Below are 48,673 nucleotides of genomic sequence, written 5' to 3' on the forward strand. Positions count from 1 at the left end.
TCGAGCAGGTTCGGGCGGAAACCCTCGGTGCCGAAGCGCGTGGCGATGCAGCAATCGAAGTTCTCGCCGCCCAATGTCAGGGCCAAATTGCCGCCGATGCCGTAGCGGGACTTGGTCTCGTCGGTATAGCGCATGCCGCCGAACAGCCGCAGCCGGTCACTCACGTCATAGGTCGTGTCGGCGAAGAAGGCATAGGATTTGCCCTCCACCTCGGGCATCACGAACTCGGTGCCCGAATAGCAGCAGAAGCCGCGGTCGGCGAGCGACAGGAACCCGACCTGCTGCTCTTCCTTGAAGTAGAAACCGCCCAGCGTCCAGCGCAGCGAAGACTCCTCGTCGGCAAACAAGCGCAGTTCGTAGATCTGGCTCTGCGAACGCGTCTCCCAGAAGTTGTTCGAAAAATTGTCATACTGGATGGCGTCGAGATCGCGGCCCGGCCAATTGATGCTCTCCGAGCTCGCATTGGCCTGGAAAAAGTCGACATCGCGGTAGCTGGCGTTGAACTCCGCCGACACGCTGCCGAAATCATAGCGCAACTTGCCCTGCACGCCCCAGTTCGTGTTGTCGAGCACACCCTGCTGCCCGCGATAGACGACATCGCGCAAGTCGAGCTGGTCAGGCCGCAGGCCCGTGGCAATCACCGCGGGGAAGATGTTGGCGCCAGGATAGCCGGTGCCGGTCTCCTTGCCATAATCGCCGACGATCGACACCGACAGCGCGCTGGTCGGCTCCCACAGCAGCGACAGCCGTCCGCCATAATTCTCCTCCAGCCCCGCCGGGTCGAGGGTGCGCGCCTGCGCCCCGGTGGCGGCGTTCCTGAAGCCGAAATCCTTGTTGGCATAAAAGCCCGAGGCGCGGACGGCCGCGGTCGCCCCGAGCGGCAGGTTGAGCGCGCCTTCGAAGCCATAGGAACTGCGGTTGGCGACTTCGCCCTGCACATAGCCGCTCGTCTCGCCCAGCCGTGGCCTTGCGGTGATGATGTTGATTGTCCCCGCCAGCGCGTTACGGCCATAAAGCGTCCCCTGCGGCCCCTTGTTCACCTCGACCCTTTCGAGATCGTAGAACATCGACCCCAGCCCGCGCGGCCGCGGGATATAGATGCCATTGAGATGCGGCGCCGCCGCCGGGTCGCCGAGCTCGGTATTGTTCGCCGACCCCACGCCGCGAATGAAGATCTCGATATTGCCTTCCTGGTTGGCGATGCTCAGCCCCGGGATCGCCACCTGCAACTGCCGCAGGTCGGCAATACCATCGGCGCGTAGCTGTGCCGCGGACAGGGACTGGACGACGCCGGTCACATCCTGGATATTCTGGTCGCGCCGCTCGGCCGTGACGATGATTGCCGCATCGTCCTCCGCGGCGGCCGGCGTGTCCGATTGTGCGGTCGTCGCCTGCTGCGCCAGCAGCGGGGTTGCGATGCCGGCGAGCAGCAGAGCTGCAACTGTGATCCGATAGGTCTGCATCTTCATCCTCCCCTTCTTGTTGTTATCGTGCGCCGTCAGCCGATCCGATCCTGATCCCCGAAATGGTCAGGTCGAGCCGGCCGGCGGTGCCGAGCTCGAACGGTGTGTCGATCCGCGCCATGTCGGCGCCGGCAGCGGCGATCCGCGCCAGCGGCACGGCGATGCGTGTCCAGCCCTTGCCGGCGGCAGCACGCAGCTGCGGCGCCACGTCGACGCTGCCGGCACAGCCATCGCCGCATCGCATCATCAGCGGCACCGCCGCGGTCGGCGGCGCATCGACCCGCAGGTCGATGATCAGCGCCAGCTCGCCATTGGCTTCGCGCTGCAGGTCACGCCCGGCGGGCTCGCGGATCAGCACGCTCGCCATCGCCGGCCCGGTCCAGGTGAAGCGCCGCGAATCCTCCTGCGCGCTGCGGTCGGCGGCGCGCGCCTGCAAGGATGGCAGTGTCGCCGCCAGCTCCACGCTCTGCGGCGCCATGCCATCGGTGGCGATGAACAATTGCCGTCCCCCGGCGGCACGCCCGGCGGTGAACAGCGTGCCCGGCGCGGCGCGGTCGGCGCTCGGGCCGTCCTCCGGCAAGGCTCCAAGGTTGCCCGCCGTCGCCAGCGTCCGGCCGAAGCCGAGCGCGAACAGCGGATCATAGCCCGCATCGCCCTTGTTGAGGACAACCTGGTCGGCACGGCGCGGCCAGGAATATGGCAGGGTGCCGCTGAAGTCGCTCTTGCCGAACAGCAGGTCGGCAACGCCGCCACCCTCCGATCCCGGCAGCCATGCGGCGACAAACGCCGTTGCCGCATTGATCTCGCGGTTCACCCACAATGGCCGTCCCGAAAGGAACACCGCCACCACCGGCACGCCCTGCTGCTGCAGCCGCTGCATCATCGCCAGCGTGTCGCGCGTGTCGTTGAAGGCGACATCGGCGCGGTCCCCCTGGAACTCCGCATAGGGATCCTCACCAAAGACGACGATCGCCGCATCGGGCCGCGTCTTCCAGCTGCCATCGGTCGACAGGGTGGCGCTGCCGCCCCCCGCCGCAACGGCCTCCTCGATGCCGCGCCAGATCGACTGGGCGTTGGGAAAATGCTCGGGCCTGGTCCCCGTCCCCTGCCAGGTCAGCGTCCAGCCGCCGGCCTGCTTGGCAACATTGTCGGCTCCATCACCGGCCACCAGGATGCGCGCGCCCGGCCTCAGCGGCAGCACGCCGTCGTTGTTCTTCAGCAGCACCAGCGATTTGCGCACCGCTTCGCGCGCCAGCGCCCGGTGCTCGGGCGATGCGAGCCTCGACCAGTCCCCGGCGAACGGCCGCGTCGATGGCCGCCCGGCCTCGAACACTCCAGCACGCAGCTTGACCCGCAGCACCCGGCGCACCGCATCGTCGAGCCGCGCCATCGGCAGCGCACCGCTTTTCACATCGGCAAGGGTATTGTGCCAGAGCCCCTTCCAGCTGTCCGGCGCCATGAAGATGTCGAGCCCGGCGCGCACCGAGGCGGCGCAATGGTCGACGGTGCAGCCCGGCACCTGGCCATGGCCGTTCCAGTCCCCGACGATGAAGCCATCGAACTTCCACCGGTCCTTCAGCACGCCGGTCAGCAACGACGCATTGCCGTGCAGCTTGACGCCGTTCCAGCTCGAAAACGACGCCATCACCACCTGCACGCCGGCCTGGAGTGCGGCCGGATAGCCGGCGGCATATACCGTGCGCAGCTCGGCTTCGCTGGCCAGCGTGTCGCCCTGGTCCTTGCCGCCGGTGGTGCCGCCATCGCCAACGAAATGCTTGGCGGTGGCGATGATGCGGGCGCCGCGCAGCCAGTCCTTGTCGCCGATGCGGCCCTGCAACCCCTCGACCAGCGGGCCGGCAAAACTCGCGGTGATCGCCGGGTCCTCGCCGAACCCCTCATAGGTGCGGCCCCAGCGATCATCGCGCACGACCGTCAGCGTCGGCGCAAAGGTCCAGTCGAGCCCGGTGACGCGCATCTCGAGCGCCGTCGCCGCGCCGATGCGGCGCACGAGCTCGGGGTCGCGCGTCGCGCCGAGCGCGATATTGTGCGGAAACAGCGTGGCGCCGACGATATTGTTGTGACCATGGACAGCATCGCTGCCCCAGATCGAGGGAATGCGCACCAGCTTGCCGTTCGGCCGCATCGACGCATCGTAAAAGGCATCCGCCGCCTTCAGCCATGCCGAGGCGGGGGCGAATTCATCGTTGCCGGGGCTGGAATTTCCACCGTTGAACACCGATCCGAGGTGATAATCGTAAACATCCTGCGGCGTGATGCTGGCGAGATCGCCCTGGATGATCTGGCCGACCTTCTGCTCGGTCGTCATCGCGGCCAGCAAGGCATCGATCCGCCGCTCGATCGCCGGATCGACCGCAAGCGGCGGCTGCAGCGCCGGCCAGGTCGCGGGATCCGCGACGGCAGACAAGGGCGCTGCCCCCGCCGCGTGGGCGGAAACCGCGCACGCGCCGACGGAAAGCGCGAGCGCTGCGGCCGCCAGCGGGCGCGCGATCAGCCATGAAGCACCTTGCCGTCCCACGATCACTCCCCTCACGTTCCTCTTTATGGAAACGTTACCAGAAAAGTGGATGGACAGCGCTTATCTGTCAAGAAGTTTCTGTTACATGTGTGTTTTCAAGATTTTAGGCGCTGTTGCGCGACTGTCGATCCGCGTATCACCAGCTCGAAATCGAGCTGCTGCCCACCAGTATCGGTGGCATCGATGAGCATCTTGGCAGCGGCATGGGCGAGCTCGCGCGTGGGCTGCCTGATCGTTGTCAGCGGCGGCCATACCAGCCGGGCAAGGTCGGTATCGTCGAACCCGGCGATGGCGATGTCGCCCGGCACTGCCAGCCCGAGTTCATGCGCGGCGGTCAGCACGCCAGCGCCCATGTCGTCGTTGCTGGCAAAGATCGCCGACGGGCGCCGCGCCATCGTCAGCATGCGCCGCCCGGCGGCATGCCCCGACGTGAAATCGAACAGCCCCTGCTGGATCAGTTCGGCCTCCTCCGCGATGCCGTGTCGGGCCAGCGCCCGCCGAAACCCCGTCAGCCGCTGGTTGCTGGCGACATGGTCGGGATGGCCGATGATGAAGCCGATGCGGCGATGGCCAAGCCCGACCAGATGGTCGGTAATCCTCTCCGCCGCCGCTTCATCATCGATGAACACGCGCGGCGAGATATCGAGCGACCCGCCCGGCGCGATCCGGACAAACGGCAGGTTGCTGCGTTGCAGCGCCGCAATCACCTCGGCCGAATCGGATACCGGCGGGGACAGGATGACACCGTCGAGATGGGTCTCGGCAAGCAGCCCGGCAATGTCGCGCGCCAGGTCCGCCGAGGTCACGTCGCATTCCTGAAAGACCACGCGAAAGCCGCGTTCGATGCAGTGCGCTCGGGCGCCGGTCTGGATGCTGTAGATGTAATAGGGACTGGGATTGTCGTACAGCAGCGCGATCTGGAAGGATCGCTGCCCGGCCAATGCGCGCGCGGCAACGCTCGGCCGGAAATCCAGCCGGGCAATGGCCTCCTCGACACGGCGCCGCGTCGCCGGCTTCACATAGGGCTCGTTGTTGAGCACCCGCGATACCGTCGTCACCGAAACGCCTGCGGCAGCCGAAACCTCCCTGATCGTGCTGCGCATCGCTCTCCGATCCTGCCGTTCCCCTGCCATCTTGTTGGCGGGCCGGCGGTCACAATGTCAACGCCCCGCGGTTCCCCCATGCTCCGCGCAACCACCGTTGTCCCGCAATCGGCAGGGGTGAACCGCGTCAGGCCTGCACGCTCGAAATCAGGTCCTCGCGAAACAACGCCTCGAGAAGCGCTGCCATGTCCGCGCGGATCTCTTCGAGCGCGCCGTCGAAACGACTTGCCATCACATGTGCGATCTCGTCGGTCGTGCGGGGTGTCTCCAGCAGGCACCAGGCCAGCTCTGCCGTATCGTCCACCACCAGATAGCGGCCGCTCTCGACATTCATCACCACATGCATCCCCGGCCCTCCGGGTGCGATGACCGCCGCCGGGTTGCGAGCGTAGCGGTCCCGGCACGAACGCCTCGGCGTCAGGGCACGCGGCTTCACGCCCACCTCGGACACATCGCAGCCATGCCGCAGGATATCGAAGGAAATGCACAGCCGCTCGGCCGACAGGCCGGTCGGCCAGGTCCGGTGCGCCAGATAGGACGGGAAGAGCAGAAGATCGCCGGTCCGCGGGGTCAACCGCATCGGCGGCCAGACAAGATCGGGTGCCGGCTGTGCCAGCGGGAGCGGACCGAACTCGATCTGCCCGGCATTGGGCGCCGGGCTCGCTGACAGCTGTGGCACATCGACATAATAGACGCCGCTCAGCCAGCCGTCCGGATGCAGGTGCCAGTCTTCATGGCCATCACCCCGGACACCCAGCGCCCAGCTCCTGATGGCGATCGTGTCCGGCTTCAGCGCCACCAGCGGATGGTCGCCGTCCAACGCTGCCATCGGCGTCCGGACATAGTCCGCCACGGCATCCTCGACCGCTGCGAACAGCAAATCCAGCGCCGGTGCCGATGCCAGCATGTGCAGCGCTTCGAGGCGGCGGCCGCTCCCCTTCGTCGCCTTGGTCCGCGGCAGAGGCCGCCAGTCCTCGACCGCATCGAGCTGCGCCTTGATGTCCGCAGCATCGATCCCGGCAGGCGTGCTGCGCGCAATCCAGCGCCCGCCATCGGTCATCGCCCGCACGCGCTCGGCCTGCGCCGGCGTCGTCGCAGCGAAGGCCAGCGCCGAGACCATCCGGGCCGTCCAGCGGCCCCGCGCGCGGAGATCGTTGCACAAGGCCCACAAGTCCGACCGTCGCCCGTCGGACAGCATCAGCCCGAACATCACCAGCGCGGCGGCATCATCGTCGGGCTGGTTTTCGAGCGCCAGCGTGGCAGCATCGCGCGCCGCATCGCGCTGCCCGAGTTCGAACAAGGCTTTCGCCCGGAGCCCCAGGCTGGCGTCCTGGCCCGCTGCCACGGCATGGGCAAGCGCGGTGTCTGCCAGCGCCGGATCGCCCATGGCAAGCGCCGCCTCGCCTACCAGCGCTGCAAGCTCGGGGGCGGCGCCCATCGCGCTCGCATCCCCGGCGCGGCACGCAAGCTCCTCCAACCGGTCGGTCTTCAGCAAATAGCGCATCAGGCGCTGAAGGCTGTCGCTGCGCTCGGGAAAGGCCAGGTTCGCCGCGCGCAGCACCGCGGTGAAATCGGGGCGCGCCGCCGGAATCAAGCCCGCTGTCCCGACAAGGCCGTGGCCGGCAATGGCGCAGCCCGCTGCATGGGCCGAAGCTCGGCAAGCTGGCGCAACCACACCTCGACAGCAATCGTGCGCACCAGCAGCGGCTCCGCCCGCGTCTGTCCGACGCACGCCTGGCGCAGCGCGTGCCGCCATTTGTCGGCATCGATCAGGCCGAGTTCCGCGGCCCTGGGCGCTTCGCCGAGATAGTCGAGCCATTGTGGCGAGCGGCGCAACCCCTCCACAAAGGTGCGCGATCCCATCCCGAAGCTGATGCGCGTCCGCATTTCGTCATCGACCAGCCCCTTGAGCGCGCGCCGCTGCAGGTAGCGGTCGCACGACGGGATCAGCTTCTGGGACCAGGGTATCGCCCATAGAAACTCGAAGAGCGCGCGCGTGAAGAGCGGATGACGCGATTCATACCCCTTGTCATAGGGCTGCGAGTCCTCCGCACAGCGCCAGAGATCGTCGAGGATCGCCTGCTGCCCCGGCGTGGCGCAACGCGGCAGCCCCGGGCCGGGTGCAGCGCCGTCGCCGGGCGTGGCCGGGTTCAGCCAGTCCAGCCGAAGATGGTAATGCGGCGCGCGGACAGGGCGGCGCGCCAGATGCCGGACCGAAGGCAGCACAAGCCCATGCACCGCCCAATATGCCGCCGACCGGTGCGGGAGAGCACCCCGCCGCCACCGCGCCACGTCGCTCAGCGTCTCGCGCAATCGCCCGCAAAACAGCGGATCGGCGAGGTGCATCGGCACGGGCGCGAGCTGCGCGCCCATGAAGCTGTCCCCACCATCGCCAGTCAACAGCACCGATCCGCCGATCAGACCGGTGAGCACACGGTCGAAGCGGCGGTGGATCACGGCGGTATCGGGCCCGCCGCAAAACGCGTCGGGAAAGTCGCCGAAGGGCAGCACGTCCTCGGCATTGATCGCATGCCAGGGAATGCCGGTCCTCCCGACAACACGCTCGATCCACGGCGACTCGTCCGCCTCGCGCCATTGCGGGGAAATGATCGAATAAGCCGTGAGCGACGGCGCATGCTGCAGCGCCGGCGGAAGCAGCGTGTTCGAATCGAGCCCGCCCGACAGGGCGATCCATGGCGAGGCGCTTCCGGCAAGCGCATCGCGGGTCGCCGCCGCGACAAGCTCCTTGAAGTGCGCGATGTAATCGCCGGACGTCGCCAACGCGATCGGCGCAACATCCCGAGGGTCCCAGCTCGTGAACACGGTACTGGCCCCGCCGGCGATCCACACGCTGCTCCCCGGCGTCAGCCGCCGGATCGAACGATACACCGTTCGCGCCGTGGTCCCGGTGCCCTCCTCGATATAGCGCCTGACCTCGGACAGGCAGATGTCTTCGCGCTCATCAGCGTCAACGATCCCGCTGAGACGCGTCGCAAACTTCAGCCGCCCGCCACGCATTTGCCAGTAGAGCGGCACAATCCCGAGCGCGTCATGCGTCAGCAGCACCTCAGCTGACTCCAGGTCGTGCACGACAAGCGCATATTGGCCGTCGAGCCGCGCCGCCAGCCCGCGTCCCCACCGCCGATAGGCCGCGGCAATCAACGCGCTCGTCGACACCCCGTCGATGCTGCTTCCGGCGGCCAGCTCGGCAAGATTGCTGAAATAGCCGCGGTGGTGGATGACGAGACCGTGCACGCGGTCCGCAGCGGCAAGATCGACCTCTCCGCTGAAGTGCGTCGTGGCCGGACGCTGCTGCATCTTCACATCATTGTCGCCAGCCGCGCGAAACCCTGCGGCGCCGGCGCCAGCACGCCCTGCCCATCCACCTCCACCCATGCATGGGCAGCAAAGGGTATCCGGCGGACACCGATCACATGCGTCGCGGCAACGCCGCTGGCCCGCAGGTAGCGATACAGCGACAGCGACCGAACCAGGCAATCATTGGCCCCGCGACGAAACAGGATCACATTCTCGGCAGCCAGGAACGGACGACCGACCACCGCGACCACTCCGCCCCGCTCGACAGCAGCCGGCCATCGCCGTTCAGCCAGCGCCCGGTAGGTGGGCCCGAAGCCGCGGACGCGCAACGAAAGCGCGGTCGCCACAATGGCGCCGAGCGCCGCAACACTTCCCGTGCGAAGCGCAATGCCAGCATCTGCCACGGGCGCCGGAGGCGGGTTGGACGCACCGGGCGTGCACAGCCATCCAGCCTTTACCTGCTCGGCCGCAAACGCCTCGAGCGACCGGTTTATCTCGGCGCGGCTGACACCATAGTCTGCAGCCAGCTGCGCAAGATCGCCCTCATCGTTCCCGTCGCGCGTCAGTACCGACCACAACGACGTCGCAAGTTCATCGAGCACCGAATAACGCTGCGAACCCAGGTCAAGCACGACGCCGCCTCCGTCGATGCAACGGTAACGGATCCGGTTGCTGGCAGTATAATGCGGCCCCACCACAACAACTTAGTCGCCAGGCGGCAGGATGACCTTTCCGCCTGCAGGCGCGTCGATCGTCAGGGCTTTCCACTTGTCGCCATCGGCCTTGTCGCCCACATTGCCCACGCCGGCAGTCGTCTGCTCGTCGATTGATCCCGCATCGATGATCTGCGGGCTCCGCCACGCCTTTTTCGGGCTGCTGCCTGTTTTCGGGCTGCTGTTTGTATCGCTCATCGGATATGCTCCCAACATGAATGATGCAACCTTGGCCTGTTCGGCTGGCCAGCGGCCATGCTACCCAAACTGTTCCTGGCTGCAAGCTCGCACATCGGACCTAGACTGCAGGCGGTACAAGTTGCCGAAAGGCAACGCTTCTCTCCCTGCGCAAATCTTCCGGCATATCGCCGCCGCGACATGCTTGAGGTGGCGCCAATTCTCGGCCAAGAACATCAGCCCGGCGAGCGGCAACAATAGTTGAAGCTATTGGCCTGTCGGGTCGGGGCGTGAGGAATCGACATGAAAGATGCGCATGATCAGACCAACGTGGAGCAGTTGCTCGCCACGCCCGGACTGGCCGACGCGCTCGAAAGCGAACAGTTCAAGCAGTTTCTGGATCATGTGCCGGTGGCCATCGCGGTCTCGGAGATCCAGCGCGCCGAAGCCATCACCTACTGCAACCTCGAGTTCGAACGCCTCACCGGTCGAACAGCCGCCGACATCCAGGGACATGACTGGACCGTCCTGTCAGGCGAAGCCCTGGCGCCCGGCGAAAAGGCATCACTGAGCGAAGCGGTGATGAGTGAAGACGAGTATATCGGCACATTCAAAATCGCGAATGGCGAGACGATCTGCGATGTCGATGCGTGGTCGAACATCATAGAGAACGACCATGGCACCCCGCTCTTCCGGCTGGTCGCCCTCGCCACAACCGGCCAGCGCATCCGCGCCGCGGGCGAGCAGGACGAGCAGCTGCTGCGCGACAAGGACGTGCTGCTGCGCGAGCTGCAGCATCGCGTGAAGAACAATCTCCAGATGATCACCGCGCTGATCCGCATGGAAGCGCGCAACCTGCCCGAGGGGGAGACCGGGGAACGCTTCACTCGGCTCGCCGGTCGCATCAACTCGCTGGCGCTGCTCTACGACCTGCTGGCAGGCGAAACCATGACCGACGGGATCGACCTTGGTGTCTATCTCAGCAAGATCGCCTCGTCGGTCATGGAAGCGCATGCAATCCAGGGCATCCGGCTGGAGCTGCGCGTCGATGCATGGCCCGTCTCCATCAATGTCGCCATGCCCACCGGGCTTGTCGTCAACGAGTTGATGACCAACGCGCTCAAACATGGCTTCGTCGGGCGTGACCGCGGGACGATCACGATGTCGAGCCTGGTCGACGAGACCGGCTGCCGGATTGTCGTCGCCGACGACGGCGTGGGGTTCGCCGAGGGCGTCACCTGGCCGACGTCCGGCAAGCTCGGCTCGGTCATCGTCCAGTCCTTGAAACAGAATGCCAGGGCAGTGGTGGACGTGCAGTCGTCCCCGAACAACGGCACGCGCATCAGCATATTCTTTGCACGCAAGGCAGCCGAGCCAGCCAGCAATCCCGTTTGAGCGGCGCCGGCGCGGTACCCCACAGGCCGCCGCGGCAAGTCGCCGGCGGCGCGCCTTGCCTGTTGTCAATGCAGCACACAGCCACGAACAACGCCGATTTCGTGCGGCACCATGCCATGTTCCGGATAGCAGTTTGACAACAAAATGTTATTCATGCGCGTCGTCGATTTGACCTTCGAACCGACCTGAACAGGGGTTGTACATGCTTGCTGGCAATTGGTGGGCGCGGATCGTCGAGGATGGGCTTGGCGAGTCCTATGTCTTCGACACAAGCACCTTCCGGTTCATCCTCGTCAACCGGCAGGCACGCATGAATCTCGGCTATGAGGCCGCCGAAATGGCGCTCATCACTCCGTGGCAGATCAAGCCCCTGATATCCGAGCAGCAGTTTCGGGAAATGATCGTGCCGCTTGTCGGCGGCGAATTGCCAATACTGACATTCGAGACCGTGCACGCGCGAAAGGATGGCTCGCACTACGACGTCAAGGTCCGGCTGCAGTTGCTGCGGTCCGATGAAGATGCCGTATTCTTCGCCGCGATCGAGGATGTGACCGCGACCAGGCGCGCCGAGCAGCAGCTTCGCCGGACCACCGACCGGCTCGATGCCATCGTCAACAACACCCGCATGGCGCTGTTCATGATGGACGACCACCAGCGGTGCATCTTCATGAACGCCGCAGCCGAAGCGATGACCGGCTTCAGCTTTTCCGAAACCCAGGGCCGGGTGCTCCATGACATCATCCACCACACCCATCCCGATGGCCGCCCCTTCCCGCTTGCCGACTGCGCCATCGACCGTGCCCTTCCCGAAAACAACCAGCAGAGCGGCGAAGAGGTGTTCGTGCACCGGGACGGCAGCTTCTATCCGGTGGGCTTCACGGCCTCGCCGATGCGCGACGAGACCGGCAAGCCGATCGGCACCGTCATCGAAGCCAGGCTGATCGCGGAGGAGATCCGTTCGCGTGAAACCATGCGCAACTACAACGACACGCTCAAGCGCGAAGTCGAAATGGCCGTCGCGCAACTGAAGCACGCCGAAGCACAGTTGTTCCAGGCACAGAAGATGGAGGCGATCGGCAATTTGACTGGCGGGGTCGCCCATGATTTCAACAACATCCTTCAAGTCATCAAAGGCAATCTGAATCTGTTGTCGCGCAATGTCGCTGGCAACGAGGTGGCCGAGCGCCGGATCCAGCATGCGATGGCCGGCGTGACGCGCGGCGCAAAGCTCACGTCGCACCTGCTGTCCTTCGCGCGACGCCAGCCTCTCGATCCCTCGCCGCTGCATCTGGGCCGCCTGCTCCAGGGCCTCGACGACATGCTGCGCCGGACGCTCGGCGAGACCGTGGACATCGAGATCATCGCCAGCGGCGGATTGTGGAACTGCAACGTCGACCGCGCCCAGATGGAAAATGCGATCCTCAACCTGGCGATCAACGCCCGCGACGCGATGGAAAACCGCGGCAAGCTGACCCTCGAGGTGAGCAACGCGGTGCTCGACGATCACTATGCGTCGCAACACACCGACGTCGCGCCGGGGCAATATGTGATGCTGGCGGTCACCGACACCGGATGCGGCATGACATCAGATACACTCGCCCAGGTGTTCGAGCCGTTCTTCAGCACCAAGCCCGAAGGGGAGGGCACCGGGCTCGGTCTCAGCATGGTCTATGGCTTCGCCAAACAGTCGGGCGGCCATCTCAAGCTGTACAGCGAGGTCGGCGTCGGCACGACCGTGCGGATCTACCTGCCGCGCACGCGCCTCGTGGAAGACGCCCCGGCCGAACCGCTTCCGCTTGCAGAGCAAGGTGGCACCGAGACCATTCTTGTGGTCGAGGATGATGATTCCGTGCGCGCCGTCGCCGTGGAACTGCTGACCGATCTCGGTTACCGGGTGCTCAAGGCCACCAATGCCGACAACGCGCTGGCGATCGTGGAAAGCGGCGTGGCCATCGACCTGCTCTTCACCGATGTCGTGATGCCCGGAAACCTGCGGAGCACCGACCTCGCCCGCCTCACGCTCGCAGCCCACCCCGGCGCCGTCGTGCTCTTCTCCTCCGGCTATACCCAGAATGCCATTGTCCACGCCGGGCGGCTCGACGATGGCGTCGAACTGCTGAGCAAACCCTATGGCCGCAACAGTCTGGCGCGCAAGGTCCGGCACGTGCTCGAAAACCGCGCTCTCGCCAGGGATGCACCGAAACCGCCGCAGACGGACGTGCCGAAAACGAGCCTGCGGGTCCTGGCGGTCGAGGATGAAGCGCTGATCCGCATGCTCCTTGCCGACATGATGATCGAAATGGGGCACCAGGTTACCGAAGCCGGCGACGTCGCGGAAGCAAGGACGCAGTTCGAGAGTGCCGAATTCGACATGCTGGTGACGGATGTTTCCTTGCCTGACGGCTCGGGCTTCGATTTCGCGATCGAGGCGGCGTCGCGAAACCCGAAACTGCGGGTTGTCGTTGCAACCGGCCACGTCCTCGACACGTCATCATGGCCGGCATCGTTCACCGCGCTGGAAAAGCCCTACAATGAAGCCGGATTGCAGGCCGCCATCGCGAAACTGGCGGCCGGCTGAGCCGTTGCGCCGTCCGGCGCCCTAGATCAGCCCGGCGAGCGGCGAGGACGGATCGGCATAGCGGCGGCGCTGCATACGGCCAGCGCGATAGGCCAGGCGGCCTGATTCGATTGCCAGCTTCATCGCCCGCGCCATCAGCACCGGATCGCGCGCCTCGGCGATCGCGGTGTTCATTAGCACGCCGGCACAGCCGAGCTCCATCGCCACCGCGGCGTCGGACGCGGTGCCGACCCCGGCATCGACCAGCACCGGCACCTTCGCCCCTTCGATGATCATCCGCAGCGTGACGGGGTTCTGCACGCCGAGCCCCGAACCGATGAGCGAGCCCAGCGGCATGATTGCACACGCGCCGAGCTCCTCCAGCTTCTTCGCCGCAATGGGATCATCGGCGCAATAGACCATCACGTCGAAGCCGTCCTTCACCAGGATCTCGGTGGCGCGCAGCGTTTCCGCCATGTCGGGATAAAGCGTGCGCGCTTCGCCGAGCACCTCGAGCTTGACCAGGTTCCAGCCACCGGCCTCACGCGCCAGCCGCAACGTCCGCACCGCCTCGTCGCCGGTGAAGCAGCCGGCAGTGTTGGGCAGATAGGTGAAGCGCCTGGGATCGATGAAGTCGGTGAGCATCGGCGCGCCACGGTCGGTGACGTTGACCCGCCGCACTGCCACCGTGACGATCTCGGCGCCCGAAGCTTCAAGCGCCGCGGCGTTCTGCGCGAAATCCTTGTACTTGCCGGTGCCGACAATCAGCCGCGAGGTGAAGCGGCGGCCGGCGACTTCCCAGCCGTCGTCTTCCATCCCGCCGCCGACAAAATGCACGATCTCCAGCCGGTCGCCCTCGGCAAGCTGGGTCTCGGCAAATGCCGATCGCCGCACGATCTCGAGGTTTCGCTCGACCGCGACGTGGGCGGCTTCCAGCTCCAGTTCCGTCAGCAGTGCCGCAACACTCTGGCCGGGGGTGATTCGGCGGGGCTCGCCGTTGAGGGTGATCGCATGGTTGCTCATGCGCTTCCAATGCCCCGGGGCATTGCAGCGAGCAAGGTGCAACGCTAACGCTGCGACATGAGCCTCGTCCTTGTCCTCAATGGTCCCAACCTCAACCTGCTCGGCAGCCGCGAGCCGGAGATCTATGGGAACGACACGCTCGACACCATCGCCGGCCGCCTCGAAGACCAGGCACAGGCACTTGGCCTCACGCTCGACATCCGCCAGTCCAACCATGAAGGCCATCTTGTCGACTGGCTGCAGGAAGCCGGCTCGCTCGGCGCGCTGGCGGTCATCCTCAACGCCGGCGCCCTCACCCACACATCGGTCGCCATCCACGATGCCATCAAGGCAATCAGCGTGCCCGTCATCGAAGTCCACCTCTCCAATCCGCATGCGCGCGAGGCCTTTCGCCACCACAGTTTCGTTTCCCTGGTCGCTCGGGGCACCATCGCCGGGTTCGGCGCTGGATCCTACACGCTGGCGCTGGACGCGGCCGCAGCATTGCGGCAATAGCAAAAGCCTTGGCCGGCGTACAACCGGCGCAGCAACGGGGTGAATTCATGCCGCAAGGCTCGAACAGCGAGGGCACCATGCAGGTCGACAGCGCATTGGTCCGCGAACTGGCGGAACTTCTTGATGCCGGCAACCTGACCGAAATCGAAGTCAAGGACGGCGAGCGCTCGATTCGTGTGGCGCGCAACATCACCGCCGCCCCGATGACCTTTTCGGCACCCGTTTCTGCCCCCGCAGCACCCCTTTCTGCCCCCGCAGCGCCCCCGGCTGCCCCTGCAGCCGATGATTGGAAGAGCCATCCGGGCCTTGTGAAGTCCCCGATCGTCGGCACCGCCTATCTGACGTCGGAGCCCGGTGCCCCGCCCTTCATCACCGAAGGAGCAACCGTTGCCGCCGGCGCCACCCTGCTCATCGTCGAGGCGATGAAGGTCATGAACCCCATCACCGCCCCCAGGGCCGGCACCGTCAAACGCATCCTCATCCGTTCGGAACAGCCGGTCGAATATGATGAGCCGCTGGTGGTGATCGAATAACCATGCCGATGTTCAAGAAGGTCCTGATCGCCAACCGGGGCGAGATCGCCCTGCGTGTGCACCGCGCCTGCCGGGAGATGGGCATCAGCACCGTGGCGGTGCACTCGACCGCCGATGCCGACGCCATGCATGTGCGCCTTGCCGACGAAGCGATCTGCATCGGGCCTCCGTCGGCCACCGACAGCTATCTCAACATCCCCGCGATCATCTCAGCCGCGGAGATCGCCCAGGCCGATGCCATCCACCCCGGCTATGGCTTTCTCTCTGAAAATGCTCGCTTTGCGGAGATCGTGGAGGAGCACAACATCGTATGGATCGGGCCCGACCCCGAGCATATCCGCAAGATGGGGGACAAGGTCGAGGCCAAGCGCACCGCCGCCGCCCTCGGATTGCCGCTGGTGCCGGGCTCGGACGGGCCACTGACCTCGACCGAAGAGGCGCTCGAAGTGGCAGAGCGCATCGGCTACCCCGTGCTCGTCAAGGCCGCTTCGGGCGGCGGCGGGCGCGGCATGAAGGTCATCCCCGACGCCGCCTCGCTGGCAGGGCTGGTGGCGCAGGCCAAGCAGGAAGCCAAGGCCGCCTTTGGCGATGATACCGTCTATCTCGAAAAATACCTGTCCGAACCGCGCCACATCGAATTCCAGATCTTCGGTGACGGCCAGGGCGGCGCCGTCCACCTCGGCGAACGCGATTGCTCGCTGCAGCGCCGCCACCAGAAAGTGCTCGAGGAAGCCCCTTCGCCCGCCCTCAACGCCAGCGAACGCGCCCGCATGGGCGAAGTCGTGCGGCAGGCCATTTCGAAGCTCAAGTATCGCGGCGCCGGCACCATCGAGTTCCTCTACGAGAATGGCGAGTTCTTCTTCATCGAGATGAACACCCGGCTCCAGGTCGAGCATCCCGTCACCGAGGCGATCACCGGGATCGATCTCGTCCGCGAGCAGATCCGCATCGCCGCCGGCCTGCCGCTGTCGGTCACGCAGGAGACCATCCGCTTCGAAGGCCATGCCATCGAATGCCGGATCAACGCCGAGGACCCCGCCACCTTCGCGCCCTCGCCCGGCCGCGTCACCGATTTCCATCAGCCGGGCGGGCTGCATGTGCGGGTGGATTCAGCACTTTACGACGGCTATCGCATCCCGCCCTATTATGATTCGCTCATTGCCAAGCTCATCGTCTATGGCGCCAACCGCAATGACGCGCTGATGCGCTTGCGCCGCGCGCTCGAGGAATTCGTCATTCACGGACCCAAGACGACGATTCCGCTCCACCAGGCGCTGATCGAGGATCAGGACTTCATCGACGGTGATTATTCGATCAAGTGGCTCGAACGCTGGCTGGCTTCACGCGCCGAACAATAGCAGGCCAGCCTTCTCTTTTCGCGCGCCTGGTGCCACGATCGCCCGATGTCATCCCGCCTCATCAGCCAGCGGCTCGATCCGGATGTTTTGCTCACGGCCTATGCCAGCGGCATCTTTCCGATGGCGGAGGCAGCCGACAGCCCCGATGTCTTCTGGGTCGAGCCGCGGCGCCGCGGCGTGCTCCCCCTCGATCGATTCCACGCCCCCCGCAGCCTCTTGAAGGCGCTGCGGCAGAACCGCTTCCACTTCACCCGAGACCGCGCCTTCGCGCGCGTGCTCGCGGAATGTGCCGCCGAGCAACCGGACCGGCTGCAGACCTGGATCAACCCCTTGATCGCCGAAGCCTATCTGGCGCTCCACGAGCGCGGCCATGCCCATAGCATCGAGGCCTGGACCGCCGATGGCACGCTCGCCGGCGGCCTTTACGGTGTGCGCCTCGGCGGTGCCTTTTTCGGCGAATCGATGTTCACGCGCGTCACCGATGGATCGAAGGCAGCACTGGCAGCGCTGGTGGTGCGGCTCCGCGCCGGCGGCTTCACGCTGCTCGACACGCAGTTCCTGACCGAGCATCTCGCGCGCTTCGGCACCACCGAGGTGGACCGCAAAGTCTATCGCTCGGCGCTGGGCGCTGCACTCCCGGTCTCGGCCGATTTCGGCGCGCTCGACGGGGCAGCCGGGGTGCTCGCTCCGACGACAACGGTATCGGGCCCCTTGTCGGGCCATTTCATCGCACAGGCCCTGATCCAGATATCATAACGCGGATGCTCGAGCGGATTGAGCGAAGGGCTCTCGGCGAACATCCAACCCGAATAGATGCGCGCAACCCCGTTGCGCCGGCGTTCATCGATCTGGAGAAATCCGCCGGTCAGCTTGGGCTCCCATGGCGGCGTCGTCTCGCACGTCCGCACCGCAACCGTCAGCGTGCCGAAGCTGAACCGCTGTCCGGGCTTGCCCCTGAACACCCGCATTTCGCCCGACCGCTTGTCGATCGCCGCCACTTCCACATCGCGCTCGGCATTGGGGGTCACGCCTTCGGGCAACGCATTGCGCGCCCGCGCCGGCGCCTGCGCCTGCGCCACGGCCGGCGCCGCAAGCATCAACGCAAGCCCAGCGAGCGCGAGCCGCTTATTGCTCGGGCGCATCGGCCGGCTTCGGCTCGTCACCGCCACTGCGGTTCACGACACTGCCGATCAGCGCCATGAGATCGGCCGCTCCCGACGTCTCGATGATCTCCTCGCCCGGCTTGAGCATCGTCTCCTCCGCCCCGGGGCTGAGCGCAATGAAATTGCCGCCGAGCAACCCCTCACTGGTGATCGCCGCACTCGAATCGATCGGCAGGTTGAGCCCAGGCTGGATGCCGATCTCGAGCACGGCCTGGTAGCTTGCCGGATCGAGCCGCTGCGCCACCACCTGCCCCACCTTGATGCCCGCGAGCCGCACATCGGTGCCCGGCGAGATGCCCGCCACGCTCGGAAAGCGCGCCAAGAGCGTGTAGCCACCGCCACCGCGCCCGGCCTGCGTCCGCTCCCACGCAAAGTTGATGAACAGCGCCGCCACGATCAGCACCAGCGCACCGAGCAGCGCCTCGATCACATTTTCCTTGAGCAAGGCGCGCATCAGTTCTGGTCCGGGGACCAGGCGCTGTAGTCGCCCGTTGCCGCCGCCCGCTTGCCACCCGATTCGAGCGCCCCCGAAGGGCGATAGGCTGCGAGCGTACCGGTGGCATTCGGCGCCCATTCCCGCTCCCACACCCGCGGCGTGAGCGGGGCTTCGCTCGGCGGCAGCGCCACCGTCTTGTGCATCCACAAATGCCATTCCGGCGGAATGCGCGTCGCCTCGGGCACGCCATTGTACATCACCCAGCGGCGTTCGCCCGGATCGCCGGCCTTGCCCGACCGGAAATACACATTGCCCTCGCCGTCCCGGCCCACTTCGGTGCCATTGCGGCTGGACCAGATTCGCGTGCCGAGCCCGGGGCCGTTCCACCAGGTGAAGATGCTGCCAAGAAATCCCATGTCGTTCTCAAACCGCATGTGGGGCGCAAAGGCAAGCCCCGGCTGCCGCAGCTCAACGCGGGCGCTTCACCTTGTCCCCCGGCTTGAGGCCGATCCGCGCAGCTTCGCCGGCGTTCAGTTCGATCACGGCGGCGGTCAGCCCGCCCGAGGGGATGAGCGCATCGGAATAGGGCTTGCCCTGGCCGATGCTCACCACCCGGTCATCCGGCCCGACAAAAATCAGATCGAGCGGGAGCGGCGTGTTGCGCATCCAGAAGGCGGTGGTCCGTGCCGGTTTGAACGGGAAGATCATGCCGGAATCGCGCGGCATCGCCTCGCGGTACATCAGGCCGCACGCCTGCTGGTCGGATGTCGCCGCCAGGTCGACCGTGTAGCTGTGCGTGCCCTTGGCGGTCGTGAAACTCACCGACTGACGCGAGAGGCCGATGTTGGGGCACGCGGCCCAGGCGGGGGCAGCGATCAGAAGCGCTGCGGCAAACGCAACCATACGCATAGGTTCATCAATCCTGTTCGGGCACGACCCCATCGGCAGCAAGCGACACTGCCAGCGGGCCCTTGTGGCCCGAAGCGATGCGCGCTTGCAAGGGCTGCCCCGGCTCGAGCTCCGGCAACCCCGCCCGGCGCACCGTCTCCATATGCACGAAGATATCCTCCTCGGTGCCCGGCCGAACGACAAAACCATAGCCTTTCAACCGGTTGAACCACTTCACCACGACCGGCTCGAAATTGCCCGCGGTGTCGAGAAGACCCTGCGGATTGACACGGTCCGCCGCGCGCACCGCAGCCGTTTCCGGATCGGGGCCGATGGCCGTGGTCAGGTCCAGGTCGACAATCTTGCGCGCCTGGCGCCCACGGTCGCGTGCGACGACAATGCAGGTGAGCGTTGCCCCCTCGGGAAGCGTACGACGACCCATCTCGCGCACCACCGTGAAGTGCACCAGCACATCGCCCTCGGCCGTGGGAATTTCCGGCACCAGAAAGCCGTAACCGCGAACCGGATCGAACCATTTCACCGCGCCGCGAACCACCGTCTCGTCAGCAGCCACCTCGTTCAAAAGCTGTTCCACATCGTCCCCCGAAACACACTACCTGAACCTAGGTAACATCCCCTAAATAAAATCATAGTATGAGTATGAACGCTACGCAAACGCGCATTGTTCCGCCATAGCATGTGGCTGGTGACTTCAGTCGGCGAACGCTACAAAGCTGGCACCGCAGTGGCTGGAAAGAAGTACGATGAATCTCGATGGCGCCGTGACGATCGCTGCCCCGCGCGCTGCGGTATGGGCCGCGCTCAATGATCCCGATGTGCTGGCGCGCTGCATAGATGGCGTGGAGAGCCTCACGCGCACGCCGCATGATGCAGGGGAGCGGCTGGAGGGCAAGATGAACGCCAAGGTCGGCCCGGTGCGAGCCACCTTCACGGGCTTCGTGACCCTCACCGATGTCGTGGAAGGGCAGAGCTATCGGCTGGTCGGCGAAGGCAAGGGCGGCGTGGCGGGCTTTGCCAAGGGCGAAGCCGATGTCACACTTTCGGACACGCCCGAGGGGAACACCACCCTTGCCTATGCCGTGCGCTCCTCGGTGGGTGGCAAGCTGGCGCAACTGGGCGGGCGCCTGATCGAGGGCACCGCCAAGGCCTATGCCGAAAACTTCTTCAACAAATTGAAGGGCGAGCTGGAAGCGGCCCCTGTTCAGGCTCCGGTTCAGGCCCCGGTTCAGGCCCCGGTTCAGGCCCCAGCCCAAGCTTCGGCACAAGCTTCGGCCCAGGCTACGGCCGAGGCTTCGGCCCCGGCAGGAGAACCGGCCCCGATGCCCATCGGCGAAGCAGTGGCAGCGCCGACCGCAGACGTCGCCCCGGGCAAGGGCATCTCGCCGCTGGTCTGGGGCGGGCTGCTGATTGTCGCCGTGCTCGGCTTTCTGGTCGTGCAATGGAGTTGACCGAAGATCTCGCCACCCTCGCCACCGCGCGCGGCTGGGCCGAAGCGGGACACCGCGTGGCGATCGCCACCGTGGTCTCGGCCTGGGGGTCGGCCCCGCGCCGCGCCGGAAGCCACCTCGCCATCCGCGACGATGGCCTGTTCGCCGGCTCGGTGAGCGGCGGCTGTGTCGAAGGCGAAGTGATCTTCGAAGCCCAGGCGCTGCTCGCCGAAACCACCGGGGTGCGCAGCCTCGAATACGGCGTTGCCGATGAAACAGCCTGGCGAGTCGGCCTTGCCTGTGGCGGTCGAATCACCGTGCTCGTGCAGCGGCTCGCCGATGATGGCTTTCCAGTCGCGATCATCGATGGCCTTGAAGCCGCTGCCCGCGCCGGCCGAAGCATGACGGTGGTGACCGATCTCGGCCGCGGCGCCAGCTGGATGGGCGACGCCGACGACATCCATTTCATCCGCCCCTGGGCACCGCCACGCCGGCTCGCCATCATCGGCGCCGTGCATATCGCACAGGCGCTGGTGCCGCTGGCACAGGGGCTCGGGATCAGCACCACCGTCATCGATCCGCGCACATTGTTCGCTGCGGATGATCGTTTTGCCGGGCTGCTGCTCGACCGGCGGTGGCCCGACGAGGCACTGGCGGCGTGGGCACCCAATGCCGCCTCGGCCGTGGTGGCGCTCACCCATGACCCCAAGCTCGACGATGTCGGGCTGGCAGCGGCACTTCGCTCGGATGCCTTTTACATCGCAGCGCTGGGCAGCCGGAAGAACCATGCCCTGCGCCGTGAACGGCTGGCAGCATTCGGCTTGGACAGCGAGGCCCTCGACCGGGTTCGCGGTCCGGCCGGTCTTGCCATCGGTGCGCAAGGCCCGGCCGAAATTGCGCTCAGCATTGCCGCCGAGCTGACGGCTGCCTGGCACGGCGTGCTCGCCCCGACGGCGCCCGCTTGATCTTCGCCGAATTGCCGCTGGCGGAGGCCGAGGGCGCACTGCTCGCCCATGGCCAGATGGTCGGCACGGCGCGCTGGAGCAAGGGCCGGCGGCTGACGGCCGATGATCTTGCCGAGGCCGCGCGCTCAGGGCTCGATCGACTGATGGTCGCGCGGCTCGATGCCGATGATGTGGCCGAAGATGCCGCCGCCACCGCCTTGGCAGCAGCGCTTGCCGGCGGGCATGTCGAGGTGCTGCCGGCGGCACATGGCCGTGCCAACCTTGCAGCGCGCACCGCCGGCGTACTCGCGGTCGATCCGGGGTGCGTAACGGCGGTGAACGCCATCGACGAGGCGCTGACCCTCGGCACGCTGGCACCGATGGCGCGGGTGCGCGCCGGCGAGATCATCGCCACGGTGAAGGTCATCCGCTATGCCGTCGCCCGCCCTGCCCTCGACGCCGCTCTCGCCGCATCGGCGCCGATGCAGGTCCATGGCTTCCGCCCATGCGATGTGGCGCTAGTTGCCACGCGGCTGCCGGGGGTGAGCGACAAGGCAATGGCGAAGACGCTGCGGGTCACGCGCGCGCGGGTCGAGGCGCTCGGGTGCAGGCTGGTGCCGCTGCCCGCGGTGGCGCACGACACTTCGGCCCTTGCCGCGGTGATGGCCGGTTGCACCGCCGAGCTTCTGCTTGTTGCGAGCGCGTCTGCCAGCGTGGATCGCGGTGATGTCGTGCCCGCCGCCATGGTGCGCGCCGGTGGCCATGTCGAACGGCTGGGGATGCCGGTCGATCCCGGCAACCTGCTGGTGCTGGGCGAAGTGAATGGCCGCCCCGTCATCGGCCTCCCCGGCTGCGCGCGCTCGCCCAGGCGCAACGGGCTCGATCTCGTACTGGAGCGGCTCATTGCCGGTCTGCCGGTCACAGCCGCCGACATCGCGGCGATGGGCGCCGGCGGCCTGCTGCCCGAAGCCGAGCGACCGGTGCCACGATGAGGTGCGGCGCGGTCCTGCTCGCCGCCGGACGCTCCTCCCGGATGGTCGGCGGCCACAAGCTGCTCATGCCGTGGCGGGGCAAGGCGCTGGTTGCCCATGCTGCCGATGCCGCACTCGCTGCCGGGCTGCCGCTGCTCGTCGTGCTCGGGCATCAAGCCGCGGCAGTGCGCGAAGCGCTCGGGAACCGGGCGATGTCGTTCGTGACCGCCGAGGATCATGTGCTGGGGCTGGCGCATTCGCTCGGCGCCGGGCTGCGGGCGGCACCCGAGGACTGGGATGCCGCCCTGGTGATGCTGGGGGACATGCCGCGCATCGAGCCTGCATTGCTGGCGACTTTGGCGGCGACCGATGGCGTGGCAGCGCCGGTCTGGGCCGGCCAGCGTGGCAATCCGGTCCGCTGGCCGCGCGCCCACTGGCCGGCGCTGCTGGCCTTGCAGGGCGATGCCGGCGCGCGTCACCTGTTCGACGGGCTGGCGGTGACTCTCGTTCCTGCACCCAGCGACGCGATATTGGCGGATGTCGATACGGCGGAGGCACTGGGCGCGCTGCGCCGGACATGAAAAGGCCCGGCGGTGGTGCCGCCGGGCCCGGAAGTCAGAACCTGTGCCGGCGGATCAGCGGCGGTCGCCCATGAAGCGCAGCAGGAACAGGAAGAGGTTGATGAAGTCGAGATACAGCGTCAGCGCGCCCATGATGACGGCCTTGCCTGCAAAGCTGCTGCCCTGCACTTCATAGTAGAAGTTCTTAATCTTCTGCGTGTCGTACACGGTCAGTCCGGCGAACAGGAACACACCGATGATCGAGATGCCGAGGTCGAGTGCCGACGACTTCAGGAAGAAGTTGCCGATCATCGCGACGACGATGCCGATCAGGCCCATCATCAGGAACTTGCCCATCGCCGACAGGTCACGCTTCGTGGTGTAGCCGTAGAGGCTCAACCCAGCAAAACCCGCCGAGGCCGCGAAGAAGGTCGTGGCGATCGAACCACCGGTGTAGACGAGAAAGATCGTCGACAGCGATGCGCCCATCAGCGCGGCATAGACCCAGAAGATGCTCTTCGCCGCACCTTCGGACAGACGATTGATCCCGAAGCTGAGCCACAACACGAGCCCGATAGGGGCAAACATCACGATATACTTCAGGAAGCCCGGCTGCGTGAAGATCTGCGCGGCAAGCGAGTTCTCGCCGCCCTGCGCCATCAGCAGCGCGACGATGCCGGTGAGCAGCACGCCCGAAGCCATGTAATTGTACACCGAGAGCATATGCGCCCGGAGCCCGGCGTCGAAGCCGGCGTTAGCGTCAGCCGCGGAGCGAACCGCGCCGATGCGTGGATCCAGCGGATTGGCCATTCTTTCCTCCAAAAACCCGGCGAAGCTGCCGGTCATCTCCCGCAATATCGGGCAAGCGCGCCCGTTTTTCAATGGTCCCTGCCGTCACAGTCCCCGCAAAACCGCATTCGGCCGAGCCGAGAGCGCGCTCCACGATCCCGCGAGCCCCAGCAACACCGTCACCACCGCCCCCAAACCCACCGTCGCGACAACCGGCCACCAGATCGGCTCCCACTCCAGCGAGAACACCTGGGTAATGACAAACCACCCTGCCCCGGTGCCCAGCGCGAGCGCCAACCCCGAGACGATTCCGGCAAGCAGCAGATATTCCGCCAGCGTCGCCAGCGCCACCTGGCCGCGGGTGGCGCCGAGCAGCTTGAGCAGCACGGCATCATAGGTGCGTGCCCGCGCGCCCGAAGCAAGCGCGCCGATCAGAACCGCAATCCCCGCCGCCACCGTCACCGATGCCGCCGCCCGGATGGCCGCCGAAAGCTGGGCGAGCAGTTCGCTCACCTGGCCGATCACGTCCTTGACGCGGATGATCGATGCCGTGGGAAAGGTCTGGCCGACAACGCGCTGAACGCCACGCTCCTGCGCGGGCTCGACGGCGACAGTCGCCATCCAGCCATGCGGTGCGGCTTCGAGCGCGCCGGGCGCGAACAGGATCGCGAAATTGAAGCCGAGCGACTGCCAGTCGATCTTGCGTGTGCTGGCGATCTTCGCCTCGATCTCCACGCCGAGCACCGACACGGTCAGGCTGTCCCCGATCTTCAGCCCCAGCGCCTTGGCGGCATCATCATCGAGGCTGATGAGCGGCGGCCCGGCATAATCCTTCGGCCACCATGTGCCGCTCACCAGCGTGTTGGCCTGCGGAAATTCGGCGGCATAGCTCAGGCCCCGGTCGCCGCGAAGGATCCAGGCCTCGTCATTGGCCTTAATCTCCCCCGCCGGCACCCCGTTCACCGCCGTCACCGGCCCCCTCAGTGATGGCACAACGGTCATTTCCGCCCCCGGCGCGACCCCTGCAATAGCCGTGCGGAACCCTTCGATGCCCTCGCGCGGGACGTCGATCACGAAAAAGCTCGGCGCCTTGTCGGGAATGGTGCGGTTGATCTGGCCGGAAAAATTGCTCTCGATCGTGGCCAATGTGGCGAACAGCGTCAGCCCCAGCCCTAGCGCCATCACCAGCTGCCGCGTCGGCGCGCCGGGGCGGTGCAAATTGCCCAAAGCCAGTCTCAACAACATGTTGCGCGGCCGCGGCGCCCGCGCCGCCACCGCCCGCACCCCCGAAGCCAGCGCCCAGAGCAGCAGCACCAGCCCGATCGCGGCGCCAAGAAACGCAAAAACGAACGGCGTATCCCCGGCGCGCAGCAACGTGATCGCCACAATGGCAATTGCAGCCAGCACAATGACGGCAATCGTTCCACCACCCGGCCGAGCCTTGCGCTCGGTAAGGCTGCGGTAGAGGCGGGCAGCTGGCATCTTCGCCGCCTCGGCGAGCGGCCATAGTGCGAACATGAGTGCGATAAGAAGGCCATAGGCCGCCGAAGCCGCCAATGCCCCCCATTGCGGCGTGAGGCTGGGCGGCACCGGCAGGCTGTCGGCGGCAAAACTGGCGACCGCCCATGGCGCCAGCGACCCGAGGCCCAGGCCAACGACGATGGCGCCGAGCGTGACCAGCCCGATCTGCCAGAGGTAGATGGCGCGAACGAGCGCACTGTCGGCGCCCAGCGTCTTCAAAGTGGCGATGGTGCGGGTGCGGGCGCCGAGATAGGCGCTCACACCACCCGCCACGCCGACGCCCGATACGACGAGCGCCGTCAACCCCACCAGCGTGAGAAACTGGCCGAGATTGTTGACGAAACGCTGGGTGCTCGGCGCACCATTGGTGGCGTCGCGAAACTGGAAGCCGGCGTCGGGCGCAGCCGCCTCAAGGCCTTTGGTGGTGGCCGCAAGATCGGTCCCCGGCGGCAAGCGCACGCGGTAGCGACTGCTGTACTGGCTGCCCGGTCCGAGCAGCCCGGTGGCTTCGAGGTCGGCGCGCGCCATCAGCAGATTGGGGCCAAAGCCCAGGCCGTCGCCCGCCTTGTCGGGCTCCTCCACGATGATGCCACCCACCTTGAGCGGAAGGCTGCCGATCACCACGGCATCGCCGGTCCGCAGGGCGAGCTTGTCGGCAAGTGCGGTGGAAAGTGCCACGCTGCCGGGCTCCACCCGGTCGCCTCCATCCATCCGGAAACTGCCATAGAGCGGCCAATTGGCGTCGATCGCCTTGATCTCGGCGTAGGTGCGCTCTTCATTGGCCGGGTTGCTCGCCATGCCGCGCAGCTTGGCGACTTCGGAGACCGGGCCGAGTGCCGCAAGCTGCGCCACCTCGTCCTCGGTCGCAAAGCGGCCCGAAAGCCGCGCCTCGATGTCGCCGCCCAGTATCAGCTGGCCGCGCTCGGCGAGCCCGGCGCTGATCGCCGAAGACAGGCTGCCCACCCCGGCTAGGGCCGCCACCCCGAGGATGAGGCAGACGGCGAGCAGCCGCAGGCCCTGCAGACCGCCGCGGAGCTCGCGCAGCGCGAGACTGAGCGCCAGGCTCAACCGCCGAGCACCTCGGGCAGGAAGGCCATCAGGCTCGCCCAGGAGCGGCGATCGGCATCGGCATTGTACTGGATGCCCCCGGCTGGGTTGGCGGCGCCGGCAAAGGTGAAGGCGTGCATCGTCTGGCCATAGGCATGGATCTGCCAGTCGGCACCCGCGGCGTTGAGTTCATGCCCCAGCGCAACGGTGGCTTCGGGCGGCGCCATCGGGTCGTCCCAGCCATGCAGCACCAGCACCTTGGCGCTGATCGGCGACTGCTCGCCCAGCCCCGGCGGTGCGTAGATGCCATGGAAGCTTACGGCGGCCTTCACCCGCGGATCGGCACTGCGCGCCACATCGAGCGCGCACAACCCGCCAAAGCAATATCCGATGATGGCGATGCGATCGGCGTCGAGCGCCTCATGCGCCGCCGCGGCCTCGACCGCAGCGAGCAGCCGGCGGCGCAGCCCGGCGCGGTCGGCAAGCCACGGGTTCATCAGCGCGCTGTTGTCGCCGTGCAGATCGCCGCGATTTCCGGCGCCATAGACATCGAGTGCCAGCCCTGCATAGCCGGCTTCAGCCAGCCGATCGGCCACCGCATTGTCCTGCGCGGTCTGCCCTGCCCAATTATGGGCAATCAGCACCACCGGGTGCGGGCCATCGCCCGTCGGCAATGCCAGATAGCCGGCGCACGCAGTGTCTCCGTCGTGATACTGGAATTCCATCGTCGCTCTCCCTATTCCGCCACGTCTGCAAGTGCTGCCATGGTGCTGGTATCCCGCACGATATGCCCGTCGCGCATTTCGATGATGCGGTCGCAACGCGCCGCCAGCTCGGCATCATGGGTGATCAGCACCAGTGTGGCGCCGGTCTCGGCGAGCCGCGCGAACAGCATCTCGACCACCGCCTCCCCGGTTGCCGCATCGAGGTTACCCGTGGGCTCGTCGGCAAAGATCAGCGCAGGGCGCGCTGCCAGTGCGCGGGCGATGCCCACCCGCTGCTGTTCGCCGCCGGAAAGCTGGGTCGGATAATGGGTGAGGCGGTGCCCGAGGCCGACCGATTCGAGCTCGGCAGCGGCGCGCGCCGCATGCCCTCCGATATTGGCGAGTTCGAGCGGAACGGCGACATTCTCGAGCGCCGTCATCGTCGGGATGAGGTGAAAAGCCTGCAGCACGATGCCGATGCGGCCGCGTCGTGCCCGCGCCAGCCCGTCCTCATCGAGCGCCGAGAAATCCGCGCCAGCGACCATCACCCTGCCGCTGTTCGCCTGCTCCAGCCCCGCCAGAACTGCCATCAACGAGGATTTTCCTGATCCGGATGGCCCAAGGATCGCCAGTCGCTCGCCGGCATGAACTTGCAGGTTGACGCTCCGCAAAACCTCCACCCGTGCTTCGCCCGTTCCGAAGCCAAGGGTGACATTCTCGGCATCAATGACAATACTGGGCTGCATGGAGTTTTCCCGAAAAGGCCAATTCATGTACGACTCGAAACGACGATATGGCAACGACCGAAGGATTTACCAGTTCACACTCGGATTGTTGCTGCTGATGCTGCCCTTCGCCGCACAAGCGGCGCCGCGCACAATCCTCGCCTATGGGGACAGCCTGACCGCAGGCTATCAGCTGCGCCCCGGTGAAGGCTTTGCTCCGCAACTCGAAGCGGCGCTCAAGGCGCGCGGCCATGACGTCAAGGTGGCAATGGGCGGCGTATCGGGGGACACGACCGCGCAAGGGCGGGCACGAATGGCATGGACGCTGGCCGGGATAAAGGCAAAGCCCGATCTGGTGATCCTGGAGCTCGGCGCCAACGACATGCTGCGTGGCCAGTCTCCCGCCACCGCCCGCGCCAATCTCGATGCAATGATCGTCGAATTCCAGAAGCGCGGCAGCCGCGTGTTGCTGGCGGGCATGCAGGCGCAGCCGAACCTCGGCGCCAAATATGTGCAGGAATTCAACGCGATCTTTCCCGGCTTGGCAAAGGCGCGCGGCGTGGCGCTCTACCCGTTCTTCATGGACGGAGTGGCGTCGGTGAAGGGCATGCAGCTCTCCGATGGCCTGCATCCGACTGCCGGCGGCGTAAAGGTGATCGTCCGGCGCATCCTGCCCAGCGTCGAGCGCGAACTGGCCAAGCTGCCGAAATAGATGCACCGGCTGTTCGTCGCCCTCGAACTGCCGCCGCTGGTCCGCGACGCGCTGCTGGCCGTGCATGGCGGTGTTGCGGGGGCCCGCTGGCAGCGCGACGACCAGCTTCACCTGACGCTGCGCTTCATCGGCGAGGTCGATCGCCATCAGGCGCAGGACGTTTCCGCCGCACTTGGTTCGGTCAACATCCAGCGTTTTGCGCTGTCGCTGGGGCTGCCTGGCACCTTCGACCGACGCGGGCGGATCGACACGCTGTGGGTCGGCGTGACCCCGCAGTCCGAGGTGGGAGCGCTGGCCAAGCGGGTCGATTCCGCACTTTTGCGTATCGGCCTGCCGCCGGAAACCCGCGCCTTTGTGCCGCACATCACCGTGGCGCGGTTCAGCCGCATCGCCGGTCCATTGGAAGGCTTTCCTGCAGCCCCGCTGCCGGCCACGCCCTGGGACGTGACCGGCTTTGCATTATGGGAGAGCCGCCTCGGCCATGACGGCGCCGATTATGCGGTGATCGAACGGTACGGCTCCCACTACGCAGCCTTATAGCCGAGCACCGGCTTTCGTGCCGCGGCCGTCTCGTCGAGGCGGCGACGCGGCGCGAGGTGCGGGCTGGTGCGGAAGTCGTTGGGGGAGGCGAGCATTCGTTCGGCCACCGAGCGCATGGCGCCGATGAGCTGGTCGAGGCTGGCCTTGCTTTCGGTTTCGGTCGGCTCGACGAGCATGGCGCCGTGCACCACCAGCGGGAAGTACACTGTCATCGGGTGAAAACCCTCGTCGATCAAGGCCTTGGCGAGATCGAGGGTCGTCAGCCCGACCGGGCCCAGGAAGTCATCGGCGAACAGCGCTTCGTGCATGCACGGGCCGGTCTCGGCGAAGGGAGCAGTGTAGATGTCCTTCAGGCTCGCCAGCATGTAGTTGGCGTTGAGCACCGCATCTTCGGCCACCTGCCGCAGGCCATCGGCGCCATGGCTCATCATGTAGGCGAGTGCGCGCACGAACATGCCCATCTGGCCGTGGAAGGCGACCATGCGGCCAAAGCTGTGGTTGTGGTCGGCACTCTCTCGGGCCTGCATTTCTTCAACCAGTTCAAAGCCTTCGCGGGTTTTCCTGACGAAGGGCAACGGAGCGAAGGGGGCAAGGGCTTCGGAGAACACCACTGGGCCGGAGCCGGGGCCACCGCCGCCATGGGGTGTGCTGAAGGTCTTGTGCAGGTTGATGTGCATGGCATCGATGCCAAGGTCGCCCGGCCGCACGCGCCCAACGTTGGCGTTGAAGTTGGCGCCGTCGCAATAGACGAAGCCGCCGGCGGCGTGGACCGCAGCGCAGATATCGACCAGATCGGGCTCGAAAAGGCCGCAGGTGTTGGGGTTGGTGATCATCACCGCGGCCACATCGGGGCCAAGACGGGCCTTCAGGGCATCGACATCGACCCGTCCACGGGCATTGGCGGGTATGTTTTCGACCGTGAACCCGCAGAATGCGGCCGTTGCGGGGTTGGTGCCGTGCGCCGACTCCGGCACCAGCACGACCTTGCGGGAATCACCGCGTGCGTCGAGCGCTGCGCGGATGGCGAGCATGCCGCACAGTTCGCCATGCGCCCCGGCCTTGGGGCTCATCGCGACCGCCGGCATGCCGGTGAGCGTCATCAGCCAATAGGCCAGCCGGTCGATCAGCTCGAGCGCCCCCTGCACTGTTGCTTGCGGCTGCAGCGGGTGAATATCGGCGAAGCCCGGCAGCCGCGCCATCTTCTCGTTGAGGCGCGGGTTGTGCTTCATCGTGCAGCTGCCGAGCGGAAAGATGCCGAGGTCGATGGCGTAATTCTGGCGGCTGAGGCGGGTATAGTGGCGCACCGTTTCGGGCTCGGACAGGCCGGGGAGATCGATCGGCGCCGTCCGCGCCAGGTCACCCAGGCGATCCATGGCCTCGGGGACGGACTGGAGGTCGACGCCGCAGCGGTCCGTGCTGCCGAGCTCGAACAGCAGTGGCTCCTCGAGCATCAGCGCGCGGTTGCCGGTGAAGGTGACGCCGCCGGGGAGCTCGGGGAGCTGGTCACCGGAAAGGCGGGTCACGCGGCCGATATTGTTCATGCTCATGCCAGCACCTCATCGAGAGCGTCTTCGAATGCGTCGAAATCATTGTCGGTGGCGGTTTCGGTCACCGCCACCACCATGCCATGGGTCAGTTCGGCGACGCCGGGGAACAGCCGGCCGAGCGACACACCGCCGAGCACGCCCTTGTCGGCGAGCTTGCGGATGACCGGCCGCGCTTCGACCGGCAGCTTCAAGGTGAACTCGTTGAAGAAGCGCTGCGTCACCAGCTCGACACCGGGAATGCGCGCCAGCCGTTCGGCAAGCTGCACCGCGCGGGCATGGTTGATGGCAGCAAGCTGGCGCAGCCCCTTTTCACCGAGCAGCGTCATGTGGACACTGAACGCCAGCGCGCAAAGCCCTGAGTTGGTGCAGATATTGCTCGTCGCCTTCTCGCGGCGGATATGCTGCTCGCGGGTGCTCAGCGTCAGCACGAAGCCGCGCTTGCCATCGGCATCGACCGTTTCCCCGCACAGGCGGCCGGGCATCTGCCGCACATGCTTGTCGCGGCACGCGAACAGCCCGAGATAGGGGCCGCCGAAGTTGAGGCCATTGCCGATCGATTGGCCCTCGCCCACCACAATGTCTGCCCCCATCTCGCCGGGCGACTTGACCGCACCGAGCGAGATGACCTCGGTGACAACGACGATGAGCAGCGCGCCGGCGGCATGGGCGGCCTCGGCGAGTGGCGTCAGGTCTGCGACATGTCCGAAGATGTTGGGGTTCTGCACCACCACGCAGCTCGTCTCGGTGTCGATCGCTGCGATCAAGGTCGTCATATCGTCGCCGGGTGTGCCCGAGGTCAGGCTCGGGGTGTGCGTCAGCACCTCATCGTCGGTGAAGCGGGTCAATGTGTTCAGCACCGCCACATAATGCGGGTGCACCCCGCCCGAGACGATGGCCTTCTTCCGCCGGGTGACGCGGCGCGCCATGAACACCGCCTCGGTCATCGCCGTCGAGCCGTCGTACATCGAGGCATTTGCCACCTCCATGCCGGTCAGCCGCGCCACCTGGGTCTGAAACTCGAACAGCACCTGCAGCGTGCCCTGTGCGATTTCCGGCTGATAAGGCGTATAGGCGGTGAGGAATTCGCCACGCTGGATGATATGATCGACGCTGGCCGGCACATGATGCTTGTAGGCACCGGCGCCCACGAAGAAGGGCACGGTGCCGGCGGTCAGGTTCTTGCCCGCCATGGCTGCCAGTTCGCGCTCGACGAGCATTTCCGGGCTGTGGTTCGGCAGGCCCGCAATCGGCCCGCCAAGCCGGGCACTCTCGGGCACGTCGATGAACAGCGCATCGATATCGGGGGCACCGATGGTGGCGAGCATCGCCTCGCGGTCGGCCTGGGCCAGGGGAAGATAGCGCATCGGGGTTACTCCGGAAGGCGGGCAATGAAGCGAAGGCGGACGTAATCGGCGGTCCAGCGGCCGGACTGGTCGCGGAGCACGGGGATGAGGCGTTCGACCGTCTCGGCGATGACCGCCGGGCGGTCCTCGTCCGAAACCCCGGCGGCATCGAGGAAGCCGCCGCGGAAGGTTTCGAGCCAGGCGGCCATGCCGGTGGCGAGCGGGGTCGGGCGCGGGACGATCTCGGCCGTTTCCACCACCAGCCCGGCTGCCGTGAGCATGGCGGCATATTCATCCGCCTGCGGGTAGAAATTTGCGTCCGAAGATTCGGCCAGCCCATAGGTGGCGAGCGTGGCGGCGAGGGCCGTACGGATCGCGGCGATATTGCCTTGGCCGCCGAACTCGCCCACGAAACGTCCGCCGGGCTTGAGCGCGCGCACCACATTGTCGATCACCGTTTCGGGTGGGCGGATCCAGTGCAGCGTTGCGTTGCTGAACACGGCATCGAACAGGCCCTCGTCGGCGAGCGCGCGCGCATCGAGGTGGCGCACCTTGAGGCCACGCGCCCGCGCTGCTGCGGCCATCGCCGCATCGCCGTCGATTCCTTCGGTGATGGCGCCGGTGGCGGCGATCCTGAGCGTCAGCACGCCGTCCCCGCAGCCCAGGTCGAGCACGCGCTCGCCGGGCCTGGGATCGAGCATCGCCAGCACCACATTGCCAAGCGCCGGCACGAAACCGGCGTTGGCGGCGTAGAGCGCCGGGTTCCAGGCGGCCTGGTCGCCCATCAGAGCGTGGCGAGGAACGCGGTATAGGCTGCTTCGTCCATCAGCCCGTCGAGCTCGGACACGTCGGACAGCTTGAGCTTGAAGAACCAGCCCGACCCTTGCGGATCGGTGTTCACAAGTGCGGGCTCATCGGCAAGGGCGGCATTGGCTTCCACTACCTCGCCGCTCGCGGGCGAATACACGTCGGACGCCGCCTTGACCGATTCGACCACGGCTGCCTCGCCGCCCTTGCTGACCGTGCGGCCTGCCTCGGGCACATCGGCGAACACGACATCGCCGAGTTGCGCCTGTGCATAATCGGTGATGCCGACGGTGGCGATGTCGCCTTCGACCCGCAGCCACTCATGCTCCTTGGTGAAATAGGTCGTCATCAGATCCCTCCCTCGCGCACGTAATTCTTTGCCTTGAACGGCATCGGCACCACTTTGGCTGCAAGCCGCTTGCCGCGAACCTCGATCTCGAGCGGGCTGCCATCGGCGGAATGGGCTGCGGCCACATACGCCATGGCGATCGGTGCCTGCAGGCTCGGGGCGAACCCCCCCGACGTGACCGTGCCGACCGGCAGCGCGCCGGCAAACACCGTGGCCCCCTCGCGCGCCGGCAGCTTGCCTTCCACCGCCAGGCCGACGCGGCGCTGGACCGGCCCATCGAGAAGCTCGGCCATCAGCGCCTCGGCCGCTGGATAGCCCCCCTCGGCCTTGCGGCGCTTGGAAATGGCATAGGCGAGCCCGGCCTGGATCGGCGTCGTCGTCTGGTCGAGATCATGGCCGTAGAGCGGCAGCCCGGCTTCGAGGCGCAGCGAATCGCGCGCCCCGAGCCCGATCGGCTTGACCCGCGCATCGGCAAGCAGCGCTTCCGCGAACGCTTCGGCGGCGTCCGCCGGCACCGAAATCTCATAGCCATCCTCGCCGGTATAGCCCGAGCGGCTGACCCAGAGATCATGGCCCGCCCAGCTGAAGCCGGCCGAACGCATGAAGCGCAGCGCCGCGACGCCGGGCACCAGCGCTTCGAGCACCGCCACCGCCTGCGGGCCCTGCAACGCCAGCAACGCCCAGTCCTCGCGGTAATCGACCGCCAGCCCGGCCTCGCGCATCACCGCCATGTCGGCGGCCTTCACCGCGCCATTGACGACGAGGTAGAGATCGTTGGCGCGGCGCGTGACCATCAGGTCGTCGCGGATGCCGCCGCTGTCGTTCAGCAGCAGCGAATAGCGAAGTACGCCCTCGCCCAGCCCGATGATGTCCCCCGGCAACAGCGTTTCCAGAAGCGGCGCCTGGTCCGGCGGCAGCAGGATCTGGCCCATGTGGCTGACATCGAAAAGCCCGGCGCTCGACCGCGTCCAGAGATGCTCGGCGATAATGCCTTCATACTGGATCGGCATGGCATAGCCGGCGAAGCTCACCATGCGCGCGCCAAGGCGGCGATGCAGCACATCGAGCGGGAGAGGCAGCATGGATTGATCAGAATCGGCCATGGGGCCTCCGGCAACAACGGGCGGTGCGGACCATCCGCGCCACCTGCCCCCGTCTGTCACCGGACCTGAGAGCTTTGACCAGGCGAAGCGACGAAGCGCTGCGCTGGCTTACCCCTTCGGTGGGGTGCGGTCCTGCGGCCCACCCACTTTCCAGAATGTCGCAGAATACGCCAGCGCGGTCCGTTGTGCCTGAGAGATTCCGGGGGCGGCTTGCTCCTTCGGCGGCGACGGTTGCCCGCCACACTCTCCCGCGCTGGCGCCAAGCTTTCGCCTGACGACGCCGTATAACTGTCGCATGCCGACGGGCGAGTCAATCGGCATGCGACACAGGATTTCGCAAATGCAGCATCGGCCGCGTTCGAGCACTGCCGATCGCCGGCACTTGCTATTTCGTGACGTTGTACGCCAGCTGCGCTTCGGACAGCTGGAAACCGACGAGCAGTTCGAACGTGGCGGCGCGCAAAGCCGCGCGCACCTGCGGATCGGCCAGCGGATCGACCGCGGCATCGGGATCGCCGGGCTTGCGCTTGCGGTTGATGATCTGCTGTATTTCCGCGGGAATGCTGGCGGCAGCGCGACTGACCACCGCAGTTGCCGACCCGCTGGCCTGCGCCCGCGCCTGCCCGGTGGGAAACTCCAGCGTCACCTGCCCGACCTGCTTCGACACCACCAGATTGCCGCCCTGCACGACGCTGGCAAACACCGGCATCGCCAGGCTGCGCGGGCCGGCGGTGTCGGTGCGGCGGGCGATCACATCATAGCGCGCCGAGCCGGTGAGCTGGGCATCCCCCTCCACGCACGATTCGCGGACATTGGTGATGGTGGCGACAAGATCGACATTGGCAGCATCCGGGGCGGTGCCGGGATAGAAGAGGGTCAGATCGTTGGTGTAGAAGGGCACGGCGACCGCCGGGCACGGCGAGCGCTTGACGATAAGCGGGTTGCGATCGCACCCGGCCAGCGCGATGGCTGCGACCCCCAACACCAGCAGCGGCCGAAGAGTCGAAAAACGATGGGACACGGACAAGCCTTTGTTGGTCGGCACCACCGGGTGCGACATTTCGCGGGCACCTTAGGAGCGCTGCAACCCCGCTGCAAGACAGTGGCGCCGCCTGCACCGATCGCTTAAGACACGCACATGACCCTGATCGATTTCGCCCCCTCGCAATCCACTGTCGGCGATCGCCGGCCATTGACCGTGCTTGTGGCAGCACCACGCGGCTTCTGTGCCGGCGTGGACCGCGCCATTCACATCGTCGAGCTGGCGCTCGAGCGCTATGGCGCGCCCGTCTATGTGCGTCACGAGATTGTCCACAACCGCTTCGTGGTCGATACGCTCAAGGCGAAGGGCGCGATCTTCGTCGAAGAGCTCGACGAGGTGCCCGATGGCGTGCCGGTGGTGTTTTCGGCGCATGGCGTGCCCAAGGCGGTGCCGGCGGCGGCAGAGGCGCGCGGGCTCAACTATCTCGATGCCACCTGCCCGCTGGTGAGCAAGGTGCATCGCCAGGCCGAGCGGCTTGTCGACGCCGGTCGGCACATCCTCTTCATCGGCCATGAGGGCCATCCGGAGGTGATCGGCACCTTCGGCCAGGTGCCGGAAGGCGCCATGACGCTGATCGAGACGGTGGAGGATGCCGCTTCGGTGCAGGTGGCAGACCCGGAGAACCTCGGTTTCCTCACGCAGACGACGCTGTCGGTGGACGACACTGCCGACATGATTGCCGAGCTGCAGCGGCGCTTCCCCAACATCAACGGCCCGCGTGGAGACGACATCTGCTACGCCACCTCCAATCGCCAGGCGGCGGTGAAGGCGATGGCGCCGCGCTGCGATCTGGTGCTGGTGATCGGCGCCACCAACTCCTCCAATTCGCAGCGCCTGCGTGAAGTCGCCGAGCGCGAGGGGGCCAACGCCTGGCTGATAAACCGTGCAGCGGACATCGATTGGGCGTGGTTCAAGGACGTGACCACCGTGGGCCTGACGGCCGGCGCTTCGGCACCCGAAGTGCTGGTGCAGGAAGTGCTCGCTGCCATGGGGGCGCGCTTTGCCGTGACGACCGAGAGCATCACCACGGCCGTCGAGGATGTTGTGTTCAAGTTGCCCCGCGCCTTGACCGCCTGACGGCGCGCCATGGCCGTCTACACGCAAGTCTCTGCCGAGGCGCTGGCCGGGCTGCTTTCGGGCTATGACCTGGGGGATGCACTGAGCTTCAAGGGTATCGCGGAAGGCGTGCAGAACAGCAATTATCTGCTGGAGACATCGCGCGGTCGCTTCATCCTCACCCTCTACGAACATCTGGTCGACCATGCGGCGCTGCCATGGTTTCTGGCGCTTACCACCCATTTTGCCGATGCCGGCCTGCCGGTGCCGCGGCCGGTGCGCGATCGGCAGGGCGAGGCACTGCAGACGCTGCTCGGGCGCCCGGCGGCGATCATCGAATTCGTGTCCGGCGTATCGGTGAGCACGCCGACGCCGGCGCAGGCGCAGGCCGCCGGCGCCGCACTCGGCCGGCTGCACGGCAGCGCGCCGGGCTTCGGCAAGGCCAGGGAGAATGATCTTGGCCAGCCGCATTGGCCGGCGATGGCGGCGCGCTGCCTTGAAGGTGCTGCGGCGATCGACCCGCAGCTTCCGGCGCTGATCGAGGCCGGCCTGCGCGCCACCCGCGACTGGCCGGCGGGATTGCCGACGACCGAAGTGCACACCGATCTCTTTCCCGACAATGTGCTGATGCTGGGCGACACGGTGACCGGGTTGATCGACTTCTACTTCGCCGCCACCGATCTGGTGGCCTATGATTATGCGGTCACCCATGCCGCATGGTGCTTTTCCGCAGATGGCCGCGACCATGATCCGGCGCTTGCGAGCGCGCTTGCCGCCGGCCATGCCGGCACGCGCGGGCTTTCCGCCGACGAGATTGCCGCACTGCCGCAGCTCGGCGTGGGCGCCGCCCTCCGCTTCACGCTGACCCGCACCCATGACTGGCTCAACACGCCGGCGGATGCCCTGGTGACGCGCAAGGACCCGATGGCCTTTGCCCGGCGGCTGGCCTGGTATCTGAAGGCAACGCCGAACATGGTCTTGGGGCGATGAGCGAAACCGAAGTTGGCAAGCCGCGCGTTGTCATCGCGACCGATGGTGCTTGCAAGGGCAACCCCGGCATCGGTGGCTGGGGGGCCATCCTGCGCGCTGCCAATGGGCAGGAACGCGAGCTTTCCGGCGCCGAGGCGCATACAACCAACAATCGCATGGAATTGATGGGCGCCATCGAAGCGTTGAACGCGCTGAACAAGCCCGCCAAGGTGACGCTCTTCACCGACAGCATCTATGTGCGTGATGGCATCACCAAGTGGGTGCATGGGTGGATGCGCAACGGCTGGCGCACCGCGGACCGCAAGCCGGTGAAAAATCTCGATCTCTGGCAGGCGCTGGTCGAAGCGGCGGCGCGCCATGATGTCGAGTGGCGCTGGGTGAAGGGCCATGCCGGCGATCCGGACAACGAGCGCGCCGATGCGCTGGCCAATGCCGCGATCCGCCTGGGCGCCGGCAGAGTGGCACAGGCGAAATGAGCGCCACCGGCCGCTACCATTATCTCGACGTCGTGCGCGCGACGCTGATGCTGCTCGGGCTGCCCTACCATGTCGCACGCATCTATTCGGCCGGCGCGCCGAACTTCCTCAACGCCGATGTGGCCAGTCCCATGCTCACCTTGTTGTCGGACACGCTGCACAGCTTCCGGATGGAGGCGTTCTTCAGCATTGCCGGCTTCTTCAGCTATCTCATCCTTGTGCGCGGGCCGACAGGAAAATGGCTCGTCGAGCGCCTGCAGCGCGTGGGACTGCCGTTGCTCGTGTGCACGGTGGCGCTGGCGCCGATCATGACGATGGCAGTGGTGCTGGGCGAAGCAAGGCTTGCCGGAGAGACCGGGCAGGACCTGCTGGCTGCAACCGCCGCGCGGCTGGCGGCTGGCCCCGGCGGTTGGTTTACCACCTCTGGTTCCTCCACTGCCTGTTGATGCTGTGCTTTCTCCTCGCCGGGCTGCGCGGCCTTGCGGCCGAGGGGCCCGTCGCACGGCTGCGGCCGGTGGCCGATGGGCTGACACGCTGGATCTGCAGGCAGCCGGGATGGCTCGGCGGTGTCGTGCTGTCACTGGCCAGCTTCATCTTCGCACTGGCGATGCTTGCCTTGCAGGGCCCGCTGGGGATCGATCTTTCGCCGTTCGGCGCGATGTTCCGGCTGACCAATGTGCTGCAATTCCTGCCGTTCTTCCTCATCGGTGCGGCGATGTGCCGGCATCGGCCGCTGCTCGACTGGATGACGCGGCCCGATGTCGCGACGCCGTTTCTGGCTATGGGATCGGCGCTGCTTTTCGCCACCGTCTCGCTCGACATCACGCCCGTGGCCGATCCCCGGTTGCAACGCGTGCTGGTGGCGGCCTTTGCCTGCCTGGCCGGCGTCTTCTGGCTGCGGCTGCTGCTGGGTTTCTCGTCGCGCCACCTCGCCGGGCCCAACCGGCTGTTCGGCTATTTTTCCGCCGCCTCCTACACCATCTACCTCGTTCACCTGCCGATCGCGCTCTGGATGGGCGCGCTGCTGATCGGCAGCGGGCTTTCGGCGGGCACGGCCTTTTCGGTCAATCTGCTGGTCACGCTGGGATTGTCGGTTGCCCTGCATGAGGGTGTACGGCGCTCGAGCCTGCTGACCTACCTGCTCAACGGCAAGCGCCCCAAGACGGTCGCCGCGGTGGCCTGACCTCAGCTGACGACCGCCATTTCGTGGAGGAAATCGACAAAACCCATGGTGCAGCCAGCCAGGCCTTCCACCTTGGGGTTGATCGATTCGACGATGAATTACTCGTTCGGCGCATGGGCGCCCGAGCCATGGCCGAAGCCGAACTGGCCGGCAGGCAGGCTGACCGGCGGTGCGGTGAAAATCTCGCCCGGCCATGACCCGGCGAGGCGCGGGTAAAGCGTCGCGGCTGCCCCCGAGCGGGCATAGACGGCTTGCTGGGCGCGGATGACCCGGCTGTTCTCGGCTGTCTCGGTCGGACCATAGCCGCCGGTCACCTTGATCTCGATGTCGGCAAAACCCCGCTTGTCGAGGTGCGCGCGAAGCTTCTCGAGCACTTCGGCCTTGGTCTGGTTGGGCACCAGCCGGAATTCGCATTTCGCGGTCATCCGGCCCGGCAGGATGGTCTTGCCGCCCTGCCCGGTATAGCCGCCGACAAGGCCCTGGATGTTGAGCGTCGGCTCAGCGGCAAGCCGCTCCATCGCCTGTGGAAACGGCAGGTCGTCGATCCACACTTTCACGCCGAAGCCCGCCTTCACATCGGCTTCGCTGGCGCCGGCGGCGTTGCGCGCCACCAATTCCTTCTCGCGCGCGGTGAGCGGCCGGATATTGTCCCGGAAGCCGTCGATCATCACGGTGTTGCCATCGTCGGACACCAGCGTCTTGAGTGCTGCCACCAGCCGCCACGCCGGACTGTCCACCATCGCCTTGTAGCTCGAATGAATGTCCCCCTGCGGACCCCGGCCCCAGCGCTCGCCGCTGGCAATGAGCTCGAACTCAACCGCACCCTTGGCGCCGAGGTTGATGCTCACCGCACCGTTGCGCGCCTGCCAGGCGGTGGGGATGATCACGCCCTCGCACTTGCGCAGCGCCGCCAGAACCTGCGGGTCGGTGACCACATCGCGAAAGTTGGGCGAGGCGATTTCCTCCTCGCCTTCCGCCACCAGCACGAGATTGACCGGCAGCTTCTGCCCGGCGGCGCGCATCGCGTGCAGGGCGGCCAGAAATGCCGCTTGCGGACCCTTCTGGTTGATGGCGCCGCGCCCGACGATCGCCTGCCCCCAGCCGGGCTTGTTGACGATGCGCGCCGCAAAGGGCGGGGTCGACCATTCGTCAGGGTTCACCTGCTTCACGTCATACATGAAGTAGATGCCCATGGTCCGCTTCGCACCGACATCGAGCGTGGCGAAGATGCCGGGGTGGCCGGCGGTGGGCATGCGCTTCACGGTCTGGAAGCCGGCATCCTTGAGCAGGCCCATCGAATAGGCGCAGGCCTCCTCCATCTTGAAATTCTCGGCGGCGATGCCGGGATTTTTGATCCAGTCCTGGATGCGGGCGATATTGTCCGGCAGCTGGGTGTCGATGGCGGCGCGGACCTTCTTGAGGTCCGCCGCCCGCGCGACGCCCGGCAGCACCAGCCCGGCAGCCCCGGCCAGCATCAGACTCCTGCGATCGATCATCAATGTTGCTCCCCTCTCGCGTGTCAGTCAGGCCGCGACGAACCGATCGACCCCCGCAGCATCGGTCATCCGCCGCAGCTTGCCGCGCTCTTCCAGCCAATGCAGGTGTGCCACGGCCTCGCCGGTAGCGATGCCGTAATCGCCCTCGCCGATCGGCTTGCGGAACAGCGTGGCGAAGCTTTCGAACGCGGTGCGCGGCTCGGCACAGAATGCCAGCAGCTTGTCGAGCTTGGCGTGATGATCGTCGCGCAGCTGGTCGAGTCGGATGTGCAGGCCCTTGAAGGGCTCATTGTGAGCGGGCAGCACCAGAATGTCCTTGTCGACCGCGCGCAGCGTCTCGATCGATTCGAGCCAGTCGGCGAGCGGGTCGGCATAAGGCTCGGTCGGATAGACCGAGACATTGCTGGTGATGCGCGGCAACACCTGATCGCCCGAGATCATCACCCCGTCGGACACCAGGCAGCTGTGCTCGGGCGAGTGGCCGCGCCCGGTCACCACCGTCCATTGCCGGGCGCCGATGGTGAGCACATCGCCATCGCGGATGCGCTTGAAGCCGGCGGGCATGGCATGCACGATCTTCGAGAAATTGCCCCAGGGCCGGCCGCGCAGCGTTTCCACCGCATCATGCGGCCAGCCGGCGCGGATCGAGAAGTCCACCGCCTCCTGCGGCGGCGCTTCGCGCACGTCGAGGGTGAGGGTGCGTGCCAGCAGATATTCGGTGCGGGCGATTTCCAGCGGCACATTCCAGCGCGCGCACAGCCAGCCGGCGAGCCCGAGATGATCGGGATGATAGTGCGTCACGATCACGCGGGTGACGGGCTTGCCCGCCATCGGGCCGGCGAACAGCGCCTCCCAATGCTTCTTGCTGGCGCCCAGGTTGACGCCGGTATCGACGATCGCCCACCCATCCCCGGCGTCGAGTGCCCAGAGGTTGATATGGTCGAGCCCGAACGGCAGCGGCATGCGAAGCCAGTGGACCCCGGGCACCACCTCGAACAGCGTGCCGCCTTCGGGCACCCAGCGGCCGAAGGGATAATGCAGCCCGCGCCGCTCCTCGGGCGCCCGCTCCGCCTCGGGAGAGCCAAGGACGGGGCCCGTATAGGCAGTGAGCGAAGCATCGGACATGCCATGGGTCTAGGCGCGCTTGCCGCGTGCGGCAACTCCGGCAATAGAGAAGTCGTGCATCCCAACCCCGCCTTCAGCACTGCCGACGATGCTGCCGCACTAGCCCATGTGTCGGAGGTGGCGTTCGCGCATCTGTTCGTGGCTGAAAACGCCCGGATGCTGGTGGCGCATGCGCCGCTGCTGGTGGTCGATGGCGTGCTCTGGTTCCATCTTGCAAACAGCAACGCCATGACGCCGCTGCTCCCCGGCCGCAGGGCGCTGGCGAGCGTGGGCGGGCCGGGAAGCTACATCAGCCCCGACTGGTACGAGAATCCGGCCAACATGGTGCCGACCTGGAACTACCGCACGACCGAGATCGAGGGCGAGGTGCAGGCGCTGGGCCGCGACGCGCTGGAGGCGCTGCTGGTGCGCGCTGCCGCCACCTTCGAGCCGCGGGTGGGGCAAGGCTGGACGATGGACAAGATGGAGCGGCGCCGCGCCGAGGCGATGATGGGTGCGATCACCGGCTTCAGCATGACGATCGACACCGTCCGCCACACCGACAAGGCGAGCCAGAACCGCAGCGATGCCGATGCGAAGCGGCTGGTCGCGGCGTTCGCGGCGGTCGGGGATGGCGAGGGAGCCGCACAGATCCGACGGGTGCGCGGATGGTGAAGCTTGCGGTGTTCGATTGCGACGGCACGCTGATCGACAGCCAGCGCAACATCATCCTGGCGATGAGCGAGAGCTTCGCCCGGCACGGGCTCGCGCCGCCCGAAGACCATGCGACGCGGCGCGTGGTGGGCCTGAGCCTTGTCGAGGCGATGCAGGCGCTGCTGCCGCAGGCCGAGCCGGCGCTGCAGGAACGGCTGGCACTCGACTACAAGACGGCCTTCCAGCGCCTGCGCGGCGAACTGCGGCTCGAGCCCGAGCCCATGTATCCGGGCATCCACGATCTGCTCGAGCGGCTCCATGGTGATGGCTGGCTGCTGGCGGTGGCGACGGGCAAGAGCGACCGCGGCCTTTCGCTGGCACTGGCACACCATGGCATCGACCATTTGTTCGTCAGCCTGCAGACCGCCGACCGCCACCCCTCCAAGCCGCATCCGGCGATGCTGCGCGCAGCGCTTGGCGAGGCCGGGGCGAAGGCCTCGCAGGCGGTGATCATCGGCGACACGGTGTTCGATGTGATGATGGGGGTTCGTGGCGGCGTGCGCGCGGTCGGTGTCGACTGGGGCTATCATGACGCTGGCGAGTTGATCGAAGCAGGTGCCGATGGCGTGGCGAGCGATGCCGCGCATTTGTGGGAGCTGCTGCATGGCTGAGCGCAAGCCGAAACTGCGAGTCGTGGACACGTCGCCGCTGCCGCCCGACCGGCCGATCATGGATGCGGGCACTGCCAGGCGGCGCTTCGCACTGTATTTCGGGATCAAGCTGCTCGGGCTTGCGGCGCTGTTCGGCGGCGTGTTCCTTGGCCGCGAGGGGATGAGCGTCGCGCCGGTCGCGCTGCTGGTCTTCGGCGCCGTGTCGCTGTTCGTGCGGCCCAAGATGCTCGGGCTGACGACAAGGGCCGATCCGCCGCGATGAAACGCTTCTGGACCGATGTGGCCGTCACCGGCGATAACCCGTTCGGCGTGGCCCTTGATGGCCGCGCCGTGCGCACCCCGGCGCGCGACCCGTTGCTGCTGCCGACCCGGGTGCTTGCCGAGGCGGTGGCCGACGAGTGGCGCGACGTGACGGGCGAGGTGAAGCCTGCCGCCATGCCGCTGACCGGGCTCGCCAATGCCGCCCTCGACCTGATGGCCGCCGATGTGGATGGGCATGCGCTGCGGCTTGCCGAATATGCCGGGAGCGACCTGCTCTGCTACCGTGCCGAAGGCCCGGGGCCCTTGGTGGCAAAACAGGCTGCAGCCTGGGACCCGGTGCTGGCATGGGCGCAGCAGCGTTTCGACACCGGCTTTGTCGTGACCGCCGGCGTGCTGCCGGTGACGCAGCCCCCGATGGCGGTGCCGCGCGTGGCGGCGACGCTCGCTGCACTCGGTCCATTCGGTCTCGCGGCCTGCGCGCAGCTCGTGCCGCTTTCGGGCTCTGCGCTACTGGCGCTGGCGCTGGTCGAGGAGGCGGTCGATCTCGACACCGCCTGGGCCGCGGCGACGGTGGACGAGGCCTGGTCGGCGGAGAATTGGGGCGAGGATGATGACGCCACGGCCGCACTGGCGCTCAAGGCTGCGGCATTTGCCGCGGCGCATCGCTTTCTTGTGTTGGGGCGTGGGCGCGGCTAGTCGCTTGGGGCGATCTTCGGGTGAGGGGTTTCGATGCGACAGGTGTTGGCGGAGCTTGAGCGGCGGCAGGCAGCAGCGCGCGCCGGCGGCGGGGAGAAACGCGTGGCGGCGCAGCATGCCAAGGGGCGGCTGACCGCCCGCGAGCGCCTCGACATCCTGCTCGATCCGGGCTCGCTCGAGGAGCTCGACATGTACGTTGAGCACAATTGCGTCGATTTCGGCATGGCCGAGCAGACCATCCCCGGTGACGGCGTCGTCACCGGCAGCGGCACCATCAACGGCCGGCTGGTCTTCGTGTTCGCGCAGGACTTCACCGTGTTCGGCGGCTCGCTCTCCGAGCGGCACGCACAGAAGATCTGCAAGATCATGGACATGGCAATGAAGCTGGGTGCCCCGGTGATCGGCCTCAACGACAGCGGCGGGGCGCGGATCCAGGAAGGCGTGGCGTCGCTCGGCGGCTATGCCGAAGTGTTCCAGCGCAATGTGCTCGCCTCGGGCGTCATCCCGCAGATCAGCCTCATCATGGGGCCGTGCGCTGGCGGTGCGGTCTATTCGCCGGCGATGACCGACTTCATCTTCATGGTGAAGGACAGCAGCTACATGTTCGTCACCGGCCCCGAGGTGGTGAAGACGGTGACCAACGAGATCGTGACGCAGGAAGAGCTGGGTGGTGCTGTCACCCATACCACCCGCTCGGGCGTGGCCGATGTGGCGATGGAAGACGATGTCGATGCGTTGCTGCGCACGCGCGATTTCTTCGATTATCTGCCGCTCAACAACCGCGATGGCGTGCCCTGCCGCCCGACCGCCGATGATGGCGCGCGGCAGATTCCCAGCCTCGACACGCTGGTGCCCGATTCTGCCAACAAACCCTATGACATGCACGAGCTGATCGGGGCCGTTGCCGATGAAGGCACGTTTTTCGAGGTGCAGCCGGCGCACGCCGGCAACATCCTGTGCGGCTTCGCGCGGATCGAGGGGCATACCGTTGGCATCGTCGCCAACCAGCCGATGGTGCTGGCGGGCTGCCTCGACATCAATTCCTCGAAGAAGGCCGGGCGGTTCGTGCGCTTCTGCGATGCCTTCAACATCCCGATCGTCACCTTTGTCGATGTGCCGGGCTTCCTGCCCGGCGTGGCGCAGGAGCACAGCGGGATCATCAAGCATGGCGCCAAGCTGCTGTTCGCCTATGCCGAAGCGACCGTGCCGAAGATTACCGTCATCACCCGCAAGGCCTATGGCGGCGCCTATGACGTGATGGCTTCCAAGCATCTGCGCGGCGATCTGAACTATGCCTGGCCCACCGCGGAAATCGCGGTGATGGGCGCCAAGGGGGCGGTGGAGATCATCTTCCGCGGCAAAAGTGCGGAGGAAATTGCCGCGCGCACCGCCGAATATGAAGCGCGTTTTGCCAACCCGTTCGTGGCGGCATCGAAGGGCTTCATCGATGAAGTGATCATCCCGCGGGACACAAGGCGGCGCATAGCACTTGGCTTGCGCAAGCTGCGCACCAAGCAGCTGACAAACCCGTGGAAGAAGCACGACAATATCCCACTCTGATGATCTACGAGATTGCCAAGTTCCTGCATGTGACGGGCGTGGTGATGCTGATGGGTAACATCACGGTGACGGCAATCTGGAAGTTCTTTGCGGATCGTGATGGGCGGCCGCAGGTGCTGGCCTTTGCGCAGAAGCTGGTCACCTACACCGATTGGTCGATGACGGTGTGGGGCGTCGTGCTGACGATGGGCGGCGGCTATTTCATGGCATTCAAGGGTAATTTCGATCTCCTTGGGGCCGGCTGGCTGTTCTGGAGCCAAGTCCTGTTCGTGGGGGCGGGGCTGATCTGGCTGCTGGCGATCGTGCCCATCCAGATCAAGCAGTCGCGGCTTGCAAGAGCCTTCGGGCATGGCGGCGATGTGCCGGCAAGCTACCGCGCACTGTCGCGTCGATGGTTGGCATGGGGGCTGGTGAGCACCGTGCCGCTGGTGACGGCAACCTGGCTGATGGTGGCGAAGCCGGGCTGAGCATGATGATTGCCGACCAAGGCGCAACGCAGCGCGCGAACCCATCGCGCATAAGCGCCATAGCGAAAGCATAATCGCTGTTTGTTACACTGATGTGACACATTTCGCTTGCGAGGCGGAAAATTTGGGCGCAGCATGTGATCACTGGCATTTGGGAGGCCAGTTGATCCCGCGTTCGAGACAGAAACGGGAAGAGGAGAACCCTATCGTTTCCACATTGTTGTTGGAGTGCCGCTCATGAACAAAGTCTTCCTGCCCCTTGCGGCAATCGCTGCGATGATCTCCACCAGCCCTGTTTTTGCGCAGGACATGGTCGACGCCTCGCAGATCAAGATTCGCTATGACAAGTCCGATTTGTCTTCACCGGATGCACGTCGGGGACTGGAGCGGCGGATCAATTTCGTGGTCAACAATGTGTGTGGCGATGTTGCACTCGGCACCAAGGAAGAAGTCGATGCGCTGCGCGCCTGCCGTGCCGAAGCGCGTGGCATGGCGGAGGCGCAACTGCCGATAAGCGTGGCCGATCGCGGCAACTGAGCCGACCGGACATAACGTCAAAAAAGGCCGGTCGCCCTGTGCGACCGGCCTTTTTGATGTTGTTGCAATGAAATCAGGGCCGGCGCCGCGGGTGGGTGCGGCGCCGACCGGAAGCCGGCCGGTACGGGCGGGTGCCATGCCGGCTTCGCCCGCCTGATGCGCCGGCAGCATCGGCAAGGCCAATGACTCTTCTTTGTCGCGGTAAGTGACAAAAGCGATTGCGCCATCCGGTGTGGCATCGGCCGACCGCGCTGTGCCGGGGCTTGCCTCATGCTTGCAGGCAGCTATGTGGGTTTGGTCCGGCTGAAGAGCGCCTTGGGGGTTAGCAGCGTGTTCAAGAAGATCCTGATTGCCAATCGCGGCGAGATTGCCTGCCGTGTCATCCGCACCGCACGCGCCATGGGCATTGCCACGGTGGCGGTCTATTCCGATGCCGATGCCGGCGCGCTGCATGTCGAGCTTGCCGACGAGGCCGTGCATATCGGCGGCTCGCCGGCGGCCGAAAGCTATCTGCTCGCCGACCGCATCATCGCGGCCTGCCAGTCCACGGGGGCCGAAGCCGTGCACCCCGGCTATGGCTTTCTTTCAGAGCGCGCTGCCTTTGTCGAAGCGCTGACCGCCGCCGGCATCGCCTTTATCGGCCCGCCCGCCGAGGCGATTGCCGCGATGGGCGACAAGATCGAATCGAAAAAGCGCGCCAAGGCCGCCGGGGTGAGTGTGGTCCCCGGCTTTGTCGGCGAGATCGACGATGCCGACCATGCAGCAACCATCGCTGCCGACATCGGTTATCCGGTAATGATGAAGGCCAGTGCCGGCGGCGGTGGCAAGGGCATGCGGCTGGCCTGGGACGAAGCCCAGCTCCGCGAGGGCTATGACGGCGTCAAGCGCGAGGCGCTGGCCAGCTTCGGCGACGACCGGCTGTTCATCGAGAAGCTCGTCGAGCAGCCGCGCCACATTGAAATCCAGCTCATCGGTGATCAACAGGGGAACATCCTCTACCTCAACGAGCGCGACTGCTCGATCCAGCGCCGCCACCAGAAGGTGGTCGAGGAAGCCCCCTCCCCCTTCGTCACGCCCGAAATGCGCCGCGAGATGGGCGAGCAGGCGGTCGCCCTGGCGCGCAATGTCGGCTATTTCTCCGCAGGCACGGTCGAATTCATCGCCGGGGCCGATCGCAGCTTCTACTTCCTCGAGATGAACACCCGGCTGCAGGTCGAGCATCCCGTCACCGAATGCATCACCGGCCTCGATCTGGTCGAGCTGATGATCCGCGTCGCGGCCGGCGAGCCGCTGCCGCTCACCCAGGCCGATGTGAAGCTCGATGGCCATGCCGTCGAGACGCGCGTCTATGCCGAAGATCCGTATCGCGGCTTCCTGCCCTCGATCGGCCGCCTGAGCCGCTGCCGCCCGCCTGCCGAGGGTATGCAGGGCGGCGCGCTCGTCCGCGTCGACACCGGCGTGCGCGAGGGTGCCGAAATCAGCATGTTCTACGATCCGATGATCGCCAAGCTCATCACCCATGCCCCCACCCGCGCCGAAGCCATTGCCGCGCAGGCGGCAGCGCTCGACCGTTACCTGATCCGCGGCATCAGCCATAATATCGACTTTCTGGCCTCGATCATGGGCCATGCGCGCTTCCAGGCCGGCGAGGCGGTGACCACCGGCTTCATCGCCGAGGAATACCCCGACGGGTTCCACGGCGCCCCGCTCGATGCCGGCACACGCGATGCGCTGATCGCCACTGCCGCCGTGGTGCAGGTGATCCGCGCCGACCGCGCACAGGAGATCGACGGCCAGCTCGGTGGACACACGCAGGGCCTGTTCGGCGCCGACTGGGTCGTCCAGCTCGGCGACGAGCTGGTGCCGGTGACCGTGAAGGGCGACGAGAGCGGCTTCGGCATCACCTTAGAAGGCCGCACGCTTGGCGTCAGCACCGACTGGCAGCTCGGCCAGCCGCTGTTCGAGGCCGATATTGCCGGCACACAGCGCGGTATTGCCGTGGCCGAGGCCGGCAGCTTCCTCCGCCTCACCACACGCGGCGCCACGCACATGCTGCGCGTGCTCACCCCGCGCGCGGCCGAGCTGGCGCGGCACATGATCGCCAAGGTGCCGCCGGACGTAGCCGGGGCAGATTCCCGGGCAGAGCGTCTTCCCTTTGGGTCGTAGCTGTGATTCACACTGCCGATGACTCTGGGAGGATCAGACCCTGTTG

49 protein-coding genes, 1 pseudogene and 2 riboswitches (1 of these 52 running past the window's edge) are annotated in these 48,673 nt (G+C 66.5%); of the genes and pseudogenes, 25 read left to right on the plus strand and 25 right to left on the minus strand.

Annotated features, from left to right (window positions below; genetic code table 11):
• The 7 genes from FHS79_RS11270 to FHS79_RS11300 all read right to left on the minus strand — a co-directional run.
• A protein-coding gene (locus FHS79_RS11270) for a TonB-dependent receptor (protein WP_207792320.1) crosses the window boundary here: on the minus strand, positions 1-1,463 show its 5' portion. The gene continues 1,168 nt to the left of window position 1, outside the view; 1,463 of the gene's 2,631 nt are visible here — the first part of the coding sequence; it begins with the start codon at positions 1,461-1,463; its stop codon lies off the left edge, out of view.
• Positions 1,464-1,485: 22 nt separating this feature from the next.
• Positions 1,486-4,014: a glycoside hydrolase family 3 protein gene (locus tag FHS79_RS11275; protein ID WP_341534443.1), complete on the minus strand. Its 2,529-nt coding sequence runs from the start codon at positions 4,012-4,014 to the stop codon at positions 1,486-1,488.
• Between the two features lie 80 nt (positions 4,015-4,094).
• A complete protein-coding gene (locus tag FHS79_RS11280; RefSeq protein ID WP_184199788.1) occupies positions 4,095-5,102 on the minus strand; it encodes a LacI family DNA-binding transcriptional regulator in 1,008 nt (335 codons plus the stop codon).
• 127 nt (positions 5,103-5,229) lie between these two features.
• The gene (locus FHS79_RS11285) at positions 5,230-6,696 is read right to left on the minus strand and encodes a PqqD family peptide modification chaperone (RefSeq protein WP_184199791.1); all 1,467 of its coding nucleotides are present in this window, start codon (positions 6,694-6,696) and stop codon (positions 5,230-5,232) included.
• Positions 6,693-8,420, minus strand: coding sequence for an asparagine synthase-related protein (locus FHS79_RS11290; protein WP_184199794.1), 1,728 nt, complete (start codon positions 8,418-8,420; stop codon positions 6,693-6,695). Before FHS79_RS11290 ends, FHS79_RS11285 begins: the two co-directional genes overlap by 4 nt.
• A gap of 2 nt (positions 8,421-8,422) precedes the next feature.
• Positions 8,423-9,052 (minus strand): lasso peptide biosynthesis B2 protein, encoded by a 630-nt coding sequence (locus FHS79_RS11295; RefSeq protein ID WP_184199797.1) that lies wholly within the window; start codon positions 9,050-9,052, stop codon positions 8,423-8,425.
• Positions 9,053-9,124: 72 nt separating this feature from the next.
• Positions 9,125-9,331 carry a hypothetical protein gene (locus FHS79_RS11300; protein ID WP_184199800.1) on the minus strand — a complete coding sequence of 69 codons (207 nt, stop codon included), beginning with the start codon at positions 9,329-9,331 and terminating at the stop codon, positions 9,125-9,127.
• A 282-nt stretch (positions 9,332-9,613) separates the two neighbouring features.
• On the opposite strand from FHS79_RS11300, the gene FHS79_RS11305 reads away from it, so the two are divergent.
• Complete coding sequence (locus FHS79_RS11305) at positions 9,614-10,705, plus strand: sensor histidine kinase (RefSeq protein ID WP_184199803.1); 1,092 nt, start codon at positions 9,614-9,616, stop codon at positions 10,703-10,705.
• 310 nt (positions 10,706-11,015) lie between these two features.
• Positions 11,016-13,283 (plus strand): response regulator, encoded by a 2,268-nt coding sequence (locus FHS79_RS11310; RefSeq protein ID WP_243452840.1) that lies wholly within the window; start codon positions 11,016-11,018, stop codon positions 13,281-13,283.
• A 21-nt stretch (positions 13,284-13,304) separates the two neighbouring features.
• On the opposite strand, the gene thiS is transcribed toward FHS79_RS11310, so the two are convergent.
• Entirely contained in the window at positions 13,305-14,285 is a 981-nt protein-coding gene (gene thiS / locus FHS79_RS11315; RefSeq protein ID WP_184199809.1) for a sulfur carrier protein ThiS, read from the minus strand.
• Positions 14,286-14,342: 57 nt separating this feature from the next.
• Between thiS and aroQ the strand changes: the two genes are divergently transcribed.
• Genes aroQ through aat form a run of 4 tightly spaced genes read left to right on the plus strand, consistent with a single transcriptional unit; the run spans position 14,343 to position 17,427 of the window.
• Positions 14,343-14,780 carry a type II 3-dehydroquinate dehydratase gene (gene aroQ, locus FHS79_RS11320; RefSeq protein WP_184199811.1) on the plus strand — a complete coding sequence of 146 codons (438 nt, stop codon included), beginning with the start codon at positions 14,343-14,345 and terminating at the stop codon, positions 14,778-14,780.
• 47 nt (positions 14,781-14,827) lie between these two features.
• Entirely contained in the window at positions 14,828-15,313 is a 486-nt protein-coding gene (gene accB, locus FHS79_RS11325; RefSeq protein ID WP_243452831.1) for an acetyl-CoA carboxylase biotin carboxyl carrier protein, read from the plus strand.
• Between the two features lie 8 nt (positions 15,314-15,321).
• On the plus strand, positions 15,322-16,671 hold the full coding sequence (gene accC, locus FHS79_RS11330) for an acetyl-CoA carboxylase biotin carboxylase subunit (RefSeq protein WP_184199815.1): 1,350 nt from the start codon (positions 15,322-15,324) through the stop codon (positions 16,669-16,671).
• Positions 16,672-16,716: 45 nt separating this feature from the next.
• Positions 16,717-17,427: a leucyl/phenylalanyl-tRNA--protein transferase gene (gene aat, locus FHS79_RS11335; RefSeq protein WP_184199818.1), complete on the plus strand. Its 711-nt coding sequence runs from the start codon at positions 16,717-16,719 to the stop codon at positions 17,425-17,427.
• A 35-nt stretch (positions 17,428-17,462) separates the two neighbouring features.
• On the opposite strand, the pseudogene FHS79_RS19325 reads toward aat, so the two are convergent.
• From FHS79_RS19325 to FHS79_RS11355, 5 genes and pseudogenes are all read right to left on the minus strand, one after another.
• Positions 17,463-17,813: pseudogene (locus FHS79_RS19325) on the minus strand (DUF2155 domain-containing protein); the annotation flags it as partial.
• Positions 17,797-18,288 carry an outer membrane lipid asymmetry maintenance protein MlaD gene (gene mlaD / locus FHS79_RS11340; protein WP_184199821.1) on the minus strand — a complete coding sequence of 164 codons (492 nt, stop codon included), beginning with the start codon at positions 18,286-18,288 and terminating at the stop codon, positions 17,797-17,799. The pseudogene FHS79_RS19325 and the gene mlaD, both read right to left, overlap by 17 nt.
• Complete coding sequence (locus tag FHS79_RS11345) at positions 18,288-18,686, minus strand: NADH:ubiquinone oxidoreductase subunit NDUFA12 (RefSeq protein ID WP_184199935.1); 399 nt, start codon at positions 18,684-18,686, stop codon at positions 18,288-18,290. The genes mlaD and FHS79_RS11345 overlap by 1 nt, the downstream gene beginning before the upstream one ends.
• Positions 18,687-18,738: 52 nt before the next feature.
• A complete protein-coding gene (locus FHS79_RS11350; RefSeq protein ID WP_184199824.1) occupies positions 18,739-19,179 on the minus strand; it encodes a DUF192 domain-containing protein in 441 nt (146 codons plus the stop codon).
• A gap of 7 nt (positions 19,180-19,186) precedes the next feature.
• On the minus strand, positions 19,187-19,753 hold the full coding sequence (locus FHS79_RS11355) for a cold shock domain-containing protein (RefSeq protein ID WP_341534444.1): 567 nt from the start codon (positions 19,751-19,753) through the stop codon (positions 19,187-19,189).
• A gap of 169 nt (positions 19,754-19,922) precedes the next feature.
• Here FHS79_RS11355 and FHS79_RS11360 point away from each other — a divergent pair, with 169 nt between their 5' ends.
• The 4 genes from FHS79_RS11360 to FHS79_RS11375 are packed head-to-tail and all read left to right on the plus strand — an operon-like array spanning position 19,923 to position 23,102.
• A complete protein-coding gene (locus FHS79_RS11360; RefSeq protein WP_184199826.1) occupies positions 19,923-20,627 on the plus strand; it encodes an SRPBCC family protein in 705 nt (234 codons plus the stop codon).
• Positions 20,618-21,571 (plus strand): XdhC family protein, encoded by a 954-nt coding sequence (locus tag FHS79_RS11365; protein ID WP_184199829.1) that lies wholly within the window; start codon positions 20,618-20,620, stop codon positions 21,569-21,571. The genes FHS79_RS11360 and FHS79_RS11365 overlap by 10 nt, the downstream gene beginning before the upstream one ends.
• A complete protein-coding gene (locus FHS79_RS11370) occupies positions 21,568-22,542 on the plus strand; it encodes a molybdopterin-binding domain-containing protein (protein WP_184199832.1) in 975 nt (324 codons plus the stop codon). The genes FHS79_RS11365 and FHS79_RS11370 overlap by 4 nt, the downstream gene beginning before the upstream one ends.
• Positions 22,539-23,102: a nucleotidyltransferase family protein gene (locus FHS79_RS11375; protein WP_184199835.1), complete on the plus strand. Its 564-nt coding sequence runs from the start codon at positions 22,539-22,541 to the stop codon at positions 23,100-23,102. Before FHS79_RS11370 ends, FHS79_RS11375 begins: the two co-directional genes overlap by 4 nt.
• A 54-nt stretch (positions 23,103-23,156) precedes the next feature.
• Here FHS79_RS11375 and FHS79_RS11380 read toward each other — a convergent pair whose 3' ends face one another.
• From FHS79_RS11380 to FHS79_RS11395, 4 genes are all read right to left on the minus strand, one after another.
• The gene (locus tag FHS79_RS11380; protein WP_184199838.1) at positions 23,157-23,891 is read right to left on the minus strand and encodes a Bax inhibitor-1/YccA family protein; all 735 of its coding nucleotides are present in this window, start codon (positions 23,889-23,891) and stop codon (positions 23,157-23,159) included.
• Between the two features lie 84 nt (positions 23,892-23,975).
• Positions 23,976-26,459: an ABC transporter permease gene (locus tag FHS79_RS11385; protein ID WP_184199841.1), complete on the minus strand. Its 2,484-nt coding sequence runs from the start codon at positions 26,457-26,459 to the stop codon at positions 23,976-23,978.
• Entirely contained in the window at positions 26,456-27,163 is a 708-nt protein-coding gene (locus FHS79_RS11390; protein ID WP_184199844.1) for a dienelactone hydrolase family protein, read from the minus strand. Before FHS79_RS11390 ends, FHS79_RS11385 begins: the two co-directional genes overlap by 4 nt.
• 11 nt (positions 27,164-27,174) lie before the next feature.
• Positions 27,175-27,888, minus strand: a complete 714-nt coding sequence (locus FHS79_RS11395) for an ABC transporter ATP-binding protein (RefSeq protein ID WP_184199847.1) — start codon at positions 27,886-27,888, stop codon at positions 27,175-27,177.
• Between the two features lie 85 nt (positions 27,889-27,973).
• Here FHS79_RS11395 and FHS79_RS11400 point away from each other — a divergent pair, with 85 nt between their 5' ends.
• Both FHS79_RS11400 and thpR read left to right on the plus strand, forming a co-directional pair.
• Entirely contained in the window at positions 27,974-28,579 is a 606-nt protein-coding gene (locus FHS79_RS11400) for an arylesterase (RefSeq protein ID WP_341534445.1), read from the plus strand.
• On the plus strand, positions 28,580-29,119 hold the full coding sequence (thpR, locus tag FHS79_RS11405; protein WP_184199853.1) for an RNA 2',3'-cyclic phosphodiesterase: 540 nt from the start codon (positions 28,580-28,582) through the stop codon (positions 29,117-29,119).
• Here the strand turns inward: thpR and gcvPB are convergent.
• From gcvPB to FHS79_RS11435, 6 genes are all read right to left on the minus strand, one after another.
• Positions 29,104-30,666, minus strand: coding sequence for an aminomethyl-transferring glycine dehydrogenase subunit GcvPB (gene gcvPB, locus FHS79_RS11410; RefSeq protein ID WP_184199855.1), 1,563 nt, complete (start codon positions 30,664-30,666; stop codon positions 29,104-29,106). The two genes, thpR and gcvPB, sit on opposite strands and share 16 nt — an antisense overlap.
• Complete coding sequence (gene gcvPA / locus FHS79_RS11415; RefSeq protein ID WP_184199858.1) at positions 30,663-32,030, minus strand: aminomethyl-transferring glycine dehydrogenase subunit GcvPA; 1,368 nt, start codon at positions 32,028-32,030, stop codon at positions 30,663-30,665. Before gcvPA ends, gcvPB begins: the two co-directional genes overlap by 4 nt.
• A 5-nt stretch (positions 32,031-32,035) precedes the next feature.
• On the minus strand, positions 32,036-32,794 hold the full coding sequence (locus tag FHS79_RS11420) for a class I SAM-dependent methyltransferase (RefSeq protein ID WP_184199861.1): 759 nt from the start codon (positions 32,792-32,794) through the stop codon (positions 32,036-32,038).
• Positions 32,794-33,165 carry a glycine cleavage system protein GcvH gene (gene gcvH, locus FHS79_RS11425; RefSeq protein WP_184199864.1) on the minus strand — a complete coding sequence of 124 codons (372 nt, stop codon included), beginning with the start codon at positions 33,163-33,165 and terminating at the stop codon, positions 32,794-32,796. The genes FHS79_RS11420 and gcvH overlap by 1 nt, the downstream gene beginning before the upstream one ends.
• Complete coding sequence (gene gcvT / locus FHS79_RS11430) at positions 33,165-34,268, minus strand: glycine cleavage system aminomethyltransferase GcvT (protein ID WP_184199867.1); 1,104 nt, start codon at positions 34,266-34,268, stop codon at positions 33,165-33,167. Before gcvT ends, gcvH begins: the two co-directional genes overlap by 1 nt.
• 43 nt (positions 34,269-34,311) lie before the next feature.
• A riboswitch (glycine riboswitch) is annotated at positions 34,312-34,432 on the minus strand.
• A 2-nt stretch (positions 34,433-34,434) separates the two neighbouring features.
• Positions 34,435-34,529: riboswitch (glycine riboswitch) on the minus strand.
• A 124-nt stretch (positions 34,530-34,653) separates the two neighbouring features.
• A complete protein-coding gene (locus tag FHS79_RS11435) occupies positions 34,654-35,253 on the minus strand; it encodes a hypothetical protein (RefSeq protein WP_341534446.1) in 600 nt (199 codons plus the stop codon).
• A gap of 153 nt (positions 35,254-35,406) precedes the next feature.
• On the opposite strand from FHS79_RS11435, the gene ispH reads away from it, so the two are divergent.
• From ispH to FHS79_RS19165, 5 genes are read left to right on the plus strand one after another with little or no spacing between them, the layout of a single operon-like run.
• The gene (gene ispH / locus FHS79_RS11440; RefSeq protein WP_184199870.1) at positions 35,407-36,387 is read left to right on the plus strand and encodes a 4-hydroxy-3-methylbut-2-enyl diphosphate reductase; all 981 of its coding nucleotides are present in this window, start codon (positions 35,407-35,409) and stop codon (positions 36,385-36,387) included.
• Between the two features lie 9 nt (positions 36,388-36,396).
• Complete coding sequence (gene thrB, locus FHS79_RS11445) at positions 36,397-37,356, plus strand: homoserine kinase (RefSeq protein ID WP_184199873.1); 960 nt, start codon at positions 36,397-36,399, stop codon at positions 37,354-37,356.
• Positions 37,353-37,832, plus strand: a complete 480-nt coding sequence (gene rnhA / locus FHS79_RS11450) for a ribonuclease HI (RefSeq protein WP_184199875.1) — start codon at positions 37,353-37,355, stop codon at positions 37,830-37,832. The genes thrB and rnhA overlap by 4 nt, the downstream gene beginning before the upstream one ends.
• Positions 37,829-38,278, plus strand: coding sequence for an acyltransferase family protein (locus FHS79_RS19160; RefSeq protein ID WP_184199878.1), 450 nt, complete (start codon positions 37,829-37,831; stop codon positions 38,276-38,278). Before rnhA ends, FHS79_RS19160 begins: the two co-directional genes overlap by 4 nt.
• Positions 38,278-39,015: an acyltransferase family protein gene (locus FHS79_RS19165; protein WP_184199881.1), complete on the plus strand. Its 738-nt coding sequence runs from the start codon at positions 38,278-38,280 to the stop codon at positions 39,013-39,015. Before FHS79_RS19160 ends, FHS79_RS19165 begins: the two co-directional genes overlap by 1 nt.
• 98 nt (positions 39,016-39,113) lie before the next feature.
• Here the strand turns inward: FHS79_RS19165 and FHS79_RS11465 are convergent, their stop codons facing one another.
• Together FHS79_RS11465 and FHS79_RS11470 are read right to left on the minus strand one after the other, a co-directional pair.
• Positions 39,114-40,511 carry a M20/M25/M40 family metallo-hydrolase gene (locus FHS79_RS11465; RefSeq protein WP_341534447.1) on the minus strand — a complete coding sequence of 466 codons (1,398 nt, stop codon included), beginning with the start codon at positions 40,509-40,511 and terminating at the stop codon, positions 39,114-39,116.
• A gap of 27 nt (positions 40,512-40,538) precedes the next feature.
• Positions 40,539-41,636, minus strand: coding sequence for an MBL fold metallo-hydrolase (locus FHS79_RS11470; protein WP_184199884.1), 1,098 nt, complete (start codon positions 41,634-41,636; stop codon positions 40,539-40,541).
• A 54-nt stretch (positions 41,637-41,690) separates the two neighbouring features.
• Between FHS79_RS11470 and FHS79_RS11475 the strand changes: the two genes are divergently transcribed.
• The 8 genes from FHS79_RS11475 to FHS79_RS11510 all read left to right on the plus strand — a co-directional run bounded on the left by FHS79_RS11475 (position 41,691) and on the right by FHS79_RS11510 (position 48,627).
• Positions 41,691-42,290, plus strand: a complete 600-nt coding sequence (locus FHS79_RS11475; protein WP_184199887.1) for an FMN-binding negative transcriptional regulator — start codon at positions 41,691-41,693, stop codon at positions 42,288-42,290.
• Positions 42,284-42,940, plus strand: coding sequence for an HAD-IA family hydrolase (locus FHS79_RS11480; RefSeq protein WP_184199890.1), 657 nt, complete (start codon positions 42,284-42,286; stop codon positions 42,938-42,940). The genes FHS79_RS11475 and FHS79_RS11480 overlap by 7 nt, the downstream gene beginning before the upstream one ends.
• On the plus strand, positions 42,933-43,202 hold the full coding sequence (locus FHS79_RS11485) for a hypothetical protein (protein WP_184199893.1): 270 nt from the start codon (positions 42,933-42,935) through the stop codon (positions 43,200-43,202). The genes FHS79_RS11480 and FHS79_RS11485 overlap by 8 nt, the downstream gene beginning before the upstream one ends.
• Positions 43,199-43,897 (plus strand): ATP12 family chaperone protein, encoded by a 699-nt coding sequence (locus FHS79_RS11490; RefSeq protein WP_184199896.1) that lies wholly within the window; start codon positions 43,199-43,201, stop codon positions 43,895-43,897. The genes FHS79_RS11485 and FHS79_RS11490 overlap by 4 nt, the downstream gene beginning before the upstream one ends.
• A gap of 33 nt (positions 43,898-43,930) precedes the next feature.
• Positions 43,931-45,457: an acyl-CoA carboxylase subunit beta gene (locus FHS79_RS11495; RefSeq protein WP_184199898.1), complete on the plus strand. Its 1,527-nt coding sequence runs from the start codon at positions 43,931-43,933 to the stop codon at positions 45,455-45,457.
• Positions 45,427-45,924 (plus strand): DUF2269 family protein, encoded by a 498-nt coding sequence (locus FHS79_RS11500; RefSeq protein WP_243453312.1) that lies wholly within the window; start codon positions 45,427-45,429, stop codon positions 45,922-45,924. Before FHS79_RS11495 ends, FHS79_RS11500 begins: the two co-directional genes overlap by 31 nt.
• A gap of 237 nt (positions 45,925-46,161) precedes the next feature.
• On the plus strand, positions 46,162-46,461 hold the full coding sequence (locus FHS79_RS11505) for a UrcA family protein (protein ID WP_184199901.1): 300 nt from the start codon (positions 46,162-46,164) through the stop codon (positions 46,459-46,461).
• Between the two features lie 330 nt (positions 46,462-46,791).
• A complete protein-coding gene (locus FHS79_RS11510; protein WP_341534448.1) occupies positions 46,792-48,627 on the plus strand; it encodes an acetyl-CoA carboxylase biotin carboxylase subunit in 1,836 nt (611 codons plus the stop codon).
• The last annotated feature ends 46 nt before the right edge of the window (positions 48,628-48,673 follow it).

Origin of the sequence: Polymorphobacter multimanifer (assembly GCF_014205635.1) — a bacterium.
Classification (GTDB): domain Bacteria; phylum Pseudomonadota; class Alphaproteobacteria; order Sphingomonadales; family Sphingomonadaceae; genus Sandarakinorhabdus; species Sandarakinorhabdus multimanifer.

Excerpts from the sequence above, each read along its gene's own strand:
- FHS79_RS11465 (WP_341534447.1), bottom strand. The coding sequence starts at position 40,511 with ATGATCGATCGCAGGAGTCTGATGCTGGCCGGGGCTGCCGGGCTGGTG.
- FHS79_RS11505 (WP_184199901.1), top strand. The coding sequence starts at position 46,162 with ATGAACAAAGTCTTCCTGCCCCTTGCGGCAATCGCTGCGATGATCTCC.
- FHS79_RS11470 (WP_184199884.1), bottom strand. The coding sequence starts at position 41,636 with ATGTCCGATGCTTCGCTCACTGCCTATACGGGCCCCGTCCTTGGCTCT.
- FHS79_RS11360 (WP_184199826.1), top strand. The coding sequence starts at position 19,923 with ATGAATCTCGATGGCGCCGTGACGATCGCTGCCCCGCGCGCTGCGGTA.
- FHS79_RS11490 (WP_184199896.1), top strand. The coding sequence starts at position 43,199 with ATGAAACGCTTCTGGACCGATGTGGCCGTCACCGGCGATAACCCGTTC.
- FHS79_RS11365 (WP_184199829.1), top strand. The coding sequence starts at position 20,618 with ATGGAGTTGACCGAAGATCTCGCCACCCTCGCCACCGCGCGCGGCTGG.
- FHS79_RS11380 (WP_184199838.1), bottom strand. The coding sequence starts at position 23,891 with ATGGCCAATCCGCTGGATCCACGCATCGGCGCGGTTCGCTCCGCGGCT.
- FHS79_RS11420 (WP_184199861.1), bottom strand. The coding sequence starts at position 32,794 with ATGGGCGACCAGGCCGCCTGGAACCCGGCGCTCTACGCCGCCAACGCC.
- rnhA (WP_184199875.1), top strand. The coding sequence starts at position 37,353 with ATGAGCGAAACCGAAGTTGGCAAGCCGCGCGTTGTCATCGCGACCGAT.
- FHS79_RS11390 (WP_184199844.1), bottom strand. The coding sequence starts at position 27,163 with ATGGAATTCCAGTATCACGACGGAGACACTGCGTGCGCCGGCTATCTG.
- aroQ (WP_184199811.1), top strand. The coding sequence starts at position 14,343 with ATGAGCCTCGTCCTTGTCCTCAATGGTCCCAACCTCAACCTGCTCGGC.
- FHS79_RS19165 (WP_184199881.1), top strand. The coding sequence starts at position 38,278 with ATGCTGTGCTTTCTCCTCGCCGGGCTGCGCGGCCTTGCGGCCGAGGGG.
- FHS79_RS11375 (WP_184199835.1), top strand. The coding sequence starts at position 22,539 with ATGAGGTGCGGCGCGGTCCTGCTCGCCGCCGGACGCTCCTCCCGGATG.
- accB (WP_243452831.1), top strand. The coding sequence starts at position 14,828 with ATGCCGCAAGGCTCGAACAGCGAGGGCACCATGCAGGTCGACAGCGCA.
- thrB (WP_184199873.1), top strand. The coding sequence starts at position 36,397 with ATGGCCGTCTACACGCAAGTCTCTGCCGAGGCGCTGGCCGGGCTGCTT.
- FHS79_RS11305 (WP_184199803.1), top strand. The coding sequence starts at position 9,614 with ATGAAAGATGCGCATGATCAGACCAACGTGGAGCAGTTGCTCGCCACG.
- FHS79_RS11310 (WP_243452840.1), top strand. The coding sequence starts at position 11,016 with ATGAATCTCGGCTATGAGGCCGCCGAAATGGCGCTCATCACTCCGTGG.
- gcvPB (WP_184199855.1), bottom strand. The coding sequence starts at position 30,666 with ATGAGCATGAACAATATCGGCCGCGTGACCCGCCTTTCCGGTGACCAG.
- thpR (WP_184199853.1), top strand. The coding sequence starts at position 28,580 with ATGCACCGGCTGTTCGTCGCCCTCGAACTGCCGCCGCTGGTCCGCGAC.
- FHS79_RS11485 (WP_184199893.1), top strand. The coding sequence starts at position 42,933 with ATGGCTGAGCGCAAGCCGAAACTGCGAGTCGTGGACACGTCGCCGCTG.
- FHS79_RS11300 (WP_184199800.1), bottom strand. The coding sequence starts at position 9,331 with ATGAGCGATACAAACAGCAGCCCGAAAACAGGCAGCAGCCCGAAAAAG.
- accC (WP_184199815.1), top strand. The coding sequence starts at position 15,322 with ATGTTCAAGAAGGTCCTGATCGCCAACCGGGGCGAGATCGCCCTGCGT.
- mlaD (WP_184199821.1), bottom strand. The coding sequence starts at position 18,288 with ATGCGCGCCTTGCTCAAGGAAAATGTGATCGAGGCGCTGCTCGGTGCG.
- aat (WP_184199818.1), top strand. The coding sequence starts at position 16,717 with ATGTCATCCCGCCTCATCAGCCAGCGGCTCGATCCGGATGTTTTGCTC.
- FHS79_RS11290 (WP_184199794.1), bottom strand. The coding sequence starts at position 8,420 with ATGCAGCAGCGTCCGGCCACGACGCACTTCAGCGGAGAGGTCGATCTT.
- FHS79_RS19160 (WP_184199878.1), top strand. The coding sequence starts at position 37,829 with ATGAGCGCCACCGGCCGCTACCATTATCTCGACGTCGTGCGCGCGACG.
- FHS79_RS11345 (WP_184199935.1), bottom strand. The coding sequence starts at position 18,686 with ATGGGATTTCTTGGCAGCATCTTCACCTGGTGGAACGGCCCCGGGCTC.
- FHS79_RS11280 (WP_184199788.1), bottom strand. The coding sequence starts at position 5,102 with ATGCGCAGCACGATCAGGGAGGTTTCGGCTGCCGCAGGCGTTTCGGTG.
- gcvT (WP_184199867.1), bottom strand. The coding sequence starts at position 34,268 with ATGGCCGATTCTGATCAATCCATGCTGCCTCTCCCGCTCGATGTGCTG.
- FHS79_RS11350 (WP_184199824.1), bottom strand. The coding sequence starts at position 19,179 with ATGCGTATGGTTGCGTTTGCCGCAGCGCTTCTGATCGCTGCCCCCGCC.
- FHS79_RS11395 (WP_184199847.1), bottom strand. The coding sequence starts at position 27,888 with ATGCAGCCCAGTATTGTCATTGATGCCGAGAATGTCACCCTTGGCTTC.
- FHS79_RS11480 (WP_184199890.1), top strand. The coding sequence starts at position 42,284 with ATGGTGAAGCTTGCGGTGTTCGATTGCGACGGCACGCTGATCGACAGC.
- gcvPA (WP_184199858.1), bottom strand. The coding sequence starts at position 32,030 with ATGCGCTATCTTCCCCTGGCCCAGGCCGACCGCGAGGCGATGCTCGCC.
- ispH (WP_184199870.1), top strand. The coding sequence starts at position 35,407 with ATGACCCTGATCGATTTCGCCCCCTCGCAATCCACTGTCGGCGATCGC.
- thiS (WP_184199809.1), bottom strand. The coding sequence starts at position 14,285 with ATGAGCAACCATGCGATCACCCTCAACGGCGAGCCCCGCCGAATCACC.
- FHS79_RS11495 (WP_184199898.1), top strand. The coding sequence starts at position 43,931 with ATGCGACAGGTGTTGGCGGAGCTTGAGCGGCGGCAGGCAGCAGCGCGC.
- gcvH (WP_184199864.1), bottom strand. The coding sequence starts at position 33,165 with ATGACGACCTATTTCACCAAGGAGCATGAGTGGCTGCGGGTCGAAGGC.